Origin of the sequence: Sporolactobacillus terrae DSM 11697, from assembly GCF_000648615.1 — a bacterium.
In the GTDB taxonomy this organism is placed as follows: Bacteria; Bacillota; Bacilli; order Bacillales; family Sporolactobacillaceae; genus Sporolactobacillus; species Sporolactobacillus terrae.
Window position 1 is genome coordinate 1 of the sequence record NZ_JFZC01000034.1, and the last position, 57671, is coordinate 57671.

A 57671-nucleotide genomic window follows, 5' to 3' on the forward strand; every position below is an offset into this window, starting at 1 on the left:
CATTCAAAAAATCAAGTGAAATCAGGTTGGCTGCATCCTGGTGAGCAAAATCCCGAAAAAACGGCAAGCGGTGAATAATTCAGGATAATATATGTATTAAACACTGATCTTTTAGCTTTGTAAGTGTTTGATTGTAGGAGCATCGTCATCTAAATTTGTTAAGTTGTTATTCTTCCACTTCGTTAGAATTGTTTTGTAAACGTTCTTATGTTTCAGCATCATTTTGTCGATAGAAACCGCAGACGGCAACCAGTCAATTCTCTTTTTAGTTATCTCGGTCTTATTGCTGCGATTAGTAAAGATGCTTTCAGTTTATCCACTTAATACATTCCCCTTTTCTTATACATTGTATATCAAATGGAATTTTTTGCAAAAAGAAATCATTTCCAATTTCCGTCTAACTATTGATTAAGAAAATCTTCTTAATTAATCTTGTTAAATCAGACTTTTTACTTTTTAAAAATATTGTTTCTCCATCCTTACCAACAAGGATATGATCCAGCAAATCTATCCCGATTGACAATAAATAAGAAAATTTTCTAATAGAATTCAAATTTTGTTACTTTCATGATTCGACCTCTCAGCCCAAAATAAAAAGTCCCAATGAACTAAAAAATTCATCGGCACTTTTGAAAGAGTTTATTGGTTTTAAATCCATGTTTGCTGGCTTATTCGTCCAACATCCACTATTTTACAATCCCTAAAAATCCCTTTATATCACAAAATCCGCATTGATTCTTCGGCGCGATTCTCGATTCGGAGCTTGTCGGCGACCATGGCGATGAACTCTGAATTTGTTGGTTTTGCTTTTGACATGGATACTGTGTAGCCGAACAGCTGCGAGATGGATTCAACGTTTCCTCTGCTCCAAGCAACTTCGATCGCATGGCGGATCGCACGTTCGACGCGGCTGGGCGTCGTTTTGTATTTTTTGGCGATATCCGGATACAGGACCTTGGTAATCGAACCGAGCAATTCAATATCATGATAGACCATCGAGATGGCTTCCCGCAGATACATATACCCTTTGATGTGTGCAGGCACGCCAATCTCATGAATAATATCAGTGATACTTGCGTTTAAGTCGTGATTTTTTTCCAATGTTGTCTGCTTCTTCAGTGTATGTGAGGTAAACACAGGATTTGCCGCTTTTTTCCCGGCGACCTGACGAATATGATTCGCTAAGTTAGGCATATCAAAAGGCTTTAGAATAAAATAAGAAGCGCCAAGTTCTACAGCTTTTTTCGTCACATCCTCTTGCCCGAAAGCAGTCAGCATAATAATTCCGGGTTTGGGTAGTTCTGGGTTCGAATGAATTTGTTCCAACACCCCTAGCCCGTCAAGATGTGGCATAATAATATCCAATAAAAGTACATCGGGCGTCATGTTTTTCAGCATTTCTAAGCAATCTTGACCATTGCTCGCTGTACCGATTACTTCGATATCATCTTGAGACTTCAAATACTCGTTAATTAGCATAATCAGTTCTTGGTTATCGTCGGTCATGCAGACCTTTATTGTTTGCAACACAAAATCCCCCTTGTCGATGATTCTACATTAATGATTTCGACAAGAGGGTAAGGTATCCTTTTTATTCTTATTCACTTCAATCCATTTTTTTCTTCCTAATCCTTCTTTTTAACAGGTAATCCGTTTCGATTATCGTTTATTCGACAAGGATCAGCACGAACTTGTCGAATTATTTTGCACTTGTGATCAGCTTGCTATTTGTTTTTGCAAGGACGAGTGCTGCGTGTCCTGTAATCCTGCTTCATTGATCATCCATTCTATATGCACGCCATATCCGCTGGTCGGATCATTAACAAATACATGAGTGACCGCTCCAACCAGCCTGCCGTTTTGGATGATCGGACTTCCGCTCATTCCTTGTACGATTCCTCCGGTTGCTTTCAGCAGCTTTGGATCTGTAATTTTAAGAACCAAACCTTTTGTTGCAGCATGTTTTTGCGGTATTGAATTCAGGATGCGAATATCAAATGCCTCGACTTTATTGCCATTGAGAACCGTTAAGATTTGTGCCGGGCCTTCCTGCACTTGGCTTGCTGTAGCAATTGGCAGGGCTTTTTGAAGCATATCCGAACGAGTCAAATAATTTTTTTGCATCTTTCCATAAATGCCGAAGGGGGTATTTTTTGCTACCGAGCCAATACTTAGGGCATTTTCTGGAAAAAAGGCTATTTTTTCTCCAGGTTTCCCCTCCTGACCGCGATCAATTGCCTGCACAATTGATCGTACAATGCGTCCGTTTTTAACCATGATAGGCTGGCCGGTGTCACGATCGGCAATGACATGTCCCAGCGCTCCGTAGGAACCGGAAATTGGGTCGTAGAAAGTCATCGTTCCAATTCCAGAAGCAGAGTCTCGAATAAACAATCCCAGTTGGCAACGCTGATTTGCTACATCCAGGATCGGCGTTAATTTTTTCTCCATCGTTGATCTTTGACGAATCAATGTTACGTGAAGTGGCTTTTCTTGATTCATATGGGTCATAAATTTGCGCACATCATTAATTGAACCCATTTGCCGTCCATTAATTTTTGTAATCACATCACCGACTCGAATGCCGGCGGACTCACCTGGCGATGATTCCCCTTTTGAAGTCGTAACCAGATGATAGCCGACAACCAGTACGCCTTTTGTATTAAGCTGAACGCCAATGGACTGGCCGCCCGGAATCAGCCGAAGATCTTTTTTAGGCAATAGTACAGGCAGTGAAACAGAACCAGCGACTGTGTCATTTTGTTCCGCTTCTTTCCATTTATGGACCGCTTCGAGCTTTTTCTTCTTGGTTAACATAGCGATTGGCGAACCACTTGTTAATTCTGCCCGTAATTGAAAACGCTCTGCATGTATCATCTCTGTATGCTTACTCAGTTGCGAAACAAACAGGTTTGCCTTTATTCCGGTAACGAATCCGATCATTAGGAAACCGAGTAAAACCCAACCAAACACGACTCCCAGCTTATTTTTTTTGTTCATAACTCACTCTCCTCGCTCCAAAACCGCACCTTGTCGTGCAGTGCATTTATTAAAATTGCCTGAGCAGAGGAGAATTATGAGTGAAGCGATTCAGGGATTAATTCCAGTATAGGGTGACGATACCAATAGTGATTACTGTTTGATTTTTTCCGCCAATTGAATAAGTTCTTTTGCGTGTTCCCGAGCAAGATCAGTCATCAACGGACCCGAAATCATTCTGCTAATTTCTTGTACTTTTTCAGCGTCATCCAACGTTTTGACATGCGTATGGGTACGTTCATCTTTAGTCACGTATTTTTCAATAGAGATATGCTGGTCGGCCATGGCTGCAACTTGAGGGAGATGGGTAATACAAAATACTTGCGCGTTTTGAGAAAGCGAACTGATTTTCTCCGCCATGGCTTGTGCTGCTTGGCCGCTGACCCCAGTGTCCACCTCATCAAAGACAATGGTTACCGGACCAATCACTTTTCTGAACACCGTCTTCATTGCAAGCATAACTCGTGAAAGCTCGCCACCTGAGGCAACCTTTGCCAGCGGTTTGAATGGTTCACCAGGATTGGTGGTTATATAAAAGGAAACATGATCAATGCCTTCTGAACTGAATCCGGAAAATGACTCAAGATTACCATTCATCTTCACGTGAAGATCAATCAAAGCATGCTCCATACACAGATCTTTAAACTCATGATTAATGGCACGCGCCAGTTTCCCGCTTGTTTGTTTTCGCGCTCTGGATAATTGAACGGCACAGTCTCTCAATACGCCAATTTCAGCTTTCAATGCTTCATGCAGGGCATCGAAATTTTGGTCGCGTGAATTCAAGTCATCGAGTTCTTTTTTTATTTGCACATAATAAGTTAAAATTTCGTCCACATTATTTCCGTATTTCCTTTTCAAAAGCTGAATTTCATTTAAGCGTGCTTCAATTTCATTCAGCCGTTCCGGATTATATTCCATCTGCTCCAAATAATTGCGGATCGATGAGGCTTGCTCTTCAAGCAGATAGAAACAATTCGAGACAGACTCAGAAAAATGATTCAGCTCAGGGTCGAGATCGCGAATCGAGTCAAGGCCGGAAGCGGTTTGACGAAGCAGATCCAAGGCCGCATGTTCACCATCAAGTGCGCCATAGCTGGATTTAAGCGTTTGAAATACTTTTTCATAATTCAACAGCTTTCTTTTTTCCTCGAGCAGCTGTTCCTCTTCATCTTTCTGCAGATGACCGGCTTCAATATCCTTTATCTGGTAGTGAAGCAAATCGACTCGCTGTGCTACTTCTTTTTCGTCCTGATTATAGCGGCTGCATTGAGCGGCAAGCTTCGTTGCTTTTTGATATTCTTCTGTATAAGCCTGCTTCAGCTTTTCAATAGTCGACCCTCCAAATCGATCAACAAAGTCGAGATGTTTCGAAGGATCGAGAAGGCGCTGATGTTCGTGCTGCCCATGAATGTCGATCAGAAGCGTACCGAACTGCTGCAGAACGGACTGAGTCACGAGCTTGCCGTTGACACGACAGACACTTTTCCCAGTATGTGCGATATCGCGCCTGAGGATTAACTGGTCATCGGTGTGATCTAAACCTAACTGATCAAGCAATTGAATGACCCGCTCATTATTTTCGATATCAAATAACGCCTCAAGCTCAGCCTTTTTTGCACCATGCCGGACATAATCAGCTGAGCCGCGTGCCCCGCCAAGCAAGGCAATGGCATCAATAATGATTGACTTTCCCGCACCGGTTTCACCAGTAAATACAGTCAGTCCGTCTTCAAAAGACACATTCAGTTTGTCTATAATTGCAAAATTTATAATTTGAAGTTCTGTTAGCACATGGAAACACCTCTTCGATTCGAACATTCGTTCCCTTCTATTTTCCACTGTTTCCCTAAATTCGTCAATAAAAAAATAAGGAACAAACCTTTATTTCGGTTTATTCCTTATTTTCTTCTGTTTAAAATTAGTATGTGCCAAGCGAACAACATCGTCAGGCATGACTTGTAGTAAATTCTGAGCCTGATCCTTTTCCGAGCGTAAATGGGCAAGAAATTCTATATTTCCATCTCCGCCTGTAATTGGTGAAAAGTCAAGATCTAACAGCGTATACCCGCAGCCCAGTGCAAATTCCAGAATATCATTGATCACCGCCAAATGAGTTTTCGGATCGTGAACGATTCCCTTCTTTCCGACCTCATCGCGGCCGGCTTCAAATTGAGGCTTAATTAAACAGACAACCTCGCCTTTGTCCTTTAAAATGCCAATCAATGTCGGCAGAATCTTTTTCAAAGATATGAACGAAACATCAATGGACGCAAAATCAGGAGGCCCTGCTTGAAAATCATCAAGCCTGCAGTAGCGAAAATTCGTTTTCTCCATGACAATGACCCTCGGATCACTGCGCAGCTTCCAAGCAAGCTGATTGAATCCCACGTCAAGTGCATAAACTTTTGCGGCTCCGTTTTGCAATGCACAGTCGGTAAAACCGCCGGTTGACGCACCGATATCAAGCATTAACAAACCATTTAAGTTAAGATGAAAGACATCTAATGCTTTCTCGAGCTTCAAGCCGCCTCTGCCGACATAAGGCAGTGGATTTCCTTTAATCGTAAATTTAAGCGCACGGTCAACCTTGCTCCCTGGTTTATCGACACGCTGCTCATCATGATAAACCATTCCCGCCATGACCGCTCGCTGCGCTTTCTCACGCGAGTCAAATAATCCTTGTCTCACGAGGAGAACGTCGACCCTTTCTTTATCTCTCATGATGTAATAACCTTTCTAACCTGATTTCGATGCGCTTGCTCATGGATCATCTTTTTCACCCGACGAGCGATTTGCTCAGCCGTTAAGCCAAGCTCGTTTAACAGTTCCTTTACGGTGCCGTGTTCTACGAAGCGATCTTCAATCCCCATGCGTTCGATGACCAAATCATGAACACCATGATCGTGGTAATATTCGAGCACGCCTGAGCCAAAACCGCCGGCAAGCATTCCCTCTTCAACCGTTAAAATCGGCGTCTGCTGTTTCGCAATTTGGTCGAGCATTCGCCCATCCATCGGTTTAATAAAGCGTGCATTAACAATGCTTAGGCGGAATCCTTCAGATTCAAGCTGCTTTGCGGCAGCAACTGCAATCTGCAGCATTGGTCCAAAGGCGAGCACCGTTGCATCCGTTCCGTCACGAAGCACTTCCCATGAACCGATGGTCAATGCTTCAGCTTTACCTTTCATTGGGACACCAATACCATTTCCGCGCGGATAGCGAACGGCAATCGGTCCTTTATTATAGTGAATGGCTGTATAGACCATATTTCTTAATTCATTTTCATCTTTGCCCATCATCACGACAAGGTTAGGCAGGGCCCGCAGGAATCCGATATCGAAAACACCTTGATGTGTTTCTCCATCGGCACCAACGAGACCTGCACGGTCGACTGCAAGAACCACATTAAGATTCTGTCTGCACAGATCATGGACCAATTGATCATAAGCGCGCTGCATAAATGTTGAGTAGATCGACAATACGGGTTTCATATTCTGGGTTGCAAGTCCTGCAGCAAAGGTAGCGGCATGCTGTTCTGCAATGCCGACATCAAACAAGCGCTCTGGGAACTCCTTGGCAAAACCTTCGAGCTTTGAACCGACAACCATTGCCGGCGAAACAACGACGATCCGTTCATCATGACGCGCAAGTTCCTGCAATTCATCGTTGACCACTTGGCTGTACGCCGGTGCGACAGCAGCGGGCTTAATAAAGGCACCGGATTCTATTTTATAGGGGCCGGTTCCATGCCATGTACCGATCTCATCCATTTCAGCGGGCCGATACCCTTTCCCTTTTTGGGTCAGCACATGAATCAGAACCGGTCCCTTCCGCTTCTGTGCGTAGTTTAAATTATCAATCAGTGCGTTTAGATTATGACCATCGACAGGACCAAGATAAGTGATTCCCAGTTCTTCGAAAAACACACCGGAGACGAGTAAATATTTTAATCGATCTTTTAATCGTTCTGCAACGGAAGCCAGTTTTCCGCCAAATGCAGGAATCTTCTTCATCAAGTATTCAAGATCTTCTTTTGCGCGATTATATTTATTTGCCGAACGAATTCGATTCAGCATATTATGAAGAGCACCAACATTCGGCGCAATCGACATCTCATTATCATTTAAAACAATAATCATATTTCTGTTTTGGTGCCCGATATCGTTCAATGCTTCAAGTGCCATTCCGCCTGTCAGCGCCCCATCGCCGATAACTGCGACCACATCAAAGTGTTCATGCTTGAGATCGCGGGCTACAGCCATTCCCAGCGCTGCTGACAGTGACGTCGAACTGTGTCCGGTTTCCCATACATCGTGCTTGCTCTCGCTTCTCTTTGGAAATCCGCACAGCCCTTTGTATTGTCTCAGCGTGTCGAATTGACCGCCGCGTCCGGTCAGAATTTTATGCACATAGGACTGGTGACCGACATCCCAGATCAGTTTATCCGCCGGGCTATTAAAAATTTTATGCAGTGCAAGCGTCAATTCAACAACACCCAAATTGGGTGCCAGGTGTCCGCCGGTTTTGGAAAGCTTCTGAATTAAAAATGAGCGGATATCATCGGCAAGCTCAGTCATTTGATCAACGGACAGTTTCTTAAGAAACTTAGGATTCTTTATTGTCGATACATCCATGATTTATCACACGTCCCTCTTTGCCGTTTTTTTCTTCTTCCCCTTCTTTTTTTTCTTCTTATCAAGAAGCTTTAAGATGGGAATATGAAGATGATCTTCTGTGAAGTACATGACGTAGCCCACTCGATAAATAATTTTCGTTGCATTTTTAATGGCGAAGCCTTTTCCCAACGCTTTGACAAAAACAGTAAATGCTGCAACACAACTCGTCACAATCACAGAAATGATATACTCGGCAACACCACTCTTATTGTAAACGAGGAGCGCCATCAATTCTACTACAACGACTGAAGCTGCCGTACCACTGATAATTGCTGCTGCGTCACCGATTACATCGGTACAAAATGTGTTCACTCGGTCCGCATTTTTGGTAAGCCAGACCGAAAATTTCGCACCCTTCATTCCCTTAGAAGCGATGGCATGAAAAGGCGCTTCACTTGAAGCTGTGGCAGCAACACCAATAATATCGAAGAAAAGGGCGATCAGGATGATGACCATGACAACGATCGTACCGCTGAATACATTTGCATTGCTGAGCACGGCTGTCGATGCAATTGAAAAAATAGCCGCTAGCACAAATGTGATAACAGCTAATGGCAATGCCCATCTTAAAGCTTTTTTTAAATCGTTTTTCATGCGTATTTCGATCATCTTTTTATCTTGACCGAAATTCTCACATCCTTAAATAAATTATAAGATACTCATTAAAGAAAATTATGTATATGAGGTCGTTCGAAAAGTAAACATTGCGGCTTAGGTCCAGTAGGTTTTCCCGTCAAATTGCCTGTTGTCGCCAAGCAGGTAGTTTCCTATTAAAATTTGACCGATGTTGTCGCCATACATCGAACTGGAACGCCACTTAGACCGCACCATAATCCTTTTCGAACGCTGCGGTGATGCAGACAGTCTAGGAGATTTCCTCAAGCACTCTTGAAGCTTTGCTCTAGCCTCTTTTGCAGAATTGATTTCAGGAAGACGTCCCTTTTCCCACTGGCCAAGCAGGTCAAAGTTATTCGCCATCCATCCCCTCTTTCCCACTCAAGGCAGGCTACGCTGTTCGCTTTTCCTTAATTGTTCAAGTACTGACGAAACAGGTTTTCCACATAGTTATTGCACAAAGCAAACAACGTACGTGTCTCCACGGGCGCAGGGTCTTCGCCCACATGCCGTTGCGGATCGCCCTACGCCCTTTACTCCCAGCACCAGCCCAAAGCTGGGCGCCTTAAGCCGACACCAGGAACTTCATCGATGTGCCCTTTGACGGATTTTTAGCCCCGTCTTCAAGCAAAGTAGAGTGACTAGAATACTGCACCTTCATTGACAATGCAATTAAGTTTATCACAAAAGATGCAAACGCTCAAATCCATTTAACGATTTTAATGCGTTCGTTTTTCCAGGTAGCGTGCAAGATCACCAAGCAGGCCGTCTTCAAAACCTAATTCCTTTAAATTGGCAAGTGCTTGCTCAACTTCCTGTGCAAGTTTTTCTTTTGCACCGTCAACACGCAGCAAACTTACATACGTGTTTTTATTGTTGGCAAGATCGCTGCCAATCGTTTTCCCTAATGCTTGCTCGTTGCCAATCACGTCGAGAATATCGTCTCCAATCTGAAACGCCAGTCCCAAATGCTCCGAATAGCGAATGAGTGCTTCTGTTTGCACCTCGGTTGCCTCTGCAATGACGGCTGCTGCCTCGACAGGAAATCGGATCAAGGCTCCGGTCTTTCTTTTGTGAATTGACATCAGTTCTTCTAAATGTAGCACTTTCCCCTCAGCTTCAAGATCATCTTCCTGACCGCCTACCATACCCTCGGGACCTGCTGATTTTGCCAACCTACCAATTAGTGCTACTCTAACTGCTGCATCTAGGCTTTGATCATCAGCGATCATTTGAAAAGCCGCGGTCAGTAATCCGTCACCGGCGAGTATAGCAGTACCATCGCCATATACCACATGGTTTGTCGGTTGTCCGCGTCTCAATGTATCATTATCCATTGCGGGAAGGTCATCATGGATGAGTGAGTACGTATGTATCATTTCAAGTCCCAGTGCAGTCTTTAACCCAATTTTTTCATCCCTGCCAAAGGAATGAAGCGTCGCAAAAAGCAAGATCGGTCGAATACGTTTTCCGCCTGCTTTTATCGAATAAAGCATTGCATTCTTTAACTTTTGGGTGATGGATAGGTGCTTAAACAGCTTCGGGAGCTGATCGTCAAACCATTCCTTCTTCTCAGCTAAATAAGCATTCAGCGCTTCGCTCATTATTCGTCATCTCCCTGGACAGAAAAAGGGCGCGTTTCCCCATCCGGAGTTAGCAGTTGATCCATTTTCTTTTCGACAGACTCCAGCTTATCATGACAAATCTTAGATAAAGCCATACCTTCTTGAAACAGCCCAATCGCTTTCTCTAAAGGAACATCGTTTTCTTCCAATTGTTTGACAATCTGATCAAGCTGATCCATCGCATCCTCAAAAGCCGGCGCTTTCGATTGATCTTGTTCAAAAGATTCACTCATTCGTCTTCGCCTCCTCAATACCCCATACTTGGCAGTCAATTGTTCCATCGTGCAGCCTCAAATTAATCATATCACCCGGATCAACTGTACGCACCGATTTAATCAGATGATCGTCTTTATCAAACGCGAGCCCGTAGCCGCGTCCCATAATTTTAAGCGGACTCAAATGGTTCAACTGATCAATCCTTCGCTCAAAAAGTGCCTGCTTCTGGTTGAATTGAGCAGAAAAAGAACGGGTTAATTGACGTTCCCGATCATTGAGCCGCTCTTTGGCACGCGCAACAAGCTGGTTGGGCTTGCTTTGACTGAGCAGACGTTCCACCATGCCCAGCCGGTCACGCTTCCGTTGGATACCCATTTGAAACGCCCCGCGCAACCGTTCAATAAGCCGGTCACATTCTTGTTCTTTCTGCAGCACAAGCTGAGCAGGATAGCGAAAGGCATAGGATTGTTGCAGATGCTCCAGTTGCTTCTTCGCCTCGCGAATTTTGCCGCGAACGGCTTGTCCGAGTTGAGATTCTGTCTGTGCGAGTCTTCGTTGAAGGTCAATACGACTTGGAACCGCAAATTCACCAGCTGCCGTTGGCGTAGGCGCCCTTTTATCAGCAACAAAGTCGGCAATTGTAAAGTCGGTTTCATGTCCCACAGCAGAAATAACAGGTATCCGCGACTGAAAAATAGCATGAGCAACCATTTCTTCATTGAAAGCCCACAGATCTTCAATGGATCCGCCGCCGCGCCCAACAATTAGAACATCGAAGCGATTGTACCGATTGGCCTGATCAATTGCTGCAGCGATTGAGGATGCAGCTCCCGCTCCTTGAACAAGCACTGGAAAAACGGTCAAGCGTGCCGCTGGAAATCTGCGCTTAATCGTTGTAAACAAGTCACGTATGGCTGCACCTGTGGGTGAGGTTATAATCGCAATTTCATGAGCTGCTTTTGGAAGTGGCTTTTTGAGCGTCTCATCAAACATGCCCTGCGCCTGAAGTTTCTTCTTCAGTGCTTCATAAGCGAGATAAAGCCTGCCTAACCCATCCTGCTCCATTTCTCGGATATAGATCTGGTATTCACCATAAGGTTCATATAAAGCGACCGATCCTTGGACGAGCACTTTCATTCCATCTTCAGGTTCAAAGGTCAATCGGCGTGCATTTCCAGCAAACATGACGGCGCGAATCCGTGCATTTTTATCTTTAATTGTCAAATACAAATGGCCACGCGAATGCCGTTTATAATTAGAAATTTCCCCTCGCAACCAAACATTTTGAAGCTGTCCATTGGTTTCAAGAAGCTGTTTGATATAGCGCGTCAATTTGGTAACACTTACATAGCGTTCGTTTTCCATGAGCAATCAGAGTCCCTTTTCCATTTGTCTCATTGCAGCGGTCAATGTATTTTCCAATAGCATGACCCGCGTCATCGGGCCGACTCCGCCGGGCACCGGCGTAAGATAACCCGCCTTTTCCTTCACCTCATCAAATGCCACATCACCAACCAATTTTCCTCTTGCATTTCGATTCATGCCAACATCGATTACAACAGCCCCAGGTTTAATATCATCAGCATGAATCAGTGATGCTTTGCCTGCTGCAACAATCAATATATCTGCTTGCTTCGTATACAATGATAACGGTTTTGACTTAGAATGACAGACTGTGACGGTCGCATCGCGATTTAGAAAAAGCAGTGAAACCGGCTTGCCGACGATATTACTTCGACCAACGATGACGACATGCTTGCCGGCAATCGGTAAATGAATGGTTCTCAGCATCTCTAAAATTCCCGCGGGTGTACATGAAACAAACCCGGGCTGTCCCGTCACGATTCGCCCAATATTAACTGGGTGAAAGCCATCAACATCTTTTTCAGGACGGATCGCTTGAACCACTTTTTGTTCTGAAATATGACTTGGCAACGGCAATTGAACAAGAATGGCGTGAATCCTGCGATCAACATTAAGCTTGGTAATTTGATTCAGAAGTTCAGCTTCAGCAACGTCTCCCGGTAAACGAATTAATTGTGAATGAATGCCCACTTCCTGACAATCGCTTACTTTCCCCTTCACATAGGAGACGGATGCAGGATGATTACCAATAAGAAGGACAGCCAGCCCAGGTGTCGTTCCTTTTTGTTTCATTAATTCAACCTGAGCGATCATTGCTTTTCTTTTTTCTGCAGCAATTGCTTTGCCGTTTATGAGTTGTGCACTCATACTCTATCATCCTTTTCATCAGCAATTTGTTTCTATTTCTTTAGAAATGCCGGAAAGAACGCCATTAACAAATTTTCTTGTCTGTTCATCACTATAAATTTTGCAAAGTTCAACCGCTTCATTGACAGAGACCGTCAATGGAATGTCATCAAAATACATGATTTCACAAACAGCTAGACGCAGAATGGTTTTATCAATATTCCCAACACGATCAAGAGACCAGTTTTTTAAATGCTTGCTGATCAGTTGATCGATGGCTTCTTCGTGATCTAAGGTTTGATCCAGCAGCCGAGTAACAAAAGGGTCAACAGGTTCTCCTTCATCTTTTACGGCATCGATGGCCGACTTTCTGTCAATATCGCTGAGTGTCATTTGAAATAAGGCTTGCAATGCCAGCTGACGTGCTTCTCTTCGATTCATTACGTACTCCCTTTCATCTTACATTTCACATGATTCATTGTCTTGAACATTCATAAGCTGTCAACGGTTTCACATCATAACTGCTGAGGACTACACGGAAAGAAGCAAAGAGGACAACCTCCCGCCCCTTTGCTTCTTAATCGATTGCATCATTGTCATTTTCTTTATGCTCGAAACGCACACCGACAACATGAATATTGATTTCACTAACATCAAGTGCAGTCATCCGCTTAAGCTTTTGAACAATATTATCCTGCACTTTCTCGGCAACTTCGGGAATCGAAACACCATAGTTCATGATCAATTGAACATCAATCGTAATCCCTTCATCAGTCAGATCAACTTTAACACCTTTTCGATTGTTGTGACCGCCTAGTTTCTCTACCATTCCGGCAGCAAATCCTCCATACATTTCACCGACCCCGACAACTTCGATAGCGGCAAGGCTGGCGATCACTTCAATCACTTCCGGTGAAATTTCAATTCTGCCTAAATCCTCCTGATGTTCTTCAACCTCAATGGTTTGTTTTTCATTTTCAGGCATGAGCATCACACCTCCACGATTAGCTTTGCTCGTTCAACGGGTATTTTTCCAAGAATTTCGTATTAAATTGTCCACTTTGAAAAACCGGATGCTTGAGCAGACGTGTGTGAAAGGGAATCGTCGTTTTGATCCCTTCAATAACATATTCGTCAAGTGCGCGTTTCATTGTCGCAATAGCATCTTCTCTTGTTTTCCCATACGCAATGACCTTTGATACCATGGAGTCATAGTATGGAGGAATGAAATAGCCTTGATAGACAGCTGAATCGATTCGAACCCCAGGACCTCCGGGGGCAAGATAAGTCTCAACACGTCCGCAGGAAGGCATGAAATTCTTCTCTGAGTCTTCAGCATTGATCCGGCATTCTATCGCGTGTCCGGTCAACTGAATATCCTCTTGGCTGATCGAAAGCGGCTCACCGGCAGCGATACGAAGCTGTTCCTTGACCAAGTCCACACCGGTAACTTCCTCAGTAACGCCGTGTTCCACCTGGATGCGCGTGTTCATTTCCATGAAGTAAAACGATCCGTCCGGTTCATAAATGAATTCAATCGTTCCAGCACCGCGGTAACGGACAGCACGTGCGGCACGAACCGCGGCTGCACCCATTTCCCGGCGTTTCGCTTCATTGAGTGCCGGTGAGGGAGACTCTTCTAATAACTTCTGAAGGCGCCTCTGAATCGTACAGTCACGCTCGCCAAGATGAACGACGTGCCCGTGCTCGTCCGCCAGTACTTGAATCTCAACATGTCTGAAATTTTCGATATACTTCTCGATGTATACCCCGGAATTTCCGAAAGAAGTATCGGCCTCTTGCTGAGTAATAGCAATCCCGTGACGCAGTTCTTCTTCATTCTTGGCAACGCGAATCCCCTTGCCTCCGCCGCCTGCGGTCGCTTTAATAAGAACCGGGTAGCCGATATCTTTTGCAATCTTCACTCCGTCCTCAACATTGTCAATGATACCATTGGAACCTGGGACAACCGGTACGTCAGCGTCTTTCATTGTTTGCTTTGCTACGTCTTTGATCCCCATTTTACTAATGGCTTCTGATGTCGGACCGATGAATTTGATGTTGCATTCTTCACACATCTCAGCAAAATCAGCATTCTCAGAAAGGAATCCATACCCCGGATGAATCGCATCGCAGCCAGTCAATGCAGCGACACTGATCATGTTGGTATAGCTGAGGTAACTGTCCTTAGGGGCATTGGGTCCAATACAGTAGGCTTCATCAGCAAGCTGTACATGAAGCGCATCCTTATCGGCTTGAGAATAAACCGCTACCGTTGCTATGTTCAATTCTTTACAAGCGCGAATAATTCTAACCGCAATTTCTCCTCGATTGGCTATTAATACTTTTTTTATCATTTAAACTAAACTCCTTAATCTTCCTTAACCAAGAATAATGGCTGACCATACTCAACAAGCTGACCATCTTCCACAAGAACGTCAACAATCGTCCCTTTGCAATCGGCTTCTATTTCATTGAATAGTTTCATTGCTTCAACAATACAAACGACCGACTTCTTGTCTACTTTTGATCCTTTAGAAACAAACGCATCTGCGTCAGGTGAGGAGGACGAATAAAAAGTTCCAACCATCGGTGCCGTAATTTTGTGGAGGGACGGGTCAGCATCTGTATTTGCTTCCGCAGCCGCAGGTTCAGCACTTGTATTTGATTGTGGCTCAAGCTGAGCAGAAGGTGCCTGAACAGCCGTCGTCTGAGGTGCTGCCTCAACGATTGTTTTTACTTTTCCAGCAAATGCATCCGCTTTTCTTAAGGTGATTTTTCCATCTTCTGCCTCAAGTTTCAGTTCGCTTAATGAAGATGAATCCAGTTCTTTAATTAAAGTCTTAATGTCTTCAATAGTTAGCAAATCCAGCACTCCTTTATCCCGTCCGCTTTAAACTCAATTATAACATATCATCATTCACTTGTTTGATACTCATAATTCCTTCAAGCGTTGTTCGTTGGGCATTTATTTTGTTTGTCTACTCGTCCAGAAAACGATAACCCTATAGGATTACGAATCAATGGACAAAAATGTTTCGACTTGATTAAAAATACTCGGCTAGTCCCGTTCCTAACTTTCGCAGGACGCGCAACCAAGTGATTGTTTTTTCGGTTTGAATACATTGACGACGTCTGATACTTTCTTACCTTACCAAAAAAACTGCTGCGAAAAAATCGCAACAGCTTTTATTCTACCTTATTTTATCTAAAAAATCTTTAAGCGGCATTGATTTATTAAATTACTTTTGATTTAACGCGTAGGTAACACTGACAACGCGGCCGGTCCCCAAATATTCATTTGTTAATTGAATAATTTCATTGGCTTGCTTATTCGTCAATTTATCAGCGCTGACATAAACTTGAACTTGGTTGCCGCTTGTTTTGACAACACTTTTATCATAGCCTTTCGATTCGATGACGTCTTCAAGCATTGTTTCATTATTCGCAGTTGTTTTAAGATCTGACATTGCGTCGTAGGCAGCACTAATCTCTTTGGCTGTACTATTTTTTGAAGCAACAACGCTCTCATACTTGTTTTCCAAGCTCTTGCGTTCGTCATCTTTAGTCAACTCAATATTGGCGAGCTTTTCTTCAGTTGCACTGGCTGCAACTGTTTTTGCTGTCTTTGCCGTTTTTGATCCTGCGCTTGTCTGAGCCGCTTTCTCACCGGATTGCGCCGTTTGCCCATGGTTTCCTGGAGCAGAGAGCGCGTACACGGAGAGAACAACAATTAAGCTGAGCATTGTGAGTAACCAAACCGTTTGTTTTTTGATCATGTTTTTTCTCCTCCTCAGTCATTCTTCTCAAGAACCGTTACTTTGTAAGACGGTAGATCCAAAACGGTAGAAACTGCATCCATGATTGCGACTTTCGTCGATGATTGCTCGGCACCTCTGGCGACAACGATAACGCCGCGTACTGTTGGCTGCTCATTGCCGATCACAACGGGCACTTTGTTGCCATCCTGATCAATCATGACTACTTCACTATCTTCGTTGCGCTCAGTAACCTGGCGTTTGCCGCCTTTTGGATCGGTCTCACTCGTTTGATTATCCTGTACCTTTGTGTTGTTTTGATAAATCTTCTTTTCTGTAGAAGCAAAAGTCACCATAACCGAGACATCCGATACGCCGCGTATTTGTTCCAATATATTTTTTAAATTCTGATTCACATAAGACTCATACTTTTCAATCGAAGTCATCGTGCCCGTCTTTGTTCCTGCTTTAATCTCTGAGAGGTTCTTCGAATCCTTGGTGCTGAAGGCAGGTTCAGCAGTTGATGGCTCAGACCCTTTTTCGGAAAAGAAATGACTGGCAGCCAAAAGCGCCATACCGACCAGCGCTAGCGCAACCAATTTAACCAATGCGCTTTTTGTACTTTTTGCCGGTTTTCCGTCCTTATCCTTGCCCCCAAGCATCCGGCTCAGCTTTTCAATCCATCGCATCATACCTTCACTCTCCCCCTTCCATGTTTACTGAGATGAGGCGCTCATTGAGTTCCCATCGTTTCGCAAGGAAGGCTCGGACATCTTTCATCTCATTGGATTCATGTACCGACTTCTCAGTTGTCGACTGCTTATCTAGGTCGACCGATACACTTTGAACGGGTTGAATGCTCCGAATTCCGGATTCTTGACGACGATGGCTTGCTTCCGCTTTTTCAACCGTAACTTTAACGTTTCGCACCGACAGATCTTGTCCGTCCTCATGCGCAGCGGAGAGTTCCAAATGTGCAATTTGTAATCCGTATTGTTCATTCAACTCCTCCTTCACCTGATTTTTCATATGGACAACCACTTGTTCTTGAATATATGCGGCTTGTGCCTTTTCTATTTCACTTTTTTGGCGCGCGGTTTCTTTTTTTACCGGTTCGTTGTATTTCTGCGTGTTGATCCCTTGAAGCAGACTGTTCGGGTCAACATGAAACAAACGAATAACCGGATCCATCAATGCAATAATGAGTACAAGACCAATAACAAACTTAATATATTTTTGGAAAACGCCGGAAGGCATGAGCAATTCAAGTATGACCGCGAACAGAACGATGAGAACAATTTGTGAAATCCAATGAACAAGATAGCCCATCTATGCACCTCCTAGCGCACCATTAGCGACAGATTTCCAGATGCAATAATGATCGTGATGGCAAGAAAGAACATAAGCGAGACGACGGCGAGTGCTGCGAACAAATAGAAAATGCTTTTTGCCATGATGACCAGACAATCGATGACGGGACCGCCTCCCAGCGGCTGCAGTACAGCGGCTGCTAAATTATAAATAAACGCGAGCGATACGATTTTGAGCAATGGAAAAACGGTGATACAAATCAAAATAAGCAGACCGACAATTCCAATCGTATTCTTTAACAGTACCGAGGCGCCCATGACCGTATCAGCAGCCTCAGTAAACATCCTCCCGACCACCGGGATAAAGTTTCCGGTAAAAAATTTTGCGGATTTTACCATCAAACCATCGGAAATCGATGTTGCCGCCCCTTGAACTGAGATAACTCCGAGAAAAACGGCAAAAAAACCAGCCAAAGTAAAGAGGGCAACATTTTTCATTAGCTCACTGAGTCTGGTGAGTTTATAGTGATCGGACAAAGTACTGACAATGGCGAGCAAGGCAGACATTAACAGCAACGGCAAAACAAAGGAAGAAATCAGCCATCCCGATGCATTAACAAGAAAGATAACAAGCGGATGAAAAAAGGCAACGGAGGCAAGTCCTCCGGTAGCCGCAGTCAACCCCAGAACGAGAGGGAGCAGCGCAATGAGAAAATGGCTCATCGTACCAACGGTTTCGTTCGTATAATTAATCGCCAGTCGAAAACTGTTCAACATCAGAATCATAAGCACTAAGGTAACAACTAGATAAGCGACCTTAGAAACTGCCTTGTGCTCAAATGCCGACTGAATGGTTTGAAGCAGCGTTGAAAAGACGGTAAGCAGAATCAGAGTACCAAGCAGCTTGCTGCTGACAACGAGTTCATTCAAAAAGAATCGAACCGATCCGTCGATCATTTTTTTAAAAAAACTTTCTTTATCTGAATGCAGCAAATCTTTGAAGTTGGTTTCGGTTTCGGGCAGAAATCCGTTATAATCCGTAACAACTTTCTGCCAATATGCATCAATTTTATCGGTGTCAAGCTGATCAAGCTGCTGATCAGACCATTGCTGCAACTCGCCGCTGTCTTCTGCATAAGCAGGCTTGTCCGCACCAAACAAGAGTATGAGCAAGAACAGCATGAATGCCAGAAGCTGAAATCGCTTGGAATATAACCTTCGCCTCATCTCAACCTCCTCCTACTTGTGGCATTAAGTTCATCACGGTTTCAACGATGGCGGTCAAAATAGGAATAGCCATAACCAAAATGATCAATTTTCCTGCTAACTCAATTTTCCCAGCCATTGAGCTTTGTCCCGCATCTTTTGCAATTTGTGCACCAAATTCCGAGATATAAGCGATGCCGATTATTTTAAGAATGGTCGCAACGTAAACATTATTTAGATGCGCGGTTTGCGCCATATTTTTCAGCATCTCCATAACCAAACGAATTTGGTCGATCATCATGAGGAGAATAAACACACCAGCGATGAGCGAGACAACTAAAGCAAACACTGGGTTTCTCTGCTTCAAAATAAGCGTGAGAAATGTGACAGAAAGTCCCAATCCAACGATCTGAAGAATATCCATGGATCAGCCGCCTCACTACATGTAAAGGAATACTTGTTTTATTCGTTCAAACAGATCATCGATCAGCGTTGCCGCCATATAGAGAATGACGATAAACCCGATCAGTGTCACCCACTGCGCCCAATCATCTTTTCCCATCTGCTTCAAAACCGTTTGGATCATCGCTACGATAATGCCAATTCCGGCAATTTGAAATATTGTATTTACATCGAGTGACATGGGACTCCCTCCTCTCACTCCGCGCCAGATTGCTTGCTTTAAATGCCTTTTATAAGAACAGTAGAACAATAAGAATTCCCGCCAGAAAGCCCAAGCTGCGAATCATTTTTTCATTTGCTTTTTGCGACTGACGTGCCTCCTGTTCTTCACGTTCAAGATGCGCCAATGCAAGCTGAATGTGTTTCCTTTGATTTTCCGCATCCTCCGTTCCAAGTGTTGTCCCAAATTGGATCATAATCTCCTTCTCCGGCTGTTTCAGTGCCGTTCCGGGCCAATACTGTTCGATCGAATGGCTCCATGCTGTCTGTAGCGGCAAACGTTCACCGATCATCTGATCATGAAGCGTATCAAAGAAATTTGATAGCGGCAGCGGCATTTGCAAGGCAAGATCTTCTGCCATTTGATCAACGGGGATTCGTCCGTAAACGATTTCTGCTTCGATTGATTGCAGAGCCGAACGCCATTGTCTGATTTCCCTTGGACGATCCCGGTACCGCTTGGCAAGAAGCAGCCCTGTTGCAGTCGATGCAAAAACAATCAGCATTGCCCCGATTAAATGAATCACTGCCACTGCTCCTCTGTGGCAGACATCTTTCTTCCCATTCGATCAAGAATCGTCAATCGGCAACCATTTTTTTGAGCACTGTTGTGACGAGAAAGAATGACATAACGTTCAAACAGCTGTGCTTCAATCAATGGGCGAATTGATGGGCGGTGGAGAAGTTGATCAAAAGTGAATCCATGTGCACTGGCCATGACGGCAACGCCGGCGTTTAACGCTTCTAATAATGCTTTCGTGTCTTCCGCTCCGCCGATTTCATCAACAATCAGCACTTCAGGACTCATCGAACGAATCATCATCATCATCCCTTCCGCTTTTGGGCACGCATCCATCACATCTGCGCGAATGCCCAAGCGATTCTGTGGAATGCCATCGACACATCCTGCAAGTTCAGAGCGTTCATCAACAATTGCCGTCTTTCGTGACGGCAGATAACGATTCGGTATGCCTTCACTGACAAGCCGTGCCAAATCGCGCAGCATCGTTGTTTTTCCGGTTTGAGGCGCACCGATTAGCAATGTACTGAACCAGCGATTGCGCTGATAGAGATAAGGAACGAGCGGCAGTGCTGCTCCGACCTTTTGTTTGGCTAATCGAATATTAAAGAAGGTAACATCCCTTAAACGAAGGACATGTCCATTTTCTGTAATGACATGGCCGGCAAGTCCAATTCGATGACCGCCGGGGATGGTCACATAGCCGCGTCTAAGCTCCTCATCCAAGGTATAGAGCGAATACTTGGCTAATTGCTGCAACAGGTGCCTTGCCTGCTCTTTTTGGAAAATCGGCATCGCAACACCTTCTGGCGGCACCCACCGTTTGCCAGAAACAATCAATTCAAGCGGACAATCTGTGCGGCAGCGAATCTCTTCAAGCGCATTGCGATCGGTTTCAGGCATCCGAAGAATAATTTGCTGCATCGGTTCAGGTAGATAGGGGAGTATCTGTTTCAAATGAGCCACCTCGGATCTTAATGCTTCACTGCTTTTTGTTTTCTATCAAAATATATGCCCGCTTGTACACAATATGCTTGATTCGCATGAGGCTGCATGCGAACAGATGAAAAGCACACATGCCGGAATCGTTCGTCTGTGAGGACAAAAAAAGAGAGTGTCCCGTAGTCAAATTGACTACGGGACACTCTTTAAAAAACGTCCGTTTCAGGATAAGCGCGAAGATGCGCGACTCCTGCGGAGCGTTCCCGTTGATCGCAAGCCAAAGGAAACCCCACAGGATTTACAGGATCAGCCGAGGAGGCTCCTGGATCGCCCGCGGTCGCGATCAGTTGATGCGAGCAATCCGTTCAACACCCTTTTGGGACAGCTCAAAAAACAGCCTCAGAAGAGACTGTTCACAAGTATGCTGTTCATGCATGCGTTATTTAATGGGTTGATTACGCACGGGATACATAAAGACCTGAGCGCGTATCAATCACAAGCTTGTCTCCTTCATTAACGAAGAACGGTACTTGAACGACATAACCGGTCTCAAGCGTTGCCGGCTTCGAACCGCCCGAAGCCGTGTCTCCCTTAATTCCTGGTTCCGTTTCAGTAACTTCGAGAATAACGGTATTTGGCAACGCAACACCAAGCGTTTCACCTTGATACGATTGAACGTTACATTCCATGTTTTCTTTCAAGAAGTTCAGTTGTTCAGAAATTTGGCTTGCATCGAGATCCAACTGTTCGTAAGATTCCAAGTCCATAAATGTATACGTATCGCCGCTTGAATAGAGATACTGCATTTTACGGTTGTCGATCCGTGCCGGATTTACTTTTTCGCCGCCGCGGAACGTTTTTTCCTGAATGGCCCCCGTACGCAGATTTCTCAGCTTTGAACGAACAAACGCCGCACCTTTTCCAGGTTTAACATGCTGGAACTCGATAACAGAAAGAATATCGCCGTCCACTTCAATGGTCAAACCTGTTTTAAAATCGTTTACAGAAATCATAAGCTTCCTCCTTTAAGTACACCGCTGCCGCAGGCTCATCCGCGCCAGTCTTTAAAAAAATAGTAAAAACTATGTCTGTAAAACGTTCATGTCCACACTCATGAAAAAAGCATCATTTCCTATAAACGAAGGAAATAAATGCAGAAAAACGTGTTGATTAAGGTTTTTTTCAGCCTAATCTAACGAGACGCGCAGACAAATTCACTCTTGACATTTTACCACAGCATTATTGATTTGAATAGTTGCTTCCCCCCGTTTGTTCCTCAAAATCAAAAGAAATCGAGTAACCAACAAACAATCCATACAACGCAAAAAGGCAAAGTGTTGTCGATGTCGTATTCCAGCCAAGCCGAGCAGGTTCAGGTAGACCGTGTAGAAACGGCTGAAACAAGAAAAAGACAATAAACCATAATAAAAGACCAAAACTAACCGAGAACCACATTGATTTAATTCTGCTGAAAACAAATAAATAAAGCTCTGCGATTAACAGAGAGAGTAGTGACATGACCGCCACCGCAATCAGCTGTCCATAGACGGAGTCCTTCCCTGTCCAGTAAGGAAACACTGCGAAGATCAAGGACGGACCAACCTTTGAAAAATTCAGCAAATAGCATAGGAGACCGATTAACCCCCAAAACAGTCCGCCAAATAAACCGGTTATCGCTGTACGCCCGATCGACATGGCAAATAAATGCTTCGCTTTTTTATTCGTCTTTCTTCTGCGTTTAGCCATCATTTACCCCTCACAATACGAATGGTTACCATGAAGTATGCGCCTCTTTGTGGATAATCATGTATTTCTTTAAACAAATGAATACGGTCGGAAAGGAATATTGATCTAGAAAACTATGAACAGAAAGGGGTACATATCTAGAGGTTTTAAGTGAATTCGGGTAGAATAAGAATAAGTAACAAGGAAAAACAAATCATTGATGAGAAGCGGGCTGATTAGGTAATGGATAAAATTCTTCCTATATACGGTGGTCAGGCGGTCATTGAAGGTGTCATGATGGGCGGTAAGCACACAACAGTAACTGCTGTGCGCCGGAATGATCAATCCGTCACCTATTTTGAAGTACCCAAGAAAGAAATGCGTGCTCTTGCACCGTTTCGAAAAATCCCAGTGATTCGCGGCATTGCAGCCATTATTGAATCCAGTGCACTTGGCACAAAGCACCTCAATTATGCAACGGAGGTGTATGATGAAGATCCAAATGTGATGAAGAAAGAAGAACCAAAGAAGCGCTTTAATCTTGAGGCAATCATTGGCTTGACTGCACTTGGTATCCTATCGTTTTTGTTTGCAAAGTTTGTTTTCACACTTGTCCCGGCTTTTGCGGCAAGCTTATTTGAACCGCTGATATCGGGAACTGTTGCTCAGGTTCTGCTCGAAGGCTTTTTCAAGATTCTGCTTCTTGTCGGCTATGTTTATTTTGTCTCTTTGACGCCGATGATGAAAAGGCTGTTTCAGTATCACGGTGCGGAGCATAAAGTAATTAATACCTTTGAAAGTGGTGCAGATCTGACGGTGGCCAATGTAAGAAAGCATTCACGGCTTCATTATCGCTGCGGTTCAAGCTATATCCTGTTCACTGCGATCATTAGTATCATCCTTTATTTCTTTGTCCCTGCAGAACCGCTGACACTTAGACTCCTTTCCCGAATCGCGCTGATTCCCTTGGATTTGGGTCTTGCCTATGAAATTCTTCGATTAACGAATAAGGTTCGCCATATTCCTGTGCTGAAGTGGCTCGGTTACCCGGGACTTTGGGTTCAATTGCTCACAACAAAGGAGCCTGACGATAAGCAAATTGAAATTGGCATCTATGCCTTTAAAGAAATGCGACGCAAAGAAAAAGACATTGAGCAAAAACAGTCACTTGTGCGACAAGTGCTCTAATTTTAACGGAGGTGAGTGTCCGTGAAAACGTTTCTCTATTCATTAGGCTTCGTAATTATTGGAGGTCTCGGACTATTCGGCCTGCTTTCTATGTTTATGCCAAGTCAAAAGACAGTCATTCTGACTCAATTGTTCATCATTGCACTAATAATGATCATTGGTTTGTTCTTTTTCCGACGTTTGGCAGAATGGACCGGTCATGGAGATCAGACGCGTTATAAAAGAGCAGCGCGTCAGTCGCGAAAAAGAAGACAAATCGTTTCATTGCATCACAAAACGCATATGCTGCGCTCGACCTCACCCAAGTTTAAGGTGATTAAAAACAACGCTCACTCTGCTTACACACGAAACGCACACCAAGCAAAAAAACAAAGTCACTTAACGGTCATCGAAGGTCGAAAAAATAAGAAAAGAAAACGACTTTTATTTTAAACCTTAAAACATAACCAAAGAAGAGAGCGTCTCATAAGTCTTAAGACCTTGAGGCGCTCTTATTATGTGCTTAAGAAAACGTGATGATGCACGGATCCATATCGACTTCTACGACAAACTCAGCGTCCGAATGAATCTAATAGGACCACTTTTTGAGAAACTGTTCGGCGCTGCCTGCACCAATTTGAAACAAGCGTTCCCGTTCTTTTGCAGATATTTGGAAGTCCTTTGTTGTTACTTTATCAACAGGCAGACCAATAATGTTGGATTCTTTAAATTTATCGATTGCGCGTTCATCGTGAGCTTCTCGCATCGCATTAAATAATCCGCGAAAGAGTTCAACCGCATTTCTGATTTTCTTCTTCTCTAGATTCTCCGATTCCTTATCGACAATCTGCAGACCGACAAACGGACGCACAGGAAGTGCTTCGTCTCGATTGAAGATCCAAAGCGGAAAATTACTTAGAATGCCTCCATCAACGATCAGCGATTTCACCCCATCCGCATCATAGAGCGGAACCGGCTCAAAAAAGAAAGGCAAGCTGCAACTCATTCGCACTGCACGTGCTACTGAAAAATGGAGCGAATCCAGTCCATAATCTTTTAAATCATCAGGAATGACAAGCAGCCGTCCCTTGGTCACGTCTGAGACAATGATTTTCAGGCGGTCTTTAGGGAGATCTGCAAACGTCTCAATTCCTTTCTCACGAAGCAGTGTATTCATCCACTTTTCAAGATGGTTACCTGGAAATAAGCCCATCTTGAAGTAAATACGTATCCATTTAATAATTGGGAAGCGAATATGTGCCGTTGGTTCAATCAGTTTGTCAGTATCCATACTGCCCATGATTTGTTTTAATTCCTCAGCTGAATAACCTGCTGCAACAAGAGCTGCAACAATCGAACCGGCGCTCGTACCTGCTGTCCGCTTAAACTGATAACCCGCGTTTTCAAGCACGCGCAAAGCGCCTGCAAACGCAAAACCTTTAACTCCGCCGCCCGAAAAAACAATATCAATGTACACCCGCGATCCCCCCTACTACCATTAGATGACCGCACATGCAAAATGAGACCGGAAGATTTTCATCTCTCGATCTCATCAAAAATCATTCTTCTTCGTCCGCTCGTTCTTTTATTTCCAATAGCTGTCCGACACGTTTCGGATCCTCTTCGAAATATTGAACAACATCGCCGATTCGGTCAATAGAATCCCAGCTTAAGTGATGTTCAATACCCTCAACGTCTTTATAAACATTCTCTTCATGCACGCCAATCAGCTTTAAAAAATCTTCGAGAAGCTCGTGCCGATACACTAGCCGCTTCCCCATTTTCTTGCCCTTAGGCGTCAAAATAAAGCCGCGATATTTTTCATAGATAAGGTATTGATCCTTACCCAATTTCTGAACCATTTTTGTTACTGATGAAGAATGAACATCAAGTGCTTCCGCTATATCGGAAACCCTTGCATAGCCCTTATCTTGAATCAGCCAGTAAATTCTCTCAATGTAGTCTTCCATACTCGGAGTAGGCGACATCGTGTCTCCCCCTAACCACTTCATCTTTTCTTACTCATGTTACTATAACACTCCTTAAAAAACAAGAATTTGTCGGCATCTGGAAAGCGGAATCAACGTCATTCGGACTGGTTTCATGCCTTTCATAAATTGAGACAAATCGTTATAATAAAATGTGAAATGAATTAGGGGGACGACGAGTCATGGGCTGGATTATTTTAGTTGCAATGATCGCCGCATATTTCGGTTATTTTTTTATCGCCAGATTTATGCAGCGTCGCTATCTTACCACATTATCCGACGTTGATTTTCGAGCAGGCTATCGTAAAGCTCAGTTAATTGATGTCCGGGAACCGAATGAATTCAAAAATGGTCATATCCTTGGTGCGCGTAATATTCCGCTGACCCAGTTGAAGATGCGCCATACGGAAGTGCGTCATGATATGCCAATCTATTTGTATGACAGCAATGGTACACGAAGTGCACGTGCTGCTGCTGTACTAAAGAAAATGAATTATTCAAATCTCTACCAACTTGAAGGCGGCTTTAAGAAATGGAACGGTCGCGTCAAAAAAGGATAATCGAACGGCCGTTAAACCGTTGACAAAATGAAGACCCAACTCGCATCAGTATCCGGGTTGGGTCTTCGTTTTCTTTGCACAAATAATCTTGAACAGCCGTGACGCGCTAAACAGCACTTCGTTATTCTTTCACATAACGAAGTACCGGGTGGCGTGCCGCACGTGTTTCATCCAATCTGCCGATCACGGTTTGATGCGGCGCTTCTTGGACCTTTTCCGGTGCTGATTCAGCCTCCTTTGTAATCTCGATCAGATGATCAATGAATGCATCCAAAGTTTCTTTGGATTCCGTCTCCGTTGGTTCGATCATGAGTGCCTCATCAACAAGAAGCGGAAAATAAATAGTCGGCGGGTAATAGCCGAAATCGAGCAATCGTTTCGCCATATCCAAAGTACGGACACCTAACTTCTTCTGCCGACTTCCGGACAATACAAATTCATGTTTGCACAGCCGCTTAAACGGTGTTTCAAAGTAGCCGGATAACCGTTTTAACATGTAATTCGCATTTAGGACGGCATCTTTAGACACTTGCAACAGCCCCTTGCCGCCCATCGTGCGAATATAGGCGTAAGCACGGACATTGATTCCAAAATTACCATAGAAAGCCTTGACACGCCCAATTGACTGCGGTCGATCAAAGTCTAATCCGAACAATCCGTTCTCACGTTTCATAATCAACGGCTTCGGAAGAAACGGTGCCAAGTCGACTTTAACACCAACCGGACCTGACCCCGGACCTCCACCGCCGTGCGGGCCAGTGAATGTTTTATGAAGATTAAGATGAACAACGTCGTAGCCCATATCACCCGGACGCGTGACACCCATAATCGCATTCATGTTTGCACCATCGTAATAAACCTTGCCGCCTGCTTCATGAATGATCTCTGCAATGTCTTGTATCTGCGTCTCGAACAGCCCTAAAGTATTCGGATTCGTGAGCATCAGTGCTGCTGTGGTTTCATCAGCGACGCGTCTAAGATCATCCAAATCAACCAAACCATTTTCATTCGACTTAACAGTCACCGCTTCAAATCCCGCAACTGCAGCTGAAGCAGGATTCGTACCATGAGCTGTATCCGGAACAATAACTTTGGTACGTTTGAAATCACCGCGAGACTCATGATACGCGCTAATAATCATTAGTCCGGTCCATTCGCCATGCGCACCTGCAGCGGGCTGCAAGGTAACGGCATCCATTCCCGTTATTTCCTGCAGATTTTCTTGAAGACGATACAGCAGCTCAAGTGCGCCTTGCACCGTCTGTTCATCCTGATACGGATGGATTTTCGTCAACCCGTCAAGCCGCGCAACCTGTTCGTTCACCTTTGGATTATACTTCATCGTACAAGAACCAAGCGGATAGAAACCATTGTCAACCCCAAAATTTCTACGAGACAAGGCTGTATAATGGCGGACGAGTTCAAGCTCTGAAACTTCTGGAAAATGTGGTTCGTCTTGACGCAGATATGCTTCACCAACCAATTCGGTAAGCGGTTTTTCCGGAACATCAAGTTCAGGAAGACTAAACGCTACTCTTCCTTCTTTGCTGCGTTCAAAAATGAGCGGCTGATTTTGATTATCCAACTGAAATCCCTCCAAGCGCTTTAACAAATTGGTCTATCTCGTTTTTCGACCGCATTTCGGTAACTGCAACAAGCATCTTATTCGTGTAACCTTCATAGGATTTACTTAAGTCGTATCCACCAATGACGCCTTGGGCAAACAATGCACGGTTAACTTCTGAGACAGGTCGCCCACAGTCGATCACAAATTCATTGAAAAACGCCTGATTTGTAACGATCTTAATCCCATACTTTTGAAACTGCTCAGCCGCATAGTGAGCCTTTTGAATATTTTGCTTTGCCAGTTCACGAATTCCTTTCTTGCCGAAGGCCGTCATCGCTACAGAAGAAGCCAACGCATTCAAGGCCTGATTCGAGCAAATGTTGGAGGTTGCTTTCTCTCGTCGAATATGCTGTTCACGTGCTTGGAGCGTCAGCACATACCCACGCTGTCCCTTTTCATCAACAGTCTCCCCGACCAACCGACCAGGCACTTTGCGGATTAATTTTTTCGCTACTGCAAAATAGCCGCAGTGCGGGCCACCGAAGGATTCGGAAATGCCGAGCGGCTGACAGTCGCCGACAACAATATCGGCATTGAAACGGCCAGGCGGTGTCAGAAGCCCTAATGACAGCGGATTACTGGAGACGATCAGATGTGCGCGCTTCACGCGGTGTACAATTTGTTCAATTTCATTCAGCGGCTCAATTTGTCCGAAGAAATTGGGATACTGCACGATCACACATGAGGTAGCGTCATCCGTTGCAGCTTCAAGGGCTTCAAGATCTGTTGCTCCATCTTTCATCGGTACGGTGACAACATCGAGACCGCGTCCATGTGCATAGGTAGCGAGCACCTCTCGATATTCTGGATGAACGGATTCAGACACGATTACTTTCTTATTTCGCGTCACACCATTTGAAAGCAGTGCAGCTTCAGCTAAGGCTGTAGATCCGTCATACATCGATGAGTTTGCCGCCTCCATGCCGGTCAGCTCACAAATTAAGGTCTGAAACTCGAAAATTGCCTGAAGCTCTCCTTGGGAAACTTCCGCTTGATAAGGCGTATAAGCCGTGTAAAATTCTCCACGTGAGATCACACTATCTACAACAGAAGGAATATAATGGTCATAGACCCCCGCTCCAAGAAAAGACGCGTATTCAGTTGTACTTGCATTCTTTTTCGCAAGTGCAGAGAAAAAACGAATTAATTCCGGTTCGGACAATTTGGATTCAAGATTCAACTCACCCTTGAAGCGAATTTTTTCAGGAACATCGGAAAACAGGGCTTCATCGGAATGAATCCCAATGACATCAAGCATATCGTGTCGATCTTTTTCAGTTAACGGTAGGTAGCGAAACTCTGACATTTAATTTCCTCCTCAAGATCTCTTATAAAAAGGGGTTTTTACGATTTTAGCTTTTTTTCGTTTGCCGCGTACATCAACGTCAACTTCTGTACCGAGTTTCGTCCACTCACTGTTCAGCAACGCAAGGCCGAGATTCTTGCCGATTGTTGGTGCCTGCGTTCCGGTAGTAACCTCGCCGATCTCTTTGTCTCCTGCATAAACTTTATAATGGGATCGCGGAATTGCTCGATCAATCATCTCCAGACCAACAATTTTGCGCTTTAATCCTCCTGTTTTTTGTGTAATAAGCGCCTGCTTGCCAATAAAGTCAATCGGCTTATTTGTTTTCACCGCAAAACCAATTCCAGCTTCCAAAGGCGAAATTGTGGAACTCAGTTCTTGACCATAGAGAGGCAGACGCGCTTCGAAACGAAGCGTATCGCGTGCACCTAAGCCGCATGGGATAAGTCCATCGGATGCTCCTTTTTCAAGCAATGCATTCCAGATGCTGCACGCTTGGTCCCACGGGCAATAGAGTTCAAGCCCGTCTTCACCAGTATATCCCGTTCGTGAAACAAGACTGTCTACACCATTTAAAGAAACGTGTTTTGCAAATTTAAAGTGTTCTATACTTGTCAGATCATAGTCTGTAATCTTCTGTACGCTGTTCAGCGCATGAGGACCCTGCACTGCGAGCAGAGCGATTTGTTCTGATCGATTGGTTAAATTTATCGATTGAGGAGCATGTTCGGAGAGCCAATTAAAATCTTTATCAATATTTGCTGCATTAACAACCAGTTGGTAATGGTTCGTATCGAAACAGTAAATTAACAAGTCATCAACAGTACCGCCGTCTTCATAACACATCGCGGTATAAAGTGCATCGCCCGGATGCGCTTTCGCAACATCATTTGTTACCATTTCTTGAAGAAACTGTTGTGCGCCTTCGCCTTCAACACCAAACTCGCCCATATGTGACACATCAAAAATCCCTGCTGCTGTGCGTACTGCATGGTGTTCATTTTTGATTCCAGTCATTTGGACTGGCAATAGGTAGCCGCCAAAATCAATTAACTTTGCGTTCTGACTTTTATAATAATTGTAAAGCGGCGTAATTTTCAAATCCGGCATCTCGACTTTTCCTCCGCCCATTCTCAATTTTGTTAGTGTGCCTATGATCATTGAATAAACGATGGAAAGCACTGTACGCTCTAGCCGTTCGCTTGTCGCAGGACGCGGTGACTTCTGCGTTGCATACGGGACGTGCTTTCACAGGATGTGCACGCCTTTAGCGGAAGTTCCTTTACTTCGCAGAAAGTTCCTCTTCATGCCGCTAATTGTCGTACCAGCAAGACAAAATTATTGAACTTTCTTTACCTGCAAAAAAAAAAAGACAGAGGAAGACACATTGTGTCTTCCTCTGTCCCTGATACCTGAAAGTTTATCGCTCTACTTGAGTAAAAGCGGTATCCCCTTTGGTAGCCCCGTGGCACTCTCCAGAGGTGCGTCCGCTATAAGTCCTTTGGCCTGAGAGATTCACTGTACGTTTGCTCCTTCGGCGACTGCTTCATAGCAGTCTCTCCCCATAACGTCATCCGCAATTCATTCAATTAATCATCGTTTAACCCAAGTTATTATGGTACATACTAACAGTGTTATCCTAACATTTTCTCTGTGAACTTCGCAATACTTTGTTCACAAATTTTTAACATGTACAGGTGCAGGCGATGAAACCAATCATTCACTTTGACAGAAGTTGGTATGAATCATTTTTTAAACACATTGAAGAAGATGGACCCTGGGCGAAATCGGAACTATTTTCGCTGGCCTACCTTGCAGAACAGGCAAGAACCGTCCCCACATTTCACGGATTAATCGCACCAAGCAGACTGCCGCTTTTGAAGCCTCACCCTCATCAGGTTGAAACCGCCCGAATCGTTATTGAGGAGATGCATGGAAAAGCGATTCTCGCTGATGAAGTCGGTTTGGGAAAGACCATTGAAGCAGGGCTTATTATCAAGGAATATATGATCCGCGGACTGGTGAAAAAAGTGCTGATTCTTGTTCCTGCATCCTTAGTGCTTCAATGGGTTTCAGAACTGAATTCCAAGTTTTATATTCCTGCTGTACCCCAGCGGAAGACTTACGTTTGGAGTCAGTGCGACGTCGTCGTTTCTTCAATTGATACCGCAAAACGCGAACCGCATCGCGATATCGTACTTGACCAAGATTATGATTTAATCATTATAGACGAAGCACATAAGTTAAAAAATCACAAAACAAAAAACTATCAATTCGTTCAATCGCTCAAGAAAAAATTCTGTCTTTTACTCACAGCGACCCCGATACAGAATCGGCTCAGCGAGATCTTCTATCTTGTTTCGCTTCTCAAGCCTGGCTATTTAGGTGATGCTGAGAGTTTCGCCAAGAACTATAAATCCGGAAGCCATGCCGTGAGAAATGAAGAAAAACTTAAAGCACTGGTAAATCAGGTGATGGTACGTAACCGCCGCGAAGATACCGGCCTTCGCTGGCCGAAGCGAATTGTTAAAGCGTATGATATTCCTTTTTCAATGGCGGAAAAAGACTTCTACGACAGCCTTTTCGAATTAAAGGAAAGAGGGATGATTCAGCCCTTCTCACTGCTCACTCTGCAACGCGAGGCGTGCAGCAGCAGAGAAGCCGCCTTTACAACCTTAAACAAAATCTACAAAGAAACGGCACATCCAATGAATGAGCGGCTTTGGCATCATATTTTTGAAAAAATGAATGCGATTAAGCAAAATGCCAAAGCGAAGAAAACATTGGAGCTCATCCAACAAATTAATGACAAAGTTATTATCTTTACCGAATATCGAGCTACACAGCTTTTCCTGCAATGGTTTCTGAAAAAAAACGGAATTTCATCGGTGCCGTTTAATGGCGGGTTTAAGCGTAGCAAAAAAGATTGGATGAGGATGCTTTTTCAAAACAAAGTACAAGTATTGGTTGCAACGGAAGCAGGCGGTGAAGGAATCAACCTTCAATTTGCCTGCCACTTGATTAACTATGATTTGCCTTGGAATCCGATGCGGATTGAACAGCGAATTGGCCGTATTCATCGATTGGGGCAGGAAAAAGATGTTCATATATATAATCTAGCCACGCGCGGGACCGTGGAAAGCCACATATTGAACCTGCTTTACAATAAAATACATCTGTTCGAACAGGTCATCGGCGATTTGGATCGAATTCTTACACATATTGATCTTAAAGATGTCGACAAACAAGTGGCTCATATTTTTGAAGAATCCGAATCTGAGGGAGAAATTAAAGTGAAGCTGGACAATTTAAGCAGTGTCATCAACTTTGAACAAAATCATTTATCTGAAGGTGATTCTCATGCAGCAGACGGAAATTCATGACTTTCTTGTGCGTTTTTTTTCAAGCGCTGAATGTGAACTGCTCCCTGTTGCAGACGATCACGATCAATTAAAGGTCAAACTGACAAAAGCGATGGACAAACGATTGATGAACCGCCCTTTTTATTGGCACTATATTGAGCAGATCGGTGCAGAGCCGGAGACCGCTGTACTCAATTTTCGGTTCAGCGATCGTATTCAAGAAGGAGAGTTTATTCACTCCGGTTCGCCGCGATTACATCAGATACTCGATGCATCCGAAAAAATGGGGCGTTATATTCGCATGTATCAAGTCATTGCAAATAAATTGTCTCCCGCGCTGGAGCCATGGCTCTGCATAAATATGAAAGTGAGCTATCAATGTGACTTAAAGAAGGACCGTATCTGTTCTATGGGGCTGCAATTAATAAATGGAACAATGATTGAAGGCTTTCAGTCGGTACTTAACACCTTACATCTAAGTCAAAAGCTTCCGGACTATTGTTATACGCTTCGTCCGCTGATCACCATAAAAAGCGGGCTCACACGTATCGAACATTTTATCGAGTCCGAGCTGCAAAAAGAAAACTTCGATTGGGCCGATCACGCTGCCACGCGATGGGGCAAGGATTTGCAGCTGCTTGACGCTTTTTATGAACATCAGGAAGAAAAACCAGAGCGTTATGTTCAGGAGAAGCAAGCACTAAAAGAACAATATCAACCGCAAATAGAAGTCACATTGATCAATGCCGGGCTTTTTTTTCTTCAATCAGCCGCCTTCCTGCCAGACTTAATTAAAGACCGTTAATCATCTGAAACACCGGCAGCAGTATAGAAAGAAACAGAAGGAGAATTAATCCGCCAATGACGACTAAAAGTGTCGGCTGACACAGGGACAGCAGCCATTTAGAACGCTGCTCCATCCGATCCATCAACCGTATGCTGTAGCGATGCAGTGCGTCGCCAAGTGTTTCCTGAAAGGCTGCCTGTTCGATCATCATCGGTAATTCAGGCAAATAGTAAGAAACATCGGCAAGGATACTGCTTAATGTATGCCCTTGAGTCAATGCCTCTTTCAAGCGATTGGCCTCTCTTTTCAAAAAAATTGAAGTTCTATTTTCAGACAGTATATGAATGGCTTCTTTCATGCTTAACCCTGACCGTAGAAGACTGCTGAGCTGAAAAGAAAGCTGATGGGTGTAATACAACTGAATGAATGGTGACAGAACGGGAAGACGAGCAGCAAACTGTAACCGCACCAAGAGGTCAATCCGGCGGCTCAAAACGTAGCTGATGACGAGTAGAAGAAGGAATAACGCACCGAACACAAGAAGTTCCGTTAAATGATTGGCCAAGGATAACATCGTTTTTGTGATTGCCGGAAGCTCCAAGGACATGGACCGATAGAGCTGAATAAAGTTCGGGAGAAGAAATTTTCCAATGACATACAATACTAATCCAAACATCCACACGAGAAAAAGCGGATAACGCATGACTCGTCGCAGCGACTGCACATACTTTTCTTTGCGCTGCATCGCCTTTCCATTCTCCAATAGTGCCTTAGATAACTGACCGCTTCGCTCCGCAAAATAGATGGCGCTTGCTACCTCCTCCGGAAATCGGTGCGCGCGAAGCAACTCATGCAACCTTTTTCCGGATCGCAATTGATGCTGCAAATGCGTCCGAAACGCGCGTTCATAGCGATGCCCAATCGGTGCGCGCAGTGACGCATTGAGTGAGTATCCATAATTCAACGATTCGCCAAGATTGATTAGCAATTGTGCCTGCTGCTTCCTAGTCAAATTTTTCTGAAAGAACATCCTCGGCACCCCTCCTCGCCGCATCTCTCGCAATCCAGCCGGACTCGATTCCTTCTTCTAAATAATCTTCAATTGTCTTGTAAGATAGCGAAGCCGTGCGCGACTGCCTTCCGGATAAATAATCATGCAGCGGCATTCCTGCTAAAATTTCGAATAACCCGGTTCGTTTTGGGTGATGTCGATGGGGACATTCAGGATTGCATACTTGCCCGCAGTTCGGGCATTGAATGGTGACAAGCCGTTCTGCAATTACTGCAACCAATGTTTCTTTCAAGTCAAACCGAGCAATCCCCAATTCGGCCATTCGCTGCAGCGTTGTCACGGCATTTGATGCATGGACGGTCGACAGAACAAGATGACCGCTTAATGCTGCACGAATCGCAATTCTTGCTGTCTCTTCATCACGAATTTCACCAATCATCAGAATATCCGGACTGTGCTATCCATTTGAGAATATTTGTTCCCATTTGTATCCCCTTCGATTTCCCCTATCTATTAATTTTAATGCATTAATCATTTACGTGTATTTTTTATGATTTTTAAAAAGTGTGGTCAAAATGTGGTCATGGCGTTTGCATATTCCGCTAACTGCATCATATCTATATGGCATGGAGGTGATGTGATGGCGAAGCGAGGATTAAATACCACGTTTGATGAAGGAATTTACTCTGCTTTTAAAAGCAAGTGCGAATCGAATGGCTTGGGAATGAATGAAGTTCTGCAATTATTTATGGTTGAGTACATTAACGGAAATTATGAAGTGGAAAAGAAAATGTCATTGAAGAAAATGTAAAAGGCAACCCGATCCCCTGGCAGAGATTCCGGATTGCCTAGCCGTCAGCGCAAGGGCCAACGTAAGTATTATAACCGATCAGAGACCATCTGACCAATAAACCTATCGGCCCGCTGACCCAAAAACCCTGACTTTAGCTTTTGTTTCGCGCGCGCGTACGCACGAACAGGGTAGAGAGAGGAGCGGTTTTTTATTTTGAAAAAACACGATATCAAGTTTGCTGTAACCATTGACGACAAACGAAAATTGATGCTGATGGCTTACGATGCTAATCTATCGCTTACGCAATTTTGCTCAAAGCTTGTCCGAGAAGAACTCGTTCGATATCGCATGTACTCGAAAATAGCTTACCCAACCAACGGTGTGCTTATACATGTCAAACTGGAAGATGATTATTTTAAGATGGTGCAAACATTGGCTGTGCAGTGGCTCCTGCCCTATCGTCAAGTCGTGCATCGGCTTGTTGCCAATTATTTAAAAGAGCCAAATCCAATTGACGCAATAGTAATTTCTTATACGGATTTATAAAAACTGTGGTCCAACGTACCACAAAATCGGAGGAATCAGCATGAATAGCTTGTCTTATATAGATTTAGGGTATGGATGGACAAAAGGAATCAGCAGTGGAAAACAATTTTTTGAACCTTCCGTGGTCGGAGACGCACGGCAGCTAATGGAAGAACAGCAGCGCGACGGAGACATGATCTACCACGACGATGAGCAGTCACTATTCGTTGGCGGCCTCGCACTGCGGCAAAGTAAGATTCGATATAACAGCACCGGAGAAAATAAAGCGGAGACATGGACAACAGCTGTCATTCTCAAAACGGCACTTGCTAGCTTGTCCCCAACCGGGCCAGTGAACTTAATTACTGGCCTACCTGTGGACTATTATTTGAAACAAAAAGCATCGATGGCACAGCTGATTGATGGAATTAACACAGCCGGATCCTACCAAGTGGAATTTTTCGGCCGCCGTCAACCGGTCCGCGCTAATCCCCTGATTGCCAATTACAAAATAGTTCCGCAGCCGTTTGGCAGCGCTATGGACTATCTCTTAGATGAGCGTGGCAATGTTGCTAAAATGGATGAAGCAAAGAAATCCATACTCGTGATTGATGTCGGCTATCACACGCTTGATCTGCTCGAACTGGACGGCATGGAGATCGGCAAAAATAGCCGGTCACCGCACGGATTAGGCGTAGATACCGCCTATAACCTCCTACATGGCTATCTCGTTGATATGATCGGCCACGCTCCGGAACGTTTTGAAATGGATCGCTACGTGCTGTCTGGAGAATATGCCGGTTATGACATTCGCCCGCTCGTTAAACAAGCGTTTCAGGCGCTCGCACAGCAAATATTATTGGAGATTGACAGCTTATCAAGCTACTATGATATGTATCTTTTAACCGGTGGCTGTGCGCCGACAATCAAGGAATTTATCAATCTTCCAAACTTGGTTTTGCTCAAAGGCTCGCAGTTTGGTAATGTCCGAGGGTATGGCAAAATTGGGGCGCGGTTATGGTCGAAGTGATTCGTGTCCGGTTAAGAAAACAGAAAGATGATGATTTGCGTACAGCGTTTGAGGAATTAACCGATGATCGAAGCGATTTGATCCGTGCGGCGCTAAGAGCATATTTATTTGAGCAGCCAGAACGACCGAAACTCGAAACCAAGCCTGTCCCAAAACTGGAAAAGAAAGAAAAGCCGGATGAGGCAGTGATCGGAGGTCTTGATGATCTTTTAGGTAATTTTTAATGAAACAGCAAAATCACCAGTTTATAATCGCTTACAGTGTGTCAAATCGATAATGATTGACCATTGTAAGCTTTATTTTCACTAAAATCTATATTTGCTAATTACCCAAATATCGGTTAAAATTTATTTGAATATTTAGTTATATTTTCTTTGTTTTCCCCCACTATTTCCACGTGTTTCTTCCTATCTAATAATCGAGGTGATCAAATGAATCCACAAAAAATTGCAGAAGCCATTTACGTTGTCAACTGTCACGCTAAAACTGCCACTCAGCCGCAGCAGCTATACACTTTAAAAAGAGTAGCGCTCAATAAGCTAATCCGTGAAGGTTCCGCGCAAGTAATTGGGTTACATCGTTATTCTTCAAAGCCGCGTTCTCGTCCGCCTCATTGTGTTTTAATTCGTTGTAACAACTATTATTTTCATAAAATCCCCTCAAGACACGAGCTACATCATCTCAAGCCAATTATAGGTACCCCAGATCATCGCAACCCTAAAGTGAGACTTTCATTATCCAAAGCAAAAATAATTATATCCAACTATATCGGCAAAGATCACGCCGAACGTACCCTTTGTATCGCAAAAATGCGCTCCACCAAGAATTTCCGGACTTGGTGACGTGAAAAACAATACGCCCGGATATGCTGTTCGGACACGGAAATAATGCGGATTCTTCGCTTAGTGAATTTACCTGTTCTATCTTGATAAACAATCACAACAACATCACCCGGTCGCATACTTTTAACTCTCCTTTTTCCATAATTATACCGAACATTTATTCGCAAAACAATATATAATAAGAATAAACGTTCGTAAAATATTGGTAAAGGAGAATATGTTTTGTTCGAAATATTTATCGGTTGAAAAATTATAACTAATTTTAATACGTATAAAATGAATTATTCTTGGATATATTAATTATTAACAAAAAATTATTAATTTAGATGAAAGGGAATTTTCTTCAAAAAATACGCTGTAATGATGCATAAAAATAGCTTTATTTTCGTAATTTAAAAGTGCATTAAAGAAGTTGACCATGGTTGACAGCGATTTTCTTTAGTGTTAGTTTAATCGTAGAGCTCATCTACCAAGTCGTAGAAGGAGAAACTGGGACCCCGATCGGGTCCCACTTTATTTATGTCCATATTGTTCATAGTCCTTATTGAATTCAAATTTAAAACTTTTTAGAACTACTGGATAAGCTGTAATAAATTTATACATTGCTATATCTGTTTTGTCATGATTATAAACTATGCTAAATATTAATACATAATCAGTTGGCCTATCAACGTATCTTATAAATAGTCTTTTTTCTCTTCCTCTTCGAGTTTTCACCCATCTTTTCCAAATTCTTAAATGCACATTACGCCTATTATTATTTGCTAATTCAATAATTATCCTGATCCAATTAACTTTATGAGCTCTAAAAATGCAAGGAATACTATTTTCCGACTTTAAATAATTTTGCTCATCATTATATTGACATTGAAATACACAATACTTCTCCGCAATATGATTTTCACAAGGAAACATATCGTATTTTGTATCATCTGAGCCTATGCTAGCTACGTGCCAAAAAGAAGCTTCTTTATTCTTAACCGTTAAACGTTCATCAATAAATATAAATTTACCAAATAAAGTTGGCCGATTACTTCTGTCAAGCATTTCAGAAATAAAGATATCATAGGCTCGTTCAAATAATCTATCATTATTGCTATCAACTATATCAATGGGTTGTGGCAACGAGTTTTCCATATTTAATTACCTCTCCGTGGATGCCAAATAAATACATTGAATTTATATTCATCAGGATAAGTCCCGTTTATTTTTCCACCAATAAAATCAATTAAACTATTTACGAATTCTGTTTTAGTGGTTTTACTTTTTTGATAAAGCCCTCTATGATAGTATCCCAGTGCACCGATTAGTAAATCGGTAATCTGTAGTAAGTCCGAACTCCGAGAATCAACTTGAGAAATGTCTTTTATTGTTTCTCGTTTAAAATCAAATTTATTGTTGCAAAGGACTTCACGTAACTTTCTCACTCTTGGGCCGCCGTTAGTATCTTTTACGTCTATAAATATTCTATATTCCTCATTTGGCAAACAAAATCTACTTAGTAGAAAGTAATACATTTTATAGTACCAAAGGTTAGGGTCTCCATCGTTAAATTGGTCATGATCTAACTCCGATTTGTTTGTAGCAACTATCGCCCTAAATCGTAGATCCTTTTCTTCAAAAAAATAGTCCAATAATTCTTTATATAAATCAAACTTTGGCGCCGATATTTTTGTCCACTTTATTTCTGACTTACCAACGTTATGCCTAGACTTTATTGACCTTATTTTATTGAATATTTCTTTCTTTTTATCGTGAGGACAAGAAATCGCCCCTAGCACCATGACTTCGCTACTGTCATTAGGCAGATGACAACTCTCATCACAATATATATAATTCATATTTTCCTCCGTCAACCTGTGGATTGTGTGGATAATGTGGATAAATGCATTATAACAAATATAATATTTCCTTAACAACACCTATACCTTTTCTAATTTATAAGGAGCCTAATTGATATTTTCGATTTCAAATCAATAACTTATGTTATAATTAACAGTTAAACATTTTTGTTATGTACACCCGGTCACCCGGGCGGTAAAAATTTATGTTATTTCGCCTTAAGCACAGCCTGTTCAATCAGCTGTGGAATCAGCGCTTCAACGTCACCAATGGCTGATTTACCAAGTTCAATCAATTCTGGTGCCTGTGCAATCACGGCTTTAACCGCATCCTCTTTGACACTCGCAGCGAGTTCTGCTGTGAAAATTCCTTTAGCCTTGGCATCCGCAACAACTCGCTGATTAAAGTCAGCAACGACCGTTTGAGCAATGGAACCCAGTCCATCAATAACTTTGTTTGCGATGTTTGCCTGCGCTGTGCCGAGGTGTTCGTCAACTGCATCTTTAATCTTTGGTACAAACGCTGAGATTAAAACGCCAACCCCTGCCACCAGTATGGATAAAACTGCAGTTAATGCTTGTACGCCTAAATCCTGCACAATAACCACCCTTTCAATATTTGATTTTCTGACCAGGATAAATGACATCCGAGTGCAGCTTGTTCTTGCTTTTGAGAGCCTTCACAGTTGTTTTCTTCGCCTTCGCGATTTCCCAAAGCGTATCTCCGTGCCGAACCGTATATGATCGGCTTGAAGCCTTTTTGGCTGCCGGTTTCTTAGTCACGGCCGTAGAAAGAGCGGATGCTGTTTTCGGTCCGTAGATGCCATCCGCATTAAGTCCGTGAACCAGCTGGAACCTCTGAACCGCATTCTTGGTCCGTGGACCGTAAACGCCATCGACACCGTGGTTTTTTGCCGATTTCTGCGGATAGAAATGAACGGATGCCAGTTTCTGTTGCATCGTCTTTACAGCTGATCCACGGCTACCGAGCTTGAGAATAGTTGTCTTCACGGACGACTTTGCGGCAGGTTTTTTAACTGCATCTTGAGCCTTCTTGCTGACCTTTTTCCCAGCTTTGATATTTGCCAGCAGTGCAATATTTTGTGCAGCGGTACCGTGATAGTCGCTTGTCTTGGTCACAATGCCATAAGTAACCGCAAGTTTTGCACGATTAGTAAAGCTTTTGTCGATTTTTTTTGACGAAAGATAGTTTACGAGACTGACCGGACCAATCTTGCCGACTTTGCTAGACACAGCGCCCGTATACTTACCGGCATAGTCAATGTTGACATCAATTGGTCCATAACCAGCAAACGGACGCCGTGAGCTGCTCCATTGGTGTGCACCGCGGTTGTTGCCGGGGTCTAGGACTGTCTTGCCATCGGATGCGTATCGTGCGAGCCACGGTTGCGAGTTGTTCAATTTACTCGCGTCTAATCGGTCCTCGTAATACGATTTTCCGGTATAGATGTCCGTCCGATCGTATCCAAGCCTGTGCAGCTCTGCGATAAATGAATTGGCATAGCTGGTCAAAGTTGATTTGCTCTTTGACAGGTTTGTTGCTTCGAGGTCCAACACAACATATCCATCCTTATTCTTGTCGAATCCATCCGCCTGAAGATTTTTGTCAAACCAACGCGCCTCTGCCTGTGCTTCGCTGATACTTGTTAGCCTTCCGAAATGGTAAGCTGATACACGCAGTCCAGCCGCGCGAGCATTAGCGATATTAACTGCAGCTGCTTTGTCACGGACGGTGGTTCCCTCCGAGACTTTGATAGCCACTCCATCAATTCCGCCTGCTTTTGCTGTTTGATACACCGATAAAGGCAACCCTGATTCCGACTGATGGTGGCTCACATCGATAAAATCAATTCTTCCTGTCTCCGCTTGGATTGGCTGGCAAAAAGAAAACGCCAGTGCTACGGTCAGCACCAGCGTGATCACATATCTGATTTTCTTCACTGTTTCTTCTCTCCCTTCTTATTTTCTCCCCGAAGCTGCGTAAACGCCTCGGAAATCTTCTGGGGCAAAGGTACGCCCATATGCCCCAGGTTCTCCGTAAAACTGATTCCTTCCGTGCCAATAAGAAACATGAGCATTGCATTGCGCATAAACGTTCCGGATCCGGACGCCATGTCAAGCATGTGCGCCACGACCACGGCCATAATCATTCCGGACTTTTTCATTAGGCCGCGATATGCCACGTAGGACGAGACCGTGCGCATGTAGTACGCTGCCATGACCCCGCTGATGTAGTCAGTGCCCATCATAACGCCAAAAGCAATGATGAGATTATCTAATCCGCCCAACAAAAAAGCGGCTGCCGAATAGGCGCCGCCGAGTAATGCTGTCCATAATGTATCTGTATTGTGTTGCACGTCCTCACCGCCCTGTTAGTTTTGTGTCGCCCCTGCCAATGACTGTACAGCCGGAGCGATCAGCGCATTAATCTGCTCCACGTTGCCACCTGCAGCCGTAAACTGTTCCATCGTGATCTTCACGCTGCCGTTGAGATATTCGCCTGTGCTGTCATTGCGACCGTTAAACTGCAGCAAGAAACCCGTGATATTACGTTGCGCGTCGTATTGTGCATTAATTCCTGTAAATTGATAGTTCATGAGTGATTCCTCCTAAAATTTTGTATTAAAAAAGCACCTTATTTGGTGCTCTCTTTCTTCTGCTCAGCTTTCTCAAATGCATTACATAGATAATCGTATATATCAGCTTCCTGCCCACTGAATTCTCTCTCACAATCAAACAGCACTTTCTTCACTGTCTGCAGCATTACCTGATTATCGCCGCCATCAATGACGCGTTCTTCTTCGTACAATTCCTTTCGTGCCTTCTGAAAATGTTCTATATCCTTCACATCGAGCAATTCTTGTCCATTTACCATATGTGTCTTTGGCTCACCATTCTCATCTAGTTCACATTCCTCCTTTCTCATGTCCTTTTCGTCTTCAAGGAAAATTTCCAGCTTCGCTTGCAGGAGCTTGATAAAATGCGTCCTATGCCGTGACTGCTGACCTTTAAGTGATAGTGAGTATAAAAGATTAATAGCCGGTGCAAGTTTCTGATTTTCGATTTTGATTTCCATTATGCTGCAGCTCCTTCGAGTAGTGAGATTCGAGATTCTAGTTCTGCGATTTTTAAAATGTCTTGTTGATGTATAGCTGTTAATTCTTGGATGGATTTAATTGCAAGATAAAGAGCACTGTGGTCGTCTGTTCCTCGACCGTCAGTACTCAACATTTGTTCTGGCGTACTGTATCCATCCCCAATAATGGGACCGTAGCTGAGTTTTGTTATCCCCTTTTCTGCTTCCTTCTTGTACCGATACGCCCGAATATCCACGGCGTTAACCGCTGCAAGTGCTTGGCCTTCTTGCAATTCTTCAATATCCTGTTTAAGTTCAGCAAGTGAATTCGTATTCCAATGGTTTGCCCATGCATCACCAGCCACCCACATGGTCCCTTGGCGTGCATCTACCGAAAAAGCAGTACCATATTGACCCACAATTCCGCCGTTATAAAGATTTTGAATACTGAACCCATACCAGGTTTCAATTGCAATATTGTTCTTCCCACCAAGCCCTGCTTGATCATAACCAGCTGTTAATCTCGCGATGATGGGATCACTTGTACCGTGGCCTAAGTAGAGACCTGATCCATACCCACCTGAAGATGCAATGGCATAACCACCATAGATACTGTCACCCGCAACCATTTGCCCTGAAGTTTCGATGCGATTCTCTTTAAGCAGCGAGTAAGCATCACCGCGTTTGACGTAGAGACCTCTGATCGTTGCGTTGTCAGCAAGCAGAACGCCGTTCTCGCCTGAATCACCGTCCCATAATTGGAATGATGAAGCATTGATAATCGTACGATCGGCCGTTTCTGATCCAATAAGCATATTCGAATGGGCGATGACATCACCGGAGGTCTCAATATATGATTCTCTTACCGTGGAGAAACTGGAATCTCTTTGTATATTTATGCCTCGCATGTCGGCATTGTCAGCGATTACGATTCCAGCGTAACTGTTCACATCGAAGATTTGCAGTGACGACGTATTTGCCAATAAGTGAGCCGCAAATGCACCAACTTGTACATATTCATCAGCGCGTACGGATCCACTTGTATAGAGCCTTCCTGCAGTTAAACTGGTGTAATACCCATTTCCATCAGCTTTGATGTCAATTCCTCGAAGATTTTCATTGTCCGCAATCGTGATCGCATTTTGACCAGTTTCGTCCCAAATTTGGAATGAGGAAGAATTCAGGGTGATATATTCTCCAGTTGATGCGTTAATTCGGAACGGGCTTTCGTTACCAACTAACCCGAGTACAACTTGATCGCCATTAACAAATTTTGATCGCATCGTTGTATTTTGCGTCGTTAAGTTTCCTGAAGGATCAACCAAGAAATTACCGTTGCCCATGTTTAGCGTTACACCGGTAATTGATCCAGCCGTCACACTTCCTAAATTCGCAGAAATGGCTGCTAAATTGGCAACGTCCATTTTGTCAAACGTAACAGACTTTGCTTTGATATAATTGCCGTTTAACTCTCCGACTGTCGCTTTGCCCAGGTCGACGCTGGCGATCATGGCGTGCGTGATCACCGCATTGTCTATCGTCGTCTGTCCGGTGATATGCACCTTGTTGCCGGCAATTAAGATTGATTCTGTGCTGACATTGATCTGATTGACTACATCGTTTTTGCTGACGCGCAGATTGATGTCGTTGGACAACTGACTGATCTTGCTGTTATAGGTGTCTGTTCCTACTTTGCTATCAATACTCGATTGCAGAGTCGTTGCCGTCTGCGTGACGAGTGACTTTGTCGCATAGTCCTGGTGGACGGTCGTTTGAAAGCCTGACAGGGTTTGGGATAGAGACGTAAACTGGACAGCAGTTGCCATATCTTCTGGTGCGGGTGACCAATCATCAGAAACTTTGTTACCTTGTCTCAGAGACATATTTTTAAATACACCACCCTGTGCCGGACCCTCGGCAATAAATCCAAACTGACCATTATTAGTAGTTGCCCAAAGTGGTCTATCATAAGTAAATACTATTTTGTATTTCCATAAGCCATTTCCTAAATCTGTTTTCTCCCATTCAGAAGAGTCTTCTCCGATACGGACACCCCAAGCATCACCTACTCCATCAGTTCGTCGTCCAATAACAATGGAATTAAATGGTATAGCGTCTATCTGATTTCTCTGCACATTGAACTGCATCGTATATTCTAAAGCAACAGTTTCCTCAACAAAAACACTTGAAAGTTGAATCCATGATTGAGAATAACTTGATCCTTGTGGCGTAAGATACAGTTCAGCGGAATTTAAAAATTGATTCCTTCCACCAATCTGTAAATTGTCCAAATTTGTCTGCACCGCACTAATATTACTCGTCAAACTATTGCTCGTAGCTGTCAACGCCGTCTGTGTGGCATACCGGCTATCCGCATCTTGCTCCGTGATTCGTGCGGCGATCTGATTCGCCTGCGTGGTCATAGTTGCTTCTGCGGTGGAGACTCGACCGGTGAGTGTGTCCACACTTGACTGGCTTGCTTTGAGGGCGATAGCGCTAGTATTAGCGCTAATCTGCGTGCCCTGCTGATCGACTTTTCCAGACAGGGTATCAACTGTTGTCTTATCAGCTTTAAGCGTTATGCTGTCGGACAGTTGGTTGATAGCTGTGCCTTGTGTCGTTACTGTGCCGGACAAGCCGTCGAGTGCGGATTGATCTGCTTTGTCTTCGGGTGCTGGAGACCATGAAGTTGCTTTGTTGCCTTCTTCAATTTTTAATCCACACATCCGAACTTTATCAGTGCTATTTATTCCTCCATATGCTTCTAGCCTAATGGTTCCAACCGTATCTAGATCCCTAACAGTAAAAGTCTTAGAAAACCTAGTCCATTCACCATTAATATTTGCTACAAAACCACGTTGATCGTAAGCAATACTATCACACCAAAATTGAATAGGTTTAGTAGCACTACTTGTAATTTTCGCCCATACAGATATAGTGTACTCTTTACCGATTTGGATAACTCCACGACTAACTAAATCGCTGGCTGGATAGGCAATACCACTCCAATCACCAATGCCTTCTGCGATTTTAAGACCTTGATAGGTGTCACTTGTAAGATGCGCATTTTTCATCACAACAGGAGAAGTTATGTCTTTTGTACCAAGTGCTAGGTTTCTTCCACCAACCTGAAGATTATCAAACTCCATCTGGCTAACCTTAGTGCTTATCTCATCGGACAACTGGTTAATCTGCGACCCCTGACTGCTGATCGTCGTGCCTTGATTACCTACCGTCTGCGACAGGCTGGTCACGTCTGTGCGGATGCCGTCTGCTTTGATGTCCACTGCGGATATGGATTGGTTGAGCGTATCCTTATCGGCGTTATAATCAGTCTGTGACACCTTACCGGCAATCTGGTTCGCCTGTACGTCAAGTTGCGCCGTGTTCGAGTTTACACGACCAGACAGCATATCCACCGTTGTCTTATCAGCTTTAAGCGTGATGCTGTCAGATAACTGATTGATGCTGGTGCCCTGACTGGTAATAGTATCGCCTTGATCAGATATGGTTTGAGTAAGGCTATTAACGTCTGTTCTAATTCCGTCTGCTTTTTGATCGACAGAAGCGATGTTTTGAGTCAGGGTATCCTTATCGGCGTTGTAAGTTGTGCTTGACACCTTTGTCTGGATGTCCTCTGCATTTTGATCAATCGCAGACTCATTATTTTCAAAACGCTGGACGACACCACTCTGATCCGTATTGTAAGTAGTTGTGCTGACCTTGCCAGACAGGGCGTTATCTGTCTCCGTTTTGGTGTACGTGGTTGACTTATCAGCTTTAGTGACAAGCTGTCCATTAACCCATGTCGCATCGGCTTTACCTGCGATGTCGGACTGCATGGTATCTACCTGTCCACTTAGACTGCTTACGCCGTCCAGTGCATCCTGCGCATCCTGTGCAGCACTTGTCGCCTGATTAATCGCTGTGTTTGCGTCCGTTTGTGCCGACTGTGCAGTGTCTGATGCATCGTTAGCCGTGTTGATTGCATTGAGGGCATCTGCCATTGCCGCCTGTGCGTTGTCCCACGCTGTCGATGCCTGACTAGCCGCATCTCCTGCCGTCTGTTGAGCCGCAATAGCCGCACTATTTGCACCATTTGCTGTGTTGACGGCATTCGATGCATCGCTTGCTGCACTAATAGCCTGTGTGCTCGCTGCATCTGCTGTGGCTACTGCAGCATCTGCTTGATCCTGTGCGGCTTTGACGCCGTCTTGAATCGGATTCGTCCACTGACCATCTTGATAGACAAAAATCGTTACAGTGCCATCAGCGTTGTCACGGAACCATATGTCTTGATTATTCGCCGCTATGGGCTGCGCCGCTTGGTGGTAGACAGTGTTTTTGCCATTTGCTGCGGTAAGTGCGTCGATGGCTTTGTTCAGGGCATCGTTGGCATCGGCTGACTTGATTAAATCCCAACTGATGCCGTTGTATCGATGCATCTTTGTAAATTGTCCGTTAACAATTTCAAACCACATATCGCCGCTGATTAGGTTTCCAGTCGGCTCAACCGCGGAAAAATAGGTCTTGTTCTTACCGTTCGCCTGTGTGAGTGCATAGCCGGATACCTTCGCCGCTTGGTTCGCGGTTGCGGATACGTCAGCGATGTTGGATTGTATGGTGTTGATACTCTGTGATAGTCCGTAGCTGATTGGATCACCAAGATCGATGCTGATATATTTTTCATCGAGCACATCATAATCAGTTGCAATGACCTTCGCCTTTACATCTACTCCATATTGCAAGAATCTTACCGTGACAATATCGCATAAATTCACATGTTCCAATGGCGCAATATCTTTATAATCTTCTGTTTTCCAAAGATCAATGAAATTGATTGTTAGATTAACTTTTGGTTTACCTATCTCATTATTGACGATATATTGCTGCACTTTTGTTCGAAGCGATGCTTCATCCGTCACATCGTCACCGGTAAGATCAACAGGCAGACAACGTCCATAAGCAAAATTTTCTACATATTGACTCTCTACCTTTTTTTCGGGTAATTCAATGACCTGGTCAGTCGTTCCACCGCTTCCGTCGTCAACTTGGATCGTCGCATAGGGATAGATGCTCGTGTATGTTTCATCAATGACATCTTCCTGGTTAAAATCAATCAGGTTTTTCCCATACCCGACAATAATTCCGGTATCAGTGCCTCTGTTTTGCACAAACCGAATCAGATAATTGTCAAAGGTAAATTCACCGCGCCAGCGATCAAGCACACTTCCTTCAATTCCGGCCAGAGCAGCACCTGCAGAACAATGATCGAGTGTCGTACTGGAGACCGTTGTATCATCGCTCACGGATTCAAAACGATGTGGAAAAAGACAGTTTGACAGAATAGCGTTTAAGGCTTGCTGAGCCGTTCCGTTGGTCACAGTAACTTTACTGATGGGATTGTAGTTCAGATCATAACGAATATGCTGCGCTTTGTATAAGACTCGTTTATTGATTGCTTTCCCAACATAGTGGATCCGGAACAACTGCGGCTCCATGTTAGCATCATCGTTCATTTTTGCCTTTACGATGCATTCTTTTTCAATCGAATCAAATAACGGCCCATCAGCCGGATAAGCGAATTCAAGAATGATTTTTCCGTTTCGCTCCTCGACTACGTGCGGCGAGATGATATCAGCCAGAGCACCAATACCCATATGATTAAATTGAGTTTCATTTTTGTCATATAGAATTGGGGTCATAGCTTATTCCACCTCGGTTTCAGTTCGATATGATCCACAGAGCCAGTCCAACTGAACTGATTTCCACCAGCATTTAAAATCGGCCAGAAGGCTGACCGGTAATGAGTGTTCTGTGTAGTTGTTCCTTTAAAAGCACTTTGAAGTTCTGAATCGATCTCGATGTAATCACTAATTCCAGTTAGGATAATTTCCTGATCATTTATGTGTAGCGTAATGTCCCCTGATCCGAAAATTTTCATATACGGCAAAGATGTCCACTTTTCGGGATTGGTAATTGTTTTGGGCGCCGTAATCGTTTGGATTTGGTCACCAATTAGGCTATATCGGAATGGCTTGCAATTAAAGATCGGACGAAAGCTGCCAAATTGGTGAATGACTTGCGCAATGTCTAAAGCATTAACGCAGCTTGCCCAACGGAAATAGTCAGGATTCCAACTGTTAACCAACTTCCCATATTTTGAAGATGATTGCAGCCATCCCTTTATCCTGCTTCCCAATTCATCAAGTGACTCATTGCTGGTAGTCTCAACGTTGCAATCATAGGGTTGATCGTAATTCTTATAGCTGTTGTGATCGATAATCAAATCACCACTTTTACCAGGAACATGAACAAATTCAACATCTCGTTCTGGCGCCGCTGAAGTGAATTCATTTTTAATCGTCAGTCCGTAATCAATAGATTTTTCACCTTTAAACTCAAAATAAGAGGTCATTTGAATCCCACCTCTTCCTTGATATAAAGGCCAAGTTCCCGTGATAATTGTTTCGGCCCTTTCCCAGTCTCATCATTGTAATTTTTAATATTGAGGTTTACATTGACTACCCGAGAATTGTCCGACTTAGAACTTGATCGATTGACAATCGTTGGCGTTGAAAATTCTGATGGTAACGTAAGCTGCCGAATAGGATTAATTGATGGGAGACTTAAATTGCTGATTCGGTCTTGTAAGTGATTCATAATTTCTTTCACACCACTAAAACCATTGCCCACACCGGTCGCAAATCCCGGTAAACCTAACAACTTTCCTAGCCGTTCAGTTTCACTGTTCTTAAGTACAGATGATCCAGCGGAAAGAGGCACAATGGACGGTTTATCGACCAGATAGGTGCCAATCCTCTTATCATTAACAAACTCGCGTCCGGCCTCGCCAACAAGGGCAACTTCATCGCGCGGAAGATCTTTAACGCCAGCAGCATGTTTTGAAAACCATGTCTTGACGTTGATGATTTTTGAAATCGTTTTGCCAAGGTCAAAATAATTAGCGTCCTTATTAGTTTTGGCGTTAACGTTCTTTCGGACACCTTTAGGTAAGTCGTGATAATTCCCGTCTTTGTTCGTTTTCGTGTTTACAAGCTTCTTAATTGTGTCATCAAGGTCATAATAATTATTGTCCTTATGTGTCTTGGTATTGATATCCTTCTTAATGTCTTTCCGCAATTCTTTGTTAAGATCGTAAGCACCGTTAGTGGCACCTTTAATCTTATTTCCAACACCGATAAGTTTGTCAATTACCCCTTGAGTTGCCGACTTCTGTTTATTGTACTCGGCAGTGTTCAACTTCCCAGAAGCGTATGCCTTATTGATCTCAGAAAGTTTATTTTTTTCCTTTTCAACTTGCCCCGCAAGAATTGATATTCCCTTACGTCCTTGGTCATTAATTCCAACAGATTTAAGCAAAACGCTTGCGATCTTCGCATTCAACTGATCCGCACGGTTAAGCTGCTGCTTATCTTTGTCCAACTTTTCTTGTGTTTTGTCATTTATTTTCTGCTGTTTACCCAAGTTAGTATTTAGCAACTCACCGTGGTTTCTCAATAAACTTAGATTATAGGTTGCAACTGCTCGTTCAGATTCCGAAGCGTGAACATTATCGCGTTGCGCTTCGTATTTCTTTATAGTTGCTTTCCAACCGTTTGCAATCGCTTCTTCATTTAACTTTTGAAGCCCTCTTTCCGTCCCCAACCCTACATTGAGTTGATCTTGTAAATCTTTTATCCTTTTTTTATATTTTTCTTCATTCCCTAAAGCATTGTTACGAGCAATCTCTAATTCTCGCAACTGTTGTTCAAGTAAAGCAGCGTTGTATTTCTTTGCCTTGTCCGTACTCTCTGCAATTCGATTGCCTTGGTCAGTTATTTTGTCTGTAGCACCTGGTACCTTCTCAATTAATTTACCGTTCAAATCAAGCATTTCGGATAGTTGCTTGTTGGACAACCCAGACTTTTTTTGAAGCTGATCAGCTTCATCTTTGAGTTTGGCAATCTCTTTCTCGCTCGTCTCTTTCTTCAATCGCGCTTGAATATCGATAAATTTTCCGAATTCGTCTGAGGTCAGCTTAGATTGTGCCTGCAGGTCATCATACTTTTTAATAATTGGATCTAGTTCCGCACGTTGCTCTCCAATAGCATCAGCCGCAGCTGTAGAAGTGCTTTCTATCTTGTTCATTTGATGCCATACGACGCCGGCACCGATGCCGAGCGCGGCGAGAGCTGTAATTGTCAACCCAATCGGATTGGTAAGCAGTGGAAGAGCACCGGCGAGCCCACCTGCTTTTGAAGCGGTCTGTGCCAATCCTCCGGCTGCTCCTGCAACTCCGGCTGCCTTATTGAGATCTCGGAGGTAATTAATGAATTTACTACCCGCTTGTATTGCCCCGGCAGTATTTTTAACTAGCCCCCCAATCGCCCACGTCATGGCTCCGAGACCGGTACCGACGGCAAGCACTGCAGTAGTTGTTGCCGCCGCTTTAACAATAAATTGTTGCATTTCAGGCGACAGGTTGTTGTACCACTCAACTGCAGCTTGAACCTTTTTAGTCATGTCCTGAATGGTTGGGGTAAGGTTTTCACCAACAGTAATTGCGGCAGATTCAACAGCTCCTTGTAGTTGATCGACAGATCCTTTGAGATTATTTTTCATCTGCTTGGCAGCCTTAGCGGATGCCCCATCGGAATCCTTGAGCTCTTTCGTCATAGCGTTTAATTTTTTCGATCCGGCTTCAACTACGGGTAACATGCCCGAAACTGCTTCGGTTCCGAAGATCGTAGACAAAGCAGCCGTTTTTTGTGCCTTGCTCATGCCGTCTGTTTTCTTGCTAAGATCGCCCATGATTGTAGCAAATGGACGCATCTTACCATGGCTATCTGTTATTGTTACACCGAGTTTTTTCAATTCTTTCGATGCATCCTTCGGCGGATCAACCATACGCAAGAGCGCAGCACGCAGAGATGTTCCTGCCTGTTCTCCACGAATACCAGAGTTAGCCATGACCATGGTAGCGGCAGACAATTCTTCCATACTATATCCGAGGGCGTGCGCTGGCGCTGCTGCATACTTAAAGGTGTAGGTCATATCCTGAATGCCTGCAGCACTGTCGTTTGCAGCCATCGTCAGAACATCCGCAATATGTGAGGCATCTTTTGCTGATAATCCGAATGCATTAATTGCCGTGGAAACCGTGTCCGAAACAAGAGCAAGATCTTCCCCACTAGCTTCAGCCGCAGAAATAACACCAGGCATTGCCGCAATGATTTGGTTGGCATTAAAACCATTCTTTGCCATCTCGCTCATGGCTTCGGCAGCTTGAGAAGCTGATAGAGAGGTTGACGCACCCAGTTTTATCGCCGATTCGCGCAACTTGCCAAACTCTTGTCGATTAGATCCGGCCATGGCGCCTACTTTCGACATCTTCGCGTCGAAATCCATAGCAGTTTTAGTAGCGTAAACCAGTCCACTACCAATGGCGGCAGTCGCAATCCCAAACACCTTTGCCATCTTTCCGCCCGCGTCCTGGACGGCACCATAACGCTTTTGGACATCGGTTAACTTAGAACTCAGCCGTTCCCACGCGCTCACTTGCTTACCAGTTGAGTTGCCAGCGCGACTATTTGTTTTTTCAGTTGTCGCACCTAAATCCTCAACTTCTTTTCTTAGCGCATGAATTGTGGTTTGCATCTGAGCCGCCGAGGCAGTAAACCTCGCTTGGAGTTCACTAACTAATGCCATACAATTAACCTCCTTTCTGCCGCAACTTCAGCCGTTTTAAAAGTTCAAAATTCCATTCTCTTTTCTCAATTGGCTGATCTTTAAGAGAACGTGGAAGAAGCGATTGACGGAATTCTTCTCGTTCTTTTGAATCCACGTTCCCGGAAGCATAAAATGCTGAAAGGAACGCTAAATAGCGCTCACTATCTTTCTCATGGGCGCTAGCTTTGTCTTTTTCGTTCTGCAGTTCCACATAACTTAAAAGCTCCACCATTGGTGTTTGGAGCACCTCTGTGCGTCCGCCAAGTAGTGGAGCTAATCGAAATACGATGGTTTCTTTTAGGCTTGTGTCTGTTCCTCTGTCTCTTCTTTCGGCGCTGGAGCCAGCTTGTTGATCAGTCCCTTGATCTTGACTCTTGTCTTGGTCAGCGCCAAAGACTTTTTTGCTCGAGACATCAACTTTTCAATGTCGTTTTCGGTGATGATTGCGTCGTAAATATCGAAAATAACACCAAGTTTTTGCGATTTCAGTGCATCAAGAGAAATTCCGCTTAGGACACTCACAAGCTGCACCGCGTGTTCCGGCAATCGAACAGCCAAGGCATCAAACGAGCCAACAACTGCATAAGCAAAGCGAATGTCTCGCTGTTGTGCGCTTTCTTCATCAGCTTTCGAGTTAAAAAAATCAAGGAGTTGTGCTAAGCCTTGATCTCCGTTGACTGTTTTTAATGCATCGTTCAGCACTTTCATCATTCCAATATACTGGTCGAGCACGATTTCCTCTATTTCATGATTTTCGACTTTGATGTTGCCTGATTCATCTTTAATTTTTAATTGAATGGTTGTGGCCATGAGTTTTCCTCCATGATAATAAAATAAAAGGACTCAAAAGAGTCCTTAAAAATCAAGGCTCAGCATTTGGATCAGTTGGTCCAATGTAGAAGTAGTTGCCATCCTTCGTTGGATCAAATCCATCACGCGGCATGATATTAAGCGTAATTGAACGGTTTGTCTGTCCCTGATTCCATTGCTTTGTGAAATCTCCGTCCGACGCTGCTTTATAGACTACAATGTCCATAGATTTGTCATCAGCTGCCAAGTTACGTGGATGGATCACAATTTTTTTGCCCTTAGAACGTAGCGAAGTCCCTATTTTTGAATCGGTCAATCCTACCAAAGCGCCGCCCTCAGTTGCGGTGATCTGCTCGCTTGCCGCAAGCGCCAAATCTAGTATTTTCATATCTTCCTGAGCAGCAACAATGGTCACATGGCCTTGATACCCTGTCAGTTTGCGGTCGATTGGTGACGAACCAAAGTCAATAACTGTGATGTCCGTCCATTGCGGTTGCAGTTGAACTTCTCCGCCATCAGCCTGAAGATTTTCTGACCCGTCAAACTTCACGATGTCTTCCCCTTCGCCCACAGTAACCGTACAAGGGCCATAGGGAATTTTAACGATATTATCTTCTCCTGCCATTCTTTTAAACCTCCCTTAAAGTCGCTCTGAAATTAATGGACCACTCCATGATGCCTGATTCGTCGACACCGATTCGGAGTGGTTCGCTGAGCGCTTGTATCAAATAAACATAGTAATTTGTTGTTATGGTGGCGCCTTTAATTGTCTTGCTGATCGTTACTTGCTGATCATGCATCTTGTGGAATCGGTTGAACACCTGACGAGCCGCAAACTCTGCATAAGCAAATTCGGACGATCGGATATAGACCATGTATTCCGGCTGATGTATATCAGCATCGTATAAGTCGGGATCACCACTACCTTCCGAGTACACAGTGCCTGTGTTGTCATTCGCTGTGTAGTTGTCAATCGTCCATTTTAAATCAGGCAAAATCAGCTTACTTTGTTGCATAAAAAAACTCTGGATCACAGCTTATCGCCTCCCAGAGTACGTTTCAAAATTCGTTCTAGCATTTTCTTGTAATCCGACTCAGTCGCATTGATGGCATTCTGCAGATACTTTCGACCAGTGGGCTGCCCCTTCCATCGATGCTTACTTCGAGTTCGTTTTCCACGACCATTAATATAGTAATTATCAAACTTAGAGCCATTATCGTATTTCGGAAAATGACCCTTGCGATATGGTTCTTCATGCCGTCGCACAGCATACTTCGAATTTGAACCGACACTCACTTCAACAGTGTGACCATGTATCTCAGCCTTTGTCGCATTAATGCTATCAACAAGATCACCTGCATCTTTAGGAGCTAAGGCTTTAGCACCTTCTTCGACTAAGGAACCATAGTCAGTGAACTCTTCAATAAGAATCCGTTGAAAGTTCTCATCCATTTGATCAAACAGTTCTTTGAGTTCTTCGAGTCCATCCCACTCGATATGAAACAATTCATTTTTATTCGACATAAGCGGTCCTGAAATAGACATGGTTACCCGCGAGATTCAAAGTCTCGTTGATTGAGATGATCTTCCCCTTTTGAAGTGCGGCACCCGTTGGATGGTATTCGGCGCTGTCGCCCTCTGATATCGCTATCTCCGTCGGAAAATCGATCTCCAATACACATTTATGTTGCTGTCCGTCTCGTGCCTGAATGAACTTCGTAGACTGTCGAATTCGAGCCTGTTTGATAGGACGATCCACTGTTAATGGATTTCCGTAATCATCAGTCATCGGCTCGCCGTTTTCGTCCACCTGTGGCTGTTTGAGTGTCAGAACACCATCAGCTAGCTTTGGCATTGGTGGTCTCATATTAGCTCACCCACTCTTGCCTTGCGTCCGCCAATCAGCCGCTGCACATCTGGGCAGATCGGATCATAACTAGTAGTCTCGCCGCCGCGTCCTTCAAACGTCACAGAGACATCCTTAGCAGACGCTGCAGTTACTCCATGCCGGCGTAGCTTGGCATATTCCTCACTCTCGCCCTCAAGCATGTAATTCACCTGTAGGGAGACAATGCGATCAGTTAGAAGCGATTCTCTAAACTTATCTTTCAGTAGTTCAGTAGCTTCAAAGAAGATTGACTGCTGACCATCAGGATCCAGCGCCTTATACAGATCAGCAAAGTGCATCTTGTTTAAATACTGGTCCACGGAATTAAAATCCATGCGATCACCTGCTTTCTAATCAGGCTTTAGGTGTAGCGGTGTCTGCTGGCTGCTCCGATGCTCGCTCTTCTTCGGCGGATGCTTCAGTACCTGTCAGCTTTGCAACCAGCTGATCTTTGCTCAAGCCTGAGTAAGCAACGCTGCCGTCCTTTGCGATTGCCTGCAGATCGGTGAGTTTCAGCCTCGACAGATCATCGACTGTAGCCGCCTTGACCTTATCCCCGAGCTTGTCCGCCTGTGCTTTTTCTAATGTCAGTGTTTCATCTGGTTTAACAATCTTGCCATGATCGACAAGATAGCCTTTAGCAAAATAAAGTGGCAATCGAATCACTCCTCTTATTTATGATTAAGATCAAACACCCATCGTAACAATAGCCTGCGGTTTCTGCAGTGCCGGGAAAGCCGTTTCACCAACACGAACAGATTCCTGCGGTGGATCATCCTCAATCTTCGGCTTCACGAACTTGCCGGACTGGAAGTTCTTTTCTGCCGTAGGCCCGATCATGGTGAATCCAAGATCTTCGCCAAGAAGTACGAATTTGTTATCTTCGAGCAATGCTACATCACCGGTTCCGTAGAGGTTCAGAACATCGTCGTTGATCTCATAAGGCGGTAGACCGAGCGAAGAGAACACATTCGCAAGGTCTTGCTTGGTTAGCAATCGTTTATCAGTTGGATTCCCATAAACTTGATATTTTATCTGATCATTTTTGAGCAGCAGTGCTTCAGTTGCACTGGTTAGGTGCATCACGACTGGCTTTTTGCGCTGGTTCTCGCTTTTGAATTGATTAACCGCAGCCGTAATGTCATCCAACGGTGACGCCTCCTGCACTTCGCTCCAAGGTGTAGTCGAAGACAGCTTGTTTTCTTCCGGAACTTCAAAATCGACATGGATATGAATATCATTGTCTGTGTCGTCGTACTGCAGAACTCCCTTATAAAGCGCCTGAGCACGTAAGAACTCTTCCACATCGTCCACACCTGCGATCAGATCATCTGTGTTCTGATAAACATAATCTATCGCCTGCCGCTTTTCTTCATCGTTACGCGGTGCGTTGAACTTCAAAATCTGTCGTTCGTCCAAACGGAACATGTGCTGAATCTTGGCTACAGAACCGTAAGCTTTCTGCAGCTCCTTCGTATCGCGGAGCGGTGCCGATGCACTGAATCCAGTGATTGACGCAGCCTGTGCGTATTTCCCTGTAATGACGTTGTAAGTAAAGTCAATGTCGCTTGTTGTTCTCTGCGGTAAGAAGCGTCTCAGTAGATAAACTCTTGCCGGTGGTACGTTTTCCACGTACCCAGTGAATTCTGCTTCTCGAAACTCATCAAGATGTAATGGCATTTCTCGTTCCTCCTATTGGTTCAAATTAAATATCGAATACGATGCGGCCAGCTGCCGCAGTCTTGAAGTTTGCAGTCACACCGGTGCATTTGGATTCCAATGGGTGACCAGCTGCCAAGATACCAACGATTGGGTTTTGACCGGCATAGATCTTAACGTCATGCATCGTCAGTCCTGCGCCCGCCACCGTTGCTGCTGTTTCAGTATCAAACGGATGATACAAACCATCCTCACCCTTATAAACAGCGGTACCGGCTTCCACATAGGCTCCTGCGGTAAAATCCGTAGCCGACAGTGTCGCCCCGCCTGTCTTCACTTCCATGCCTTGCGTGTTCCGCATAAATTCTTTTTGACCATAAATCGTGTCAAAACGTGGTTGTAAGTTCATGGATTATTCCTCCTTCTTGTGTCGAGCAAGAGCGCGTGCCTTGCCCGATTCATATGGATCATGCTTCGGTTTCTTGTTGCCGCGCTGACGAGAACCCGGGCGATAGGCTGAACGCCGTTTTTTCTTACTTGTCCGCTCTTCGTCTTCATCCTCGTCTTCATCGTCACCGCCATCATCTGCAGCAAAAAGATCCGGGAACTCGTCTTCCAGCGCGTCAAACGCTTCTTCGAGATCATCCGGATCTACTTCGCCACCTTCATTCAGTTCCAACTTGTCGAGATCAACAAGGCGAGCGACTAGTTTTGGATTCTGGCCATGATCAGCGGCATACTCTTTAACAGACAACCGTTTCGCTTTGCGATCCAATTTCAGCTGCAGCTTAGCTGTTTTCGCATCGTCCTCGTCACTGCCTTCATCCTTATTGACGTCCTGCTTCTGCTGCTCTTTCGCCAATAATTCCTTGGCTTTTTTCAGATCGACGCCCTTCAAACGCTTGTCGAACTTGTTCTTAAATAGCTGATTGAACTGCTTTTTGAGTTTCGGATCGTCCTTGATCATCTGCTCAAGTGTTTGTTCCTCGTCCTCATCATCTTCGTTGTCACCGTCTTGATCATCCTGATCGTCATCATCGCCGCCTTCATCGTCGTCTCCGTCCTCGCTAGCAAAGAACTGGAGATTCAGCTTGTGCGGCAGTTTCTCTGCTTTATG

At 44.1% G+C, this 57671-nt stretch carries 64 protein-coding genes and 1 riboswitch (1 of these 65 running past the window's edge); of the genes, 10 read left to right on the forward strand and 54 right to left on the reverse strand.

Going from position 1 to position 57671, the window contains the following annotated elements:
* Positions 1 to 111: 111 nt before the first annotated feature.
* The 26 genes from AA84_RS19615 to AA84_RS0105695 form a co-directional block, all read right to left on the reverse strand.
* Positions 112 to 303, reverse strand: coding sequence for a DUF6241 domain-containing protein (locus AA84_RS19615; RefSeq protein WP_223362587.1), 192 nt, complete (start codon positions 301 to 303; stop codon positions 112 to 114).
* 414 nt (positions 304 to 717) lie between these two features.
* A complete protein-coding gene (gene spo0A, locus AA84_RS0105575) occupies positions 718 to 1506 on the reverse strand; it encodes a sporulation transcription factor Spo0A (RefSeq protein ID WP_172969042.1) in 789 nt (262 codons plus the stop codon).
* A gap of 210 nt (positions 1507 to 1716) precedes the next feature.
* Positions 1717 to 3000 carry a SpoIVB peptidase gene (gene spoIVB, locus AA84_RS0105580; protein WP_028976395.1) on the reverse strand — a complete coding sequence of 428 codons (1284 nt, stop codon included), beginning with the start codon at positions 2998 to 3000 and terminating at the stop codon, positions 1717 to 1719.
* Between the two features lie 132 nt (positions 3001 to 3132).
* Positions 3133 to 4833: a DNA repair protein RecN gene (recN, locus tag AA84_RS0105585; protein ID WP_028976396.1), complete on the reverse strand. Its 1701-nt coding sequence runs from the start codon at positions 4831 to 4833 to the stop codon at positions 3133 to 3135.
* 90 nt (positions 4834 to 4923) lie between these two features.
* Positions 4924 to 5763, reverse strand: a complete 840-nt coding sequence (locus AA84_RS0105590; protein WP_028976397.1) for a TlyA family RNA methyltransferase — start codon at positions 5761 to 5763, stop codon at positions 4924 to 4926.
* Complete coding sequence (gene dxs, locus AA84_RS0105595; protein WP_028976398.1) at positions 5760 to 7676, reverse strand: 1-deoxy-D-xylulose-5-phosphate synthase; 1917 nt, start codon at positions 7674 to 7676, stop codon at positions 5760 to 5762. The genes AA84_RS0105590 and dxs overlap by 4 nt, the downstream gene beginning before the upstream one ends.
* 6 nt (positions 7677 to 7682) lie before the next feature.
* Positions 7683 to 8312 carry a hypothetical protein gene (locus AA84_RS0105600; protein ID WP_028976399.1) on the reverse strand — a complete coding sequence of 210 codons (630 nt, stop codon included), beginning with the start codon at positions 8310 to 8312 and terminating at the stop codon, positions 7683 to 7685.
* A 117-nt stretch (positions 8313 to 8429) separates the two neighbouring features.
* Positions 8430 to 8696 (reverse strand): hypothetical protein, encoded by a 267-nt coding sequence (locus AA84_RS0105605; RefSeq protein ID WP_028976400.1) that lies wholly within the window; start codon positions 8694 to 8696, stop codon positions 8430 to 8432.
* Between the two features lie 356 nt (positions 8697 to 9052).
* On the reverse strand, positions 9053 to 9937 hold the full coding sequence (locus AA84_RS0105610) for a polyprenyl synthetase family protein (protein WP_028976401.1): 885 nt from the start codon (positions 9935 to 9937) through the stop codon (positions 9053 to 9055).
* Complete coding sequence (xseB, locus tag AA84_RS0105615) at positions 9937 to 10191, reverse strand: exodeoxyribonuclease VII small subunit (RefSeq protein WP_028976402.1); 255 nt, start codon at positions 10189 to 10191, stop codon at positions 9937 to 9939. Before xseB ends, AA84_RS0105610 begins: the two co-directional genes overlap by 1 nt.
* The gene (xseA, locus tag AA84_RS0105620) at positions 10184 to 11539 is read right to left on the reverse strand and encodes an exodeoxyribonuclease VII large subunit (protein WP_028976403.1); all 1356 of its coding nucleotides are present in this window, start codon (positions 11537 to 11539) and stop codon (positions 10184 to 10186) included. Before xseA ends, xseB begins: the two co-directional genes overlap by 8 nt.
* 6 nt (positions 11540 to 11545) lie before the next feature.
* Positions 11546 to 12406, reverse strand: a complete 861-nt coding sequence (gene folD / locus AA84_RS0105625; protein WP_028976404.1) for a bifunctional methylenetetrahydrofolate dehydrogenase/methenyltetrahydrofolate cyclohydrolase FolD — start codon at positions 12404 to 12406, stop codon at positions 11546 to 11548.
* Positions 12407 to 12424: 18 nt separating this feature from the next.
* On the reverse strand, positions 12425 to 12826 hold the full coding sequence (gene nusB / locus AA84_RS0105630; RefSeq protein WP_028976405.1) for a transcription antitermination factor NusB: 402 nt from the start codon (positions 12824 to 12826) through the stop codon (positions 12425 to 12427).
* 136 nt (positions 12827 to 12962) lie between these two features.
* Positions 12963 to 13370 (reverse strand): Asp23/Gls24 family envelope stress response protein, encoded by a 408-nt coding sequence (locus tag AA84_RS0105635; protein ID WP_028976406.1) that lies wholly within the window; start codon positions 13368 to 13370, stop codon positions 12963 to 12965.
* 19 nt (positions 13371 to 13389) lie between these two features.
* Positions 13390 to 14742, reverse strand: coding sequence for an acetyl-CoA carboxylase biotin carboxylase subunit (gene accC / locus AA84_RS0105640; protein WP_028976407.1), 1353 nt, complete (start codon positions 14740 to 14742; stop codon positions 13390 to 13392).
* A gap of 14 nt (positions 14743 to 14756) precedes the next feature.
* Complete coding sequence (accB, locus tag AA84_RS0105645) at positions 14757 to 15251, reverse strand: acetyl-CoA carboxylase biotin carboxyl carrier protein (protein ID WP_028976408.1); 495 nt, start codon at positions 15249 to 15251, stop codon at positions 14757 to 14759.
* Between the two features lie 376 nt (positions 15252 to 15627).
* Positions 15628 to 16164 carry a SpoIIIAH-like family protein gene (locus AA84_RS0105650; RefSeq protein ID WP_028976409.1) on the reverse strand — a complete coding sequence of 179 codons (537 nt, stop codon included), beginning with the start codon at positions 16162 to 16164 and terminating at the stop codon, positions 15628 to 15630.
* 14 nt (positions 16165 to 16178) lie between these two features.
* Positions 16179 to 16835 carry a stage III sporulation protein AG gene (gene spoIIIAG, locus AA84_RS0105655; protein ID WP_028976410.1) on the reverse strand — a complete coding sequence of 219 codons (657 nt, stop codon included), beginning with the start codon at positions 16833 to 16835 and terminating at the stop codon, positions 16179 to 16181.
* Positions 16836 to 16839: 4 nt separating this feature from the next.
* Complete coding sequence (gene spoIIIAF, locus AA84_RS0105660; protein ID WP_028976411.1) at positions 16840 to 17472, reverse strand: stage III sporulation protein AF; 633 nt, start codon at positions 17470 to 17472, stop codon at positions 16840 to 16842.
* An 11-nt stretch (positions 17473 to 17483) separates the two neighbouring features.
* Complete coding sequence (gene spoIIIAE, locus AA84_RS0105665) at positions 17484 to 18680, reverse strand: stage III sporulation protein AE (RefSeq protein WP_028976412.1); 1197 nt, start codon at positions 18678 to 18680, stop codon at positions 17484 to 17486.
* Between the two features lies 1 nt (position 18681).
* Positions 18682 to 19083, reverse strand: a complete 402-nt coding sequence (gene spoIIIAD / locus AA84_RS0105670) for a stage III sporulation protein AD (protein ID WP_028976413.1) — start codon at positions 19081 to 19083, stop codon at positions 18682 to 18684.
* A gap of 15 nt (positions 19084 to 19098) precedes the next feature.
* The gene (gene spoIIIAC, locus AA84_RS0105675) at positions 19099 to 19302 is read right to left on the reverse strand and encodes a stage III sporulation protein AC (RefSeq protein WP_010023437.1); all 204 of its coding nucleotides are present in this window, start codon (positions 19300 to 19302) and stop codon (positions 19099 to 19101) included.
* A gap of 49 nt (positions 19303 to 19351) precedes the next feature.
* Positions 19352 to 19867: a stage III sporulation protein SpoIIIAB gene (gene spoIIIAB / locus AA84_RS0105680; RefSeq protein WP_028976414.1), complete on the reverse strand. Its 516-nt coding sequence runs from the start codon at positions 19865 to 19867 to the stop codon at positions 19352 to 19354.
* Positions 19864 to 20817: a stage III sporulation protein AA gene (gene spoIIIAA / locus AA84_RS0105685; RefSeq protein ID WP_028976415.1), complete on the reverse strand. Its 954-nt coding sequence runs from the start codon at positions 20815 to 20817 to the stop codon at positions 19864 to 19866. Before spoIIIAA ends, spoIIIAB begins: the two co-directional genes overlap by 4 nt.
* Positions 20818 to 21257: 440 nt before the next feature.
* Positions 21258 to 21815, reverse strand: a complete 558-nt coding sequence (gene efp, locus AA84_RS0105690; protein ID WP_028976416.1) for an elongation factor P — start codon at positions 21813 to 21815, stop codon at positions 21258 to 21260.
* A 226-nt stretch (positions 21816 to 22041) separates the two neighbouring features.
* On the reverse strand, positions 22042 to 22548 hold the full coding sequence (locus AA84_RS0105695; protein ID WP_028976417.1) for a YqhR family membrane protein: 507 nt from the start codon (positions 22546 to 22548) through the stop codon (positions 22042 to 22044).
* Positions 22549 to 22770: 222 nt separating this feature from the next.
* Here AA84_RS0105695 and AA84_RS0105700 point away from each other — a divergent pair, with 222 nt between their 5' ends.
* Both AA84_RS0105700 and AA84_RS0105705 read left to right on the forward strand, forming a co-directional pair.
* Entirely contained in the window at positions 22771 to 23715 is a 945-nt protein-coding gene (locus tag AA84_RS0105700; protein ID WP_028976418.1) for a DUF1385 domain-containing protein, read from the forward strand.
* Positions 23716 to 23736: 21 nt separating this feature from the next.
* Positions 23737 to 24147, forward strand: coding sequence for a hypothetical protein (locus tag AA84_RS0105705; protein WP_028976419.1), 411 nt, complete (start codon positions 23737 to 23739; stop codon positions 24145 to 24147).
* Positions 24148 to 24283: 136 nt separating this feature from the next.
* Here AA84_RS0105705 and AA84_RS0105710 read toward each other — a convergent pair whose 3' ends face one another.
* Positions 24284 to 25171, reverse strand: a complete 888-nt coding sequence (locus AA84_RS0105710) for a patatin-like phospholipase family protein (protein ID WP_028976420.1) — start codon at positions 25169 to 25171, stop codon at positions 24284 to 24286.
* 82 nt (positions 25172 to 25253) lie between these two features.
* Entirely contained in the window at positions 25254 to 25682 is a 429-nt protein-coding gene (gene mntR, locus AA84_RS0105715; RefSeq protein ID WP_028976421.1) for a transcriptional regulator MntR, read from the reverse strand.
* 182 nt (positions 25683 to 25864) lie between these two features.
* Between mntR and AA84_RS0105720 the strand changes: the two genes are divergently transcribed.
* The gene (locus AA84_RS0105720) at positions 25865 to 26242 is read left to right on the forward strand and encodes a rhodanese-like domain-containing protein (RefSeq protein ID WP_010027739.1); all 378 of its coding nucleotides are present in this window, start codon (positions 25865 to 25867) and stop codon (positions 26240 to 26242) included.
* Positions 26243 to 26363: 121 nt separating this feature from the next.
* On the opposite strand, the gene gcvPB is transcribed toward AA84_RS0105720, so the two are convergent.
* From gcvPB to gcvT, 3 genes are read right to left on the reverse strand one after another with little or no spacing between them, the layout of a single operon-like run.
* Complete coding sequence (gene gcvPB, locus AA84_RS0105725; protein WP_028976422.1) at positions 26364 to 27827, reverse strand: aminomethyl-transferring glycine dehydrogenase subunit GcvPB; 1464 nt, start codon at positions 27825 to 27827, stop codon at positions 26364 to 26366.
* Complete coding sequence (gene gcvPA / locus AA84_RS0105730) at positions 27820 to 29175, reverse strand: aminomethyl-transferring glycine dehydrogenase subunit GcvPA (RefSeq protein WP_028976423.1); 1356 nt, start codon at positions 29173 to 29175, stop codon at positions 27820 to 27822. Before gcvPA ends, gcvPB begins: the two co-directional genes overlap by 8 nt.
* A 12-nt stretch (positions 29176 to 29187) precedes the next feature.
* A complete protein-coding gene (gene gcvT, locus AA84_RS0105735; RefSeq protein WP_028976424.1) occupies positions 29188 to 30285 on the reverse strand; it encodes a glycine cleavage system aminomethyltransferase GcvT in 1098 nt (365 codons plus the stop codon).
* Between the two features lie 374 nt (positions 30286 to 30659).
* A riboswitch (glycine riboswitch) is annotated at positions 30660 to 30749 on the reverse strand.
* Positions 30750 to 30881: 132 nt separating this feature from the next.
* Here gcvT and AA84_RS0105740 point away from each other — a divergent pair.
* Entirely contained in the window at positions 30882 to 32558 is a 1677-nt protein-coding gene (locus AA84_RS0105740; protein ID WP_028976425.1) for a DEAD/DEAH box helicase, read from the forward strand.
* A complete protein-coding gene (locus AA84_RS0105745; RefSeq protein ID WP_028976426.1) occupies positions 32536 to 33342 on the forward strand; it encodes a YqhG family protein in 807 nt (268 codons plus the stop codon). Before AA84_RS0105740 ends, AA84_RS0105745 begins: the two co-directional genes overlap by 23 nt.
* On the opposite strand, the gene comGB is transcribed toward AA84_RS0105745, so the two are convergent.
* On the reverse strand, positions 33329 to 34354 hold the full coding sequence (comGB, locus tag AA84_RS0105750) for a competence type IV pilus assembly protein ComGB (RefSeq protein WP_028976427.1): 1026 nt from the start codon (positions 34352 to 34354) through the stop codon (positions 33329 to 33331). The genes AA84_RS0105745 and comGB overlap by 14 nt on opposite strands.
* Positions 34329 to 34781, reverse strand: a complete 453-nt coding sequence (locus AA84_RS17150) for an ATPase, T2SS/T4P/T4SS family (protein ID WP_328286230.1) — start codon at positions 34779 to 34781, stop codon at positions 34329 to 34331. Before AA84_RS17150 ends, comGB begins: the two co-directional genes overlap by 26 nt.
* A 195-nt stretch (positions 34782 to 34976) precedes the next feature.
* Between AA84_RS17150 and AA84_RS18925 the strand changes: the two genes are divergently transcribed.
* From AA84_RS18925 to AA84_RS18575, 5 genes are all read left to right on the forward strand, one after another.
* On the forward strand, positions 34977 to 35147 hold the full coding sequence (locus AA84_RS18925) for a hypothetical protein (RefSeq protein WP_160168698.1): 171 nt from the start codon (positions 34977 to 34979) through the stop codon (positions 35145 to 35147).
* A gap of 195 nt (positions 35148 to 35342) precedes the next feature.
* Positions 35343 to 35675, forward strand: coding sequence for a hypothetical protein (locus AA84_RS0105765; protein ID WP_028976428.1), 333 nt, complete (start codon positions 35343 to 35345; stop codon positions 35673 to 35675).
* Between the two features lie 40 nt (positions 35676 to 35715).
* Complete coding sequence (locus AA84_RS0105770; RefSeq protein WP_028976429.1) at positions 35716 to 36684, forward strand: ParM/StbA family protein; 969 nt, start codon at positions 35716 to 35718, stop codon at positions 36682 to 36684.
* Positions 36672 to 36908, forward strand: coding sequence for a hypothetical protein (locus tag AA84_RS0105775; RefSeq protein ID WP_028976430.1), 237 nt, complete (start codon positions 36672 to 36674; stop codon positions 36906 to 36908). The genes AA84_RS0105770 and AA84_RS0105775 overlap by 13 nt, the downstream gene beginning before the upstream one ends.
* Positions 36909 to 37115: 207 nt before the next feature.
* The gene (locus AA84_RS18575) at positions 37116 to 37526 is read left to right on the forward strand and encodes a YkyB family protein (protein ID WP_081791729.1); all 411 of its coding nucleotides are present in this window, start codon (positions 37116 to 37118) and stop codon (positions 37524 to 37526) included.
* Between the two features lie 513 nt (positions 37527 to 38039).
* Here AA84_RS18575 and AA84_RS0105785 read toward each other — a convergent pair.
* From AA84_RS0105785 to AA84_RS0105885, 21 genes are all read right to left on the reverse strand, one after another.
* Positions 38040 to 38663 (reverse strand): hypothetical protein, encoded by a 624-nt coding sequence (locus AA84_RS0105785; RefSeq protein WP_028976432.1) that lies wholly within the window; start codon positions 38661 to 38663, stop codon positions 38040 to 38042.
* Between the two features lie 2 nt (positions 38664 to 38665).
* Positions 38666 to 39367, reverse strand: coding sequence for a DUF3800 domain-containing protein (locus tag AA84_RS0105790; RefSeq protein ID WP_028976433.1), 702 nt, complete (start codon positions 39365 to 39367; stop codon positions 38666 to 38668).
* A 209-nt stretch (positions 39368 to 39576) separates the two neighbouring features.
* Complete coding sequence (locus tag AA84_RS17155) at positions 39577 to 39966, reverse strand: hypothetical protein (protein WP_152540348.1); 390 nt, start codon at positions 39964 to 39966, stop codon at positions 39577 to 39579.
* Positions 39967 to 39979: 13 nt separating this feature from the next.
* Positions 39980 to 41329, reverse strand: coding sequence for a GH25 family lysozyme (locus AA84_RS18300; RefSeq protein ID WP_028976434.1), 1350 nt, complete (start codon positions 41327 to 41329; stop codon positions 39980 to 39982).
* Positions 41326 to 41745 carry a phage holin family protein gene (locus AA84_RS0105805; RefSeq protein ID WP_028976435.1) on the reverse strand — a complete coding sequence of 140 codons (420 nt, stop codon included), beginning with the start codon at positions 41743 to 41745 and terminating at the stop codon, positions 41326 to 41328. Before AA84_RS0105805 ends, AA84_RS18300 begins: the two co-directional genes overlap by 4 nt.
* Positions 41746 to 41760: 15 nt before the next feature.
* The gene (locus tag AA84_RS0105810) at positions 41761 to 41985 is read right to left on the reverse strand and encodes a hypothetical protein (protein ID WP_028976436.1); all 225 of its coding nucleotides are present in this window, start codon (positions 41983 to 41985) and stop codon (positions 41761 to 41763) included.
* Between the two features lie 38 nt (positions 41986 to 42023).
* On the reverse strand, positions 42024 to 42464 hold the full coding sequence (locus tag AA84_RS0105815) for a DUF1617 family protein (protein ID WP_081791730.1): 441 nt from the start codon (positions 42462 to 42464) through the stop codon (positions 42024 to 42026).
* Positions 42464 to 48169 (reverse strand): phage tail spike protein, encoded by a 5706-nt coding sequence (locus tag AA84_RS0105820; protein WP_028976438.1) that lies wholly within the window; start codon positions 48167 to 48169, stop codon positions 42464 to 42466. The genes AA84_RS0105815 and AA84_RS0105820 overlap by 1 nt, the downstream gene beginning before the upstream one ends.
* Positions 48166 to 48882 (reverse strand): hypothetical protein, encoded by a 717-nt coding sequence (locus AA84_RS17170; RefSeq protein WP_051577823.1) that lies wholly within the window; start codon positions 48880 to 48882, stop codon positions 48166 to 48168. Before AA84_RS17170 ends, AA84_RS0105820 begins: the two co-directional genes overlap by 4 nt.
* Positions 48879 to 52175 (reverse strand): phage tail tape measure protein, encoded by a 3297-nt coding sequence (locus AA84_RS18305; protein WP_051577824.1) that lies wholly within the window; start codon positions 52173 to 52175, stop codon positions 48879 to 48881. The genes AA84_RS17170 and AA84_RS18305 overlap by 4 nt, the downstream gene beginning before the upstream one ends.
* A gap of 4 nt (positions 52176 to 52179) precedes the next feature.
* Complete coding sequence (locus AA84_RS0105835; RefSeq protein ID WP_152540349.1) at positions 52180 to 52443, reverse strand: hypothetical protein; 264 nt, start codon at positions 52441 to 52443, stop codon at positions 52180 to 52182.
* Between the two features lie 50 nt (positions 52444 to 52493).
* Positions 52494 to 53006: a hypothetical protein gene (locus tag AA84_RS0105840; protein WP_028976440.1), complete on the reverse strand. Its 513-nt coding sequence runs from the start codon at positions 53004 to 53006 to the stop codon at positions 52494 to 52496.
* Positions 53007 to 53058: 52 nt separating this feature from the next.
* Complete coding sequence (locus AA84_RS17180; RefSeq protein ID WP_037563075.1) at positions 53059 to 53631, reverse strand: hypothetical protein; 573 nt, start codon at positions 53629 to 53631, stop codon at positions 53059 to 53061.
* A 4-nt stretch (positions 53632 to 53635) separates the two neighbouring features.
* Positions 53636 to 54040: a phage tail terminator protein gene (locus AA84_RS0105850; protein WP_028976441.1), complete on the reverse strand. Its 405-nt coding sequence runs from the start codon at positions 54038 to 54040 to the stop codon at positions 53636 to 53638.
* Positions 54037 to 54531, reverse strand: coding sequence for an HK97 gp10 family phage protein (locus AA84_RS17185; protein WP_037563077.1), 495 nt, complete (start codon positions 54529 to 54531; stop codon positions 54037 to 54039). Before AA84_RS17185 ends, AA84_RS0105850 begins: the two co-directional genes overlap by 4 nt.
* On the reverse strand, positions 54521 to 54862 hold the full coding sequence (locus AA84_RS0105860) for a hypothetical protein (protein ID WP_152540350.1): 342 nt from the start codon (positions 54860 to 54862) through the stop codon (positions 54521 to 54523). The genes AA84_RS17185 and AA84_RS0105860 overlap by 11 nt, the downstream gene beginning before the upstream one ends.
* A gap of 8 nt (positions 54863 to 54870) precedes the next feature.
* The gene (locus AA84_RS17190; protein WP_051577825.1) at positions 54871 to 55230 is read right to left on the reverse strand and encodes a hypothetical protein; all 360 of its coding nucleotides are present in this window, start codon (positions 55228 to 55230) and stop codon (positions 54871 to 54873) included.
* A gap of 19 nt (positions 55231 to 55249) precedes the next feature.
* Positions 55250 to 55552 (reverse strand): hypothetical protein, encoded by a 303-nt coding sequence (locus AA84_RS17195; protein ID WP_037563079.1) that lies wholly within the window; start codon positions 55550 to 55552, stop codon positions 55250 to 55252.
* Positions 55553 to 55582: 30 nt separating this feature from the next.
* Complete coding sequence (locus AA84_RS0105875) at positions 55583 to 56575, reverse strand: major capsid protein (protein WP_028976443.1); 993 nt, start codon at positions 56573 to 56575, stop codon at positions 55583 to 55585.
* A gap of 25 nt (positions 56576 to 56600) precedes the next feature.
* A complete protein-coding gene (locus AA84_RS0105880; RefSeq protein ID WP_028976444.1) occupies positions 56601 to 56963 on the reverse strand; it encodes a hypothetical protein in 363 nt (120 codons plus the stop codon).
* Between the two features lie 3 nt (positions 56964 to 56966).
* Positions 56967 to 57671, reverse strand: partial view of a hypothetical protein gene (locus tag AA84_RS0105885; protein WP_028976445.1) — the 3' portion only. The gene runs 72 nt beyond the window's last position; only the last 705 of its 777 coding nucleotides appear in the window; the start codon falls outside the window, past its right edge; the stop codon is at positions 56967 to 56969.

Bases quoted from the DNA above. Each gene is read 5' to 3' on its own strand.
- spoIVB (WP_028976395.1), bottom strand. From the start codon at position 3,000: ATGAACAAAAAAAATAAGCTGGGAGTCGTGTTTGGTTGGGTTTTACTC.
- AA84_RS0105785 (WP_028976432.1), bottom strand. From the start codon at position 38,663: ATGGAAAACTCGTTGCCACAACCCATTGATATAGTTGATAGCAATAAT.
- AA84_RS0105605 (WP_028976400.1), bottom strand. From the start codon at position 8,696: ATGGCGAATAACTTTGACCTGCTTGGCCAGTGGGAAAAGGGACGTCTT.
- AA84_RS0105610 (WP_028976401.1), bottom strand. From the start codon at position 9,937: ATGAGCGAAGCGCTGAATGCTTATTTAGCTGAGAAGAAGGAATGGTTT.
- AA84_RS0105600 (WP_028976399.1), bottom strand. From the start codon at position 8,312: ATGAAAAACGATTTAAAAAAAGCTTTAAGATGGGCATTGCCATTAGCT.
- spoIIIAE (WP_028976412.1), bottom strand. From the start codon at position 18,680: ATGAGGCGAAGGTTATATTCCAAGCGATTTCAGCTTCTGGCATTCATG.
- AA84_RS17185 (WP_037563077.1), bottom strand. From the start codon at position 54,531: ATGTCGAATAAAAATGAATTGTTTCATATCGAGTGGGATGGACTCGAA.
- spo0A (WP_172969042.1), bottom strand. From the start codon at position 1,506: ATGACCGACGATAACCAAGAACTGATTATGCTAATTAACGAGTATTTG.
- spoIIIAG (WP_028976410.1), bottom strand. From the start codon at position 16,835: ATGATGCGATGGATTGAAAAGCTGAGCCGGATGCTTGGGGGCAAGGAT.
- gcvT (WP_028976424.1), bottom strand. From the start codon at position 30,285: ATGCCGGATTTGAAAATTACGCCGCTTTACAATTATTATAAAAGTCAG.
- accC (WP_028976407.1), bottom strand. From the start codon at position 14,742: ATGATAAAAAAAGTATTAATAGCCAATCGAGGAGAAATTGCGGTTAGA.
- AA84_RS17190 (WP_051577825.1), bottom strand. From the start codon at position 55,230: ATGGATTTTAATTCCGTGGACCAGTATTTAAACAAGATGCACTTTGCT.
- xseB (WP_028976402.1), bottom strand. From the start codon at position 10,191: ATGAGTGAATCTTTTGAACAAGATCAATCGAAAGCGCCGGCTTTTGAG.
- AA84_RS0105590 (WP_028976397.1), bottom strand. From the start codon at position 5,763: ATGAGAGATAAAGAAAGGGTCGACGTTCTCCTCGTGAGACAAGGATTA.
- spoIIIAD (WP_028976413.1), bottom strand. From the start codon at position 19,083: ATGGATATTCTTCAGATCGTTGGATTGGGACTTTCTGTCACATTTCTC.
- xseA (WP_028976403.1), bottom strand. From the start codon at position 11,539: ATGGAAAACGAACGCTATGTAAGTGTTACCAAATTGACGCGCTATATC.
- AA84_RS18925 (WP_160168698.1), top strand. From the start codon at position 34,977: ATGGCGAAGCGAGGATTAAATACCACGTTTGATGAAGGAATTTACTCT.
- mntR (WP_028976421.1), bottom strand. From the start codon at position 25,682: ATGTCGCCTACTCCGAGTATGGAAGACTACATTGAGAGAATTTACTGG.
- AA84_RS0105720 (WP_010027739.1), top strand. From the start codon at position 25,865: ATGGGCTGGATTATTTTAGTTGCAATGATCGCCGCATATTTCGGTTAT.
- AA84_RS0105635 (WP_028976406.1), bottom strand. From the start codon at position 13,370: ATGCCTGAAAATGAAAAACAAACCATTGAGGTTGAAGAACATCAGGAG.
- AA84_RS0105840 (WP_028976440.1), bottom strand. From the start codon at position 53,006: ATGGCCACAACCATTCAATTAAAAATTAAAGATGAATCAGGCAACATC.
- AA84_RS0105745 (WP_028976426.1), top strand. From the start codon at position 32,536: ATGCAGCAGACGGAAATTCATGACTTTCTTGTGCGTTTTTTTTCAAGC.
- AA84_RS0105880 (WP_028976444.1), bottom strand. From the start codon at position 56,963: ATGAACTTACAACCACGTTTTGACACGATTTATGGTCAAAAAGAATTT.
- gcvPA (WP_028976423.1), bottom strand. From the start codon at position 29,175: ATGTCAGAGTTTCGCTACCTACCGTTAACTGAAAAAGATCGACACGAT.
- spoIIIAC (WP_010023437.1), bottom strand. From the start codon at position 19,302: ATGTCACTCGATGTAAATACAATATTTCAAATTGCCGGAATTGGCATT.
- AA84_RS0105695 (WP_028976417.1), bottom strand. From the start codon at position 22,548: ATGGCTAAACGCAGAAGAAAGACGAATAAAAAAGCGAAGCATTTATTT.
- AA84_RS17170 (WP_051577823.1), bottom strand. From the start codon at position 48,882: ATGACCTCTTATTTTGAGTTTAAAGGTGAAAAATCTATTGATTACGGA.
- AA84_RS0105860 (WP_152540350.1), bottom strand. From the start codon at position 54,862: ATGCCAAAGCTAGCTGATGGTGTTCTGACACTCAAACAGCCACAGGTG.
- comGB (WP_028976427.1), bottom strand. From the start codon at position 34,354: ATGTTCTTTCAGAAAAATTTGACTAGGAAGCAGCAGGCACAATTGCTA.
- AA84_RS0105775 (WP_028976430.1), top strand. From the start codon at position 36,672: ATGGTCGAAGTGATTCGTGTCCGGTTAAGAAAACAGAAAGATGATGAT.
- nusB (WP_028976405.1), bottom strand. From the start codon at position 12,826: ATGAATCGAAGAGAAGCACGTCAGCTGGCATTGCAAGCCTTATTTCAA.
- spoIIIAF (WP_028976411.1), bottom strand. From the start codon at position 17,472: ATGGGCTATCTTGTTCATTGGATTTCACAAATTGTTCTCATCGTTCTG.
- AA84_RS0105820 (WP_028976438.1), bottom strand. From the start codon at position 48,169: ATGACCCCAATTCTATATGACAAAAATGAAACTCAATTTAATCATATG.
- AA84_RS0105740 (WP_028976425.1), top strand. From the start codon at position 30,882: ATGAAACCAATCATTCACTTTGACAGAAGTTGGTATGAATCATTTTTT.
- AA84_RS0105790 (WP_028976433.1), bottom strand. From the start codon at position 39,367: ATGAATTATATATATTGTGATGAGAGTTGTCATCTGCCTAATGACAGT.
- AA84_RS0105815 (WP_081791730.1), bottom strand. From the start codon at position 42,464: ATGGAAATCAAAATCGAAAATCAGAAACTTGCACCGGCTATTAATCTT.
- AA84_RS18305 (WP_051577824.1), bottom strand. From the start codon at position 52,175: ATGGCATTAGTTAGTGAACTCCAAGCGAGGTTTACTGCCTCGGCGGCT.
- AA84_RS0105700 (WP_028976418.1), top strand. From the start codon at position 22,771: ATGGATAAAATTCTTCCTATATACGGTGGTCAGGCGGTCATTGAAGGT.
- AA84_RS17180 (WP_037563075.1), bottom strand. From the start codon at position 53,631: ATGGCAGGAGAAGATAATATCGTTAAAATTCCCTATGGCCCTTGTACG.
- folD (WP_028976404.1), bottom strand. From the start codon at position 12,406: ATGAGTGCACAACTCATAAACGGCAAAGCAATTGCTGCAGAAAAAAGA.
- AA84_RS0105650 (WP_028976409.1), bottom strand. From the start codon at position 16,164: ATGATCAAAAAACAAACGGTTTGGTTACTCACAATGCTCAGCTTAATT.
- AA84_RS0105770 (WP_028976429.1), top strand. From the start codon at position 35,716: ATGAATAGCTTGTCTTATATAGATTTAGGGTATGGATGGACAAAAGGA.
- AA84_RS0105810 (WP_028976436.1), bottom strand. From the start codon at position 41,985: ATGAACTATCAATTTACAGGAATTAATGCACAATACGACGCGCAACGT.
- AA84_RS18575 (WP_081791729.1), top strand. From the start codon at position 37,116: ATGAATCCACAAAAAATTGCAGAAGCCATTTACGTTGTCAACTGTCAC.
- efp (WP_028976416.1), bottom strand. From the start codon at position 21,815: ATGATTTCTGTAAACGATTTTAAAACAGGTTTGACCATTGAAGTGGAC.
- dxs (WP_028976398.1), bottom strand. From the start codon at position 7,676: ATGGATGTATCGACAATAAAGAATCCTAAGTTTCTTAAGAAACTGTCC.
- AA84_RS0105875 (WP_028976443.1), bottom strand. From the start codon at position 56,575: ATGCCATTACATCTTGATGAGTTTCGAGAAGCAGAATTCACTGGGTAC.